General features: G+C 57.1%; 47 protein-coding genes (2 of these 47 only partly in view). 7 read left to right on the top strand and 40 right to left on the bottom strand.

The window, feature by feature from the left end; translation table 11 throughout:
- Positions 1-1,146, bottom strand: partial view of a sensor histidine kinase gene (locus STH12_RS20955; RefSeq protein WP_126169609.1) — the 5' portion only. Its footprint begins 591 nt before the window's first position; only the first 1,146 of its 1,737 coding nucleotides appear in the window; its start codon is at positions 1,144-1,146; the stop codon falls past the left edge of the window.
- A 298-nt stretch (positions 1,147-1,444) separates the two neighbouring features.
- Here STH12_RS20955 and STH12_RS20950 point away from each other — a divergent pair, with 298 nt between their 5' ends.
- Positions 1,445-2,029 carry a response regulator transcription factor gene (locus STH12_RS20950; RefSeq protein ID WP_126169339.1) on the top strand — a complete coding sequence of 195 codons (585 nt, stop codon included), beginning with the start codon at positions 1,445-1,447 and terminating at the stop codon, positions 2,027-2,029.
- Between the two features lie 23 nt (positions 2,030-2,052).
- Here STH12_RS20950 and brnQ read toward each other — a convergent pair whose 3' ends face one another.
- Positions 2,053-3,348, bottom strand: a complete 1,296-nt coding sequence (gene brnQ, locus STH12_RS20945) for a branched-chain amino acid transport system II carrier protein (RefSeq protein ID WP_218567768.1) — start codon at positions 3,346-3,348, stop codon at positions 2,053-2,055.
- A gap of 443 nt (positions 3,349-3,791) precedes the next feature.
- Between brnQ and STH12_RS20940 the strand changes: the two genes are divergently transcribed.
- Positions 3,792-4,298, top strand: a complete 507-nt coding sequence (locus tag STH12_RS20940; protein ID WP_126169338.1) for a cupin domain-containing protein — start codon at positions 3,792-3,794, stop codon at positions 4,296-4,298.
- Positions 4,299-4,455: 157 nt separating this feature from the next.
- On the opposite strand, the gene STH12_RS20935 is transcribed toward STH12_RS20940, so the two are convergent.
- Positions 4,456-5,226 (bottom strand): isocitrate lyase/PEP mutase family protein, encoded by a 771-nt coding sequence (locus STH12_RS20935; protein ID WP_126169337.1) that lies wholly within the window; start codon positions 5,224-5,226, stop codon positions 4,456-4,458.
- A gap of 242 nt (positions 5,227-5,468) precedes the next feature.
- Positions 5,469-6,551 (bottom strand): methyl-accepting chemotaxis protein, encoded by a 1,083-nt coding sequence (locus STH12_RS20930; RefSeq protein WP_126169336.1) that lies wholly within the window; start codon positions 6,549-6,551, stop codon positions 5,469-5,471.
- Between the two features lie 307 nt (positions 6,552-6,858).
- On the opposite strand from STH12_RS20930, the gene STH12_RS20925 reads away from it, so the two are divergent.
- The gene (locus STH12_RS20925) at positions 6,859-8,916 is read left to right on the top strand and encodes a TonB-dependent receptor plug domain-containing protein (RefSeq protein WP_237158684.1); all 2,058 of its coding nucleotides are present in this window, start codon (positions 6,859-6,861) and stop codon (positions 8,914-8,916) included.
- 219 nt (positions 8,917-9,135) lie between these two features.
- Here STH12_RS20925 and STH12_RS20920 read toward each other — a convergent pair whose 3' ends face one another.
- The 5 genes from STH12_RS20920 to STH12_RS20900 form a co-directional block, all read right to left on the bottom strand.
- Complete coding sequence (locus STH12_RS20920) at positions 9,136-9,759, bottom strand: response regulator transcription factor (RefSeq protein ID WP_126169335.1); 624 nt, start codon at positions 9,757-9,759, stop codon at positions 9,136-9,138.
- On the bottom strand, positions 9,756-11,162 hold the full coding sequence (locus STH12_RS20915) for a sensor histidine kinase (protein ID WP_126169334.1): 1,407 nt from the start codon (positions 11,160-11,162) through the stop codon (positions 9,756-9,758). The genes STH12_RS20920 and STH12_RS20915 overlap by 4 nt, the downstream gene beginning before the upstream one ends.
- Before the next feature lie 101 nt (positions 11,163-11,263).
- Positions 11,264-11,974 carry a LytR/AlgR family response regulator transcription factor gene (locus STH12_RS20910; protein WP_237158682.1) on the bottom strand — a complete coding sequence of 237 codons (711 nt, stop codon included), beginning with the start codon at positions 11,972-11,974 and terminating at the stop codon, positions 11,264-11,266.
- Entirely contained in the window at positions 11,967-13,082 is a 1,116-nt protein-coding gene (locus tag STH12_RS21705; RefSeq protein ID WP_126169332.1) for a sensor histidine kinase, read from the bottom strand. Before STH12_RS21705 ends, STH12_RS20910 begins: the two co-directional genes overlap by 8 nt.
- Complete coding sequence (locus tag STH12_RS20900; protein WP_126169331.1) at positions 13,079-14,488, bottom strand: alpha/beta hydrolase family protein; 1,410 nt, start codon at positions 14,486-14,488, stop codon at positions 13,079-13,081. The genes STH12_RS21705 and STH12_RS20900 overlap by 4 nt, the downstream gene beginning before the upstream one ends.
- 203 nt (positions 14,489-14,691) lie before the next feature.
- Between STH12_RS20900 and STH12_RS20895 the strand changes: the two genes are divergently transcribed.
- Together STH12_RS20895 and STH12_RS20890 are read left to right on the top strand one after the other, a co-directional pair.
- Complete coding sequence (locus tag STH12_RS20895) at positions 14,692-15,558, top strand: polysaccharide deacetylase family protein (protein WP_126169330.1); 867 nt, start codon at positions 14,692-14,694, stop codon at positions 15,556-15,558.
- A 43-nt stretch (positions 15,559-15,601) separates the two neighbouring features.
- On the top strand, positions 15,602-16,303 hold the full coding sequence (locus tag STH12_RS20890; RefSeq protein WP_126169329.1) for an aspartate/glutamate racemase family protein: 702 nt from the start codon (positions 15,602-15,604) through the stop codon (positions 16,301-16,303).
- 65 nt (positions 16,304-16,368) lie between these two features.
- Here STH12_RS20890 and tldD read toward each other — a convergent pair whose 3' ends face one another.
- The 29 genes from tldD to STH12_RS20745 form a co-directional block, all read right to left on the bottom strand.
- Positions 16,369-17,817: a metalloprotease TldD gene (gene tldD / locus STH12_RS20885; protein ID WP_126169328.1), complete on the bottom strand. Its 1,449-nt coding sequence runs from the start codon at positions 17,815-17,817 to the stop codon at positions 16,369-16,371.
- Positions 17,818-17,840: 23 nt separating this feature from the next.
- The gene (locus STH12_RS20880; protein WP_126169327.1) at positions 17,841-18,683 is read right to left on the bottom strand and encodes a carbon-nitrogen hydrolase family protein; all 843 of its coding nucleotides are present in this window, start codon (positions 18,681-18,683) and stop codon (positions 17,841-17,843) included.
- Complete coding sequence (locus STH12_RS20875) at positions 18,607-22,800, bottom strand: YhdP family protein (protein ID WP_164551271.1); 4,194 nt, start codon at positions 22,798-22,800, stop codon at positions 18,607-18,609. Before STH12_RS20875 ends, STH12_RS20880 begins: the two co-directional genes overlap by 77 nt.
- Positions 22,801-22,844: 44 nt before the next feature.
- Positions 22,845-24,311 carry a ribonuclease G gene (gene rng, locus STH12_RS20870; RefSeq protein WP_164551321.1) on the bottom strand — a complete coding sequence of 489 codons (1,467 nt, stop codon included), beginning with the start codon at positions 24,309-24,311 and terminating at the stop codon, positions 22,845-22,847.
- 91 nt (positions 24,312-24,402) lie between these two features.
- Entirely contained in the window at positions 24,403-24,987 is a 585-nt protein-coding gene (locus STH12_RS20865) for a Maf family protein (protein ID WP_126169324.1), read from the bottom strand.
- 6 nt (positions 24,988-24,993) lie between these two features.
- Positions 24,994-25,482, bottom strand: coding sequence for a rod shape-determining protein MreD (mreD, locus tag STH12_RS20860; RefSeq protein WP_126169323.1), 489 nt, complete (start codon positions 25,480-25,482; stop codon positions 24,994-24,996).
- Complete coding sequence (gene mreC / locus STH12_RS20855) at positions 25,479-26,387, bottom strand: rod shape-determining protein MreC (RefSeq protein WP_126169322.1); 909 nt, start codon at positions 26,385-26,387, stop codon at positions 25,479-25,481. The genes mreD and mreC overlap by 4 nt, the downstream gene beginning before the upstream one ends.
- A gap of 46 nt (positions 26,388-26,433) precedes the next feature.
- Positions 26,434-27,483, bottom strand: a complete 1,050-nt coding sequence (locus tag STH12_RS20850; protein ID WP_126169321.1) for a rod shape-determining protein — start codon at positions 27,481-27,483, stop codon at positions 26,434-26,436.
- 298 nt (positions 27,484-27,781) lie between these two features.
- Positions 27,782-31,177, bottom strand: coding sequence for a DUF6701 domain-containing protein (locus STH12_RS20845; protein WP_126169320.1), 3,396 nt, complete (start codon positions 31,175-31,177; stop codon positions 27,782-27,784).
- On the bottom strand, positions 31,167-31,598 hold the full coding sequence (locus STH12_RS20840; RefSeq protein ID WP_126169319.1) for an MSHA biogenesis protein MshP: 432 nt from the start codon (positions 31,596-31,598) through the stop codon (positions 31,167-31,169). The genes STH12_RS20845 and STH12_RS20840 overlap by 11 nt, the downstream gene beginning before the upstream one ends.
- On the bottom strand, positions 31,588-32,430 hold the full coding sequence (locus tag STH12_RS20835) for a PilW family protein (RefSeq protein ID WP_126169318.1): 843 nt from the start codon (positions 32,428-32,430) through the stop codon (positions 31,588-31,590). The genes STH12_RS20840 and STH12_RS20835 overlap by 11 nt, the downstream gene beginning before the upstream one ends.
- Positions 32,430-32,972, bottom strand: a complete 543-nt coding sequence (locus tag STH12_RS20830; protein WP_126169317.1) for a type IV pilus modification PilV family protein — start codon at positions 32,970-32,972, stop codon at positions 32,430-32,432. The genes STH12_RS20835 and STH12_RS20830 overlap by 1 nt, the downstream gene beginning before the upstream one ends.
- On the bottom strand, positions 32,962-33,432 hold the full coding sequence (locus tag STH12_RS20825) for a pilus assembly FimT family protein (RefSeq protein ID WP_126169316.1): 471 nt from the start codon (positions 33,430-33,432) through the stop codon (positions 32,962-32,964). Before STH12_RS20825 ends, STH12_RS20830 begins: the two co-directional genes overlap by 11 nt.
- A gap of 160 nt (positions 33,433-33,592) precedes the next feature.
- Positions 33,593-34,108 (bottom strand): type II secretion system protein, encoded by a 516-nt coding sequence (locus STH12_RS20820; RefSeq protein WP_126169315.1) that lies wholly within the window; start codon positions 34,106-34,108, stop codon positions 33,593-33,595.
- A 38-nt stretch (positions 34,109-34,146) separates the two neighbouring features.
- Positions 34,147-34,752: a pilin gene (locus STH12_RS20815; protein WP_126169314.1), complete on the bottom strand. Its 606-nt coding sequence runs from the start codon at positions 34,750-34,752 to the stop codon at positions 34,147-34,149.
- 70 nt (positions 34,753-34,822) lie between these two features.
- Entirely contained in the window at positions 34,823-35,314 is a 492-nt protein-coding gene (locus tag STH12_RS20810) for a hypothetical protein (protein ID WP_126169313.1), read from the bottom strand.
- A complete protein-coding gene (locus STH12_RS20805) occupies positions 35,314-36,534 on the bottom strand; it encodes a type II secretion system F family protein (protein ID WP_126169312.1) in 1,221 nt (406 codons plus the stop codon). Before STH12_RS20805 ends, STH12_RS20810 begins: the two co-directional genes overlap by 1 nt.
- A gap of 2 nt (positions 36,535-36,536) precedes the next feature.
- Positions 36,537-38,300 (bottom strand): GspE/PulE family protein, encoded by a 1,764-nt coding sequence (locus STH12_RS20800; RefSeq protein ID WP_126169311.1) that lies wholly within the window; start codon positions 38,298-38,300, stop codon positions 36,537-36,539.
- A complete protein-coding gene (locus tag STH12_RS20795) occupies positions 38,297-39,547 on the bottom strand; it encodes a tetratricopeptide repeat protein (RefSeq protein WP_126169310.1) in 1,251 nt (416 codons plus the stop codon). The genes STH12_RS20800 and STH12_RS20795 overlap by 4 nt, the downstream gene beginning before the upstream one ends.
- On the bottom strand, positions 39,544-40,449 hold the full coding sequence (locus STH12_RS20790) for an ExeA family protein (protein WP_126169309.1): 906 nt from the start codon (positions 40,447-40,449) through the stop codon (positions 39,544-39,546). The genes STH12_RS20795 and STH12_RS20790 overlap by 4 nt, the downstream gene beginning before the upstream one ends.
- Position 40,450: 1 nt before the next feature.
- A complete protein-coding gene (gene mshL, locus STH12_RS20785; protein ID WP_126169308.1) occupies positions 40,451-42,133 on the bottom strand; it encodes a pilus (MSHA type) biogenesis protein MshL in 1,683 nt (560 codons plus the stop codon).
- A gap of 5 nt (positions 42,134-42,138) precedes the next feature.
- The gene (locus STH12_RS20780; RefSeq protein WP_126169307.1) at positions 42,139-42,438 is read right to left on the bottom strand and encodes an MSHA biogenesis protein MshK; all 300 of its coding nucleotides are present in this window, start codon (positions 42,436-42,438) and stop codon (positions 42,139-42,141) included.
- The gene (locus STH12_RS20775) at positions 42,422-43,072 is read right to left on the bottom strand and encodes an MSHA biogenesis protein MshJ (protein ID WP_126169306.1); all 651 of its coding nucleotides are present in this window, start codon (positions 43,070-43,072) and stop codon (positions 42,422-42,424) included. The genes STH12_RS20780 and STH12_RS20775 overlap by 17 nt, the downstream gene beginning before the upstream one ends.
- Positions 43,069-43,671, bottom strand: coding sequence for a PilN domain-containing protein (locus STH12_RS20770; RefSeq protein WP_126169305.1), 603 nt, complete (start codon positions 43,669-43,671; stop codon positions 43,069-43,071). Before STH12_RS20770 ends, STH12_RS20775 begins: the two co-directional genes overlap by 4 nt.
- Positions 43,668-44,528, bottom strand: a complete 861-nt coding sequence (locus STH12_RS20765) for an MSHA biogenesis protein MshI (protein ID WP_237158680.1) — start codon at positions 44,526-44,528, stop codon at positions 43,668-43,670. Before STH12_RS20765 ends, STH12_RS20770 begins: the two co-directional genes overlap by 4 nt.
- 185 nt (positions 44,529-44,713) lie before the next feature.
- Positions 44,714-46,621: an RNase E specificity factor CsrD gene (gene csrD / locus STH12_RS20760; RefSeq protein ID WP_126169303.1), complete on the bottom strand. Its 1,908-nt coding sequence runs from the start codon at positions 46,619-46,621 to the stop codon at positions 44,714-44,716.
- Between the two features lie 415 nt (positions 46,622-47,036).
- On the bottom strand, positions 47,037-48,284 hold the full coding sequence (locus STH12_RS20755; RefSeq protein WP_126169302.1) for a malic enzyme-like NAD(P)-binding protein: 1,248 nt from the start codon (positions 48,282-48,284) through the stop codon (positions 47,037-47,039).
- A 513-nt stretch (positions 48,285-48,797) separates the two neighbouring features.
- Positions 48,798-49,010 (bottom strand): 50S ribosomal protein L31, encoded by a 213-nt coding sequence (gene rpmE / locus STH12_RS20750; protein WP_011758567.1) that lies wholly within the window; start codon positions 49,008-49,010, stop codon positions 48,798-48,800.
- A 147-nt stretch (positions 49,011-49,157) separates the two neighbouring features.
- Complete coding sequence (locus STH12_RS20745) at positions 49,158-49,895, bottom strand: FimV/HubP family polar landmark protein (protein WP_126169301.1); 738 nt, start codon at positions 49,893-49,895, stop codon at positions 49,158-49,160.
- Between the two features lie 84 nt (positions 49,896-49,979).
- Here STH12_RS20745 and priA point away from each other — a divergent pair, with 84 nt between their 5' ends.
- Positions 49,980-52,172, top strand: a complete 2,193-nt coding sequence (priA, locus tag STH12_RS20740) for a primosomal protein N' (protein ID WP_126169606.1) — start codon at positions 49,980-49,982, stop codon at positions 52,170-52,172.
- A 45-nt stretch (positions 52,173-52,217) separates the two neighbouring features.
- Here priA and STH12_RS20735 read toward each other — a convergent pair whose 3' ends face one another.
- The gene (locus STH12_RS20735; RefSeq protein WP_126169300.1) at positions 52,218-53,558 is read right to left on the bottom strand and encodes a DUF1501 domain-containing protein; all 1,341 of its coding nucleotides are present in this window, start codon (positions 53,556-53,558) and stop codon (positions 52,218-52,220) included.
- Between the two features lie 9 nt (positions 53,559-53,567).
- Positions 53,568-55,469: a DUF1800 domain-containing protein gene (locus tag STH12_RS20730; RefSeq protein ID WP_126169299.1), complete on the bottom strand. Its 1,902-nt coding sequence runs from the start codon at positions 55,467-55,469 to the stop codon at positions 53,568-53,570.
- Between the two features lie 557 nt (positions 55,470-56,026).
- Here STH12_RS20730 and STH12_RS20725 point away from each other — a divergent pair.
- Positions 56,027-57,671, top strand: the 5' portion of a protein-coding gene (locus STH12_RS20725) for a hypothetical protein (protein ID WP_126169298.1). The gene runs 203 nt beyond the window's last position; the window shows 1,645 of its 1,848 coding nt (coding positions 1-1,645); the start codon lies at positions 56,027-56,029; its stop codon lies beyond the right edge, outside the window.

The raw sequence follows: 57,671 nt of genomic DNA, 5'->3' as shown, positions 1-57,671 counted from the left end.
CGCCCGAAACTTCAGCCCCTGCAAACCGCCTTCGCTGTATTGGGTGATGGCCGCAATGGGCTGATTCAGTTCATGGGCCAGACCGGCGCCAATCTCCCCAAGCACGGCGGCGCTTTGCATCCGCTCCAGCATCAGCTCCTTGTCCCGCAGCGAACGCTCGGCGGCCAGCAGGCTGTCACTCTTTTGCCGAAACCGATACTCAAGCCAGAGGTGATACAGCATGCCGCCAAGCAGCAACAGAACGGCACCGATGGCATATTCGCGGTTGGCCTTGAGCCAGCCCAGCGCCAGCTTCAGCGGCTCGGCGCCCGTGCCGTGCAGCTGCAGTTCTTCATAGAGTTTTATCACCGTGAGCTGGCTGATGGGGGCAGTCCAGCCCAGGGTTCTGGCCGAAATCGCCGCCTCCGACCCCGGCGGCAACTCGAACAGCGCCTTGGTCACCGCCTGGGTGATGCGGGCAGGCACCTTGTCTGAGGCGGCAAAAGACCAGTTGGGATAAAGACTGGTGCTGATTTCACAGTCATAGCCCTCCGGGCGTACGGCATTGATGATTCTGAAGTCTTCCCGCCGGATTAGGCCCGAATCGACCATTTCTTCCAGGGTGCAAAAGGGAGTGATGGCGCCATCGACCATGCCATCACGTACCTGATACACCAGCGGCTCCAGCGGAAACCCCAAAAAGCGTACATCGGCGAAGAAATTGGCGGCATCCAGTCCGCGACGGTTCAGCAGCCCGATGGTGGCCTGATAGCCCCCGAGCGCCTGCGGATCCGACGCCACGATGCGTGCCCCCTTAAGCTGCTCAATGTTCTGCACCGGACTGTCGCTTCGCACTATGATGGTAGAGCCAATGGCATAGGTGGCGCCGTTATGCTTACGGCTGCGCATGGTGGCAAGCCAGGACAGCGGCATCTCGTTCGACAGGCTCAGATACTGGCCGGGATTGGTGACAATAAACTGGATCCGTAAATCCAGCAGCGACTCGCGCATATCATCAAAATCCACCGGCACCACTTCGAAGCGATTGCCGGGCACCCTGTCAGACAAATACTGCATCATCCCCTGCCAGCGCTGTTTGGCCTCGGCCACCCCATGATTTGCCAGCACCCCAACCCGAAACACGGCTTCAATGGGCTCATCGCCCATTTCCGCGTCGGTGGCACCAAGCTTGAGCGGCCACAGCAAAAACGCCAGCAGCCACAGCAGCGGCAGATACACAGCCGACCGTGCCCCGACACGTTCAAACCCGCTGACCCAGTACGCCCCCACCCTTGCCTGCCTTCTTCCAAAGCTTTTGGTTATTGTGCCGTGACAGTGCCAACACCAACGTGAAGCCAGACGCAAAATCACCTGTCCGGCAGTGATCCAGCGCCAACTACCGCACATCCGGCTTGCCGGGCGGGCCAGGCTTTTTTAGGCTGGACGAAAAGAGGGGGATGCGACCATGGCGCTCTATCTGGTTGATGATGACGAGGCAATCCGCGATTCACTGAGCTTTATGCTGGGACAGTTCGGCCGCCAGGTGACCAGCTTTGCCAGTGCCGAGGCTTTTTTGGCGGCGGTGGATGTGAGCCAACCCGGCTGCCTTATTCTGGATAGCCGGATGCCGGGGCTGTGCGGCGAAGCGCTGCAGCGGGAACTGAACCGCCAGCAGAGTCCGCTGGGGATCATCTTTTTAACCGGCCACGGCGATCTGCCCATGGCGCTGTGCGCCTTTCGTGAAGGCGCCTGTGACTTCTTCCAAAAACCGGTGCAGGCCGCGCCTTTGTGCGATGCCATCGATAAGGCGACCCTGCAAAGCCAGCATCGCTTCGACACCATGGCACTGAAACAAAAGCTGGCTGCCCTGAGTCAGCGCGAAGCCCAGGTACTGAAACTGCTGACCGACGGGCTGACCAACAAGCAGATTTCCGAGACCCTGTTTTTGGCCGAGCGCACCATTGAAGTGCACCGTGCCAGCTGCATGAAAAAGCTCGGCGTGCATACCCTGGCCGAACTGGGCCGTTTCGCCTGCAGCCAGCCGGGGTAATACTGTCGTTATCAGCGGCCGTATCAGGCAGCAGCGACAGCCTTGGTTTTTTGTCTGTTGGCCCTGAGCCGGGCTATCAGAACTGACAGGCCGAGCATCGCCAGCGTGGGCAACAACCAACTGGCAAAGCTGTCAAACAGCGGCAGATGGGCAAGCAGCTTAAGCGCCTTATCACCAAACAGCCCCAGAATATGGCCCGCATCAATCAAGCCAAAGCCGCTGGCCGTGGCCAGCACCAGCCCCTGAGCCAGCCGACTTAAACGGCGGCGCAGCGGCGCGATAAGCAGCAAGGCAATCGCCAAAGGATGCAGCGCCACCACCACAGGCAGGGTGATGGTGAGCAGGGTATCCAGCCCCAAATTGGCCACCAGCGCCGACACCAGCAGACTCACACCGACCGCCTGACGATAGCGAACCTGACGGAAGCTCTTCTCATAAAACTCACTGCCGGCGCTGGTTACCCCAATCACAGTGGTCAGGCAGGCCAGCAACATCACCAGCGCCAGTATCAGGCTGCCCGCCGTTCCCAGATGCGCCGAGGTAAAGCTGGTGAGAATAGCGCCGCCATTGGCAAACTCCCCCACGGCGCCGCGGCCAAGCCAGGCCAGCGCCAGATATACCAAGGCCATGGCAAAGCCATACATCAGCGCCGCCAGCAGGGTATAACGGCTGGTGAGTTTGGGGCAGTTGACCCCAAATCCACGGATGGCAGCAAAAATCACCCAGCCAAAGCCAATGGAGCCCAAGGCATCCATGGTCATGTAACCCTGGGTCAGGCCTTCAGCAAAGGGGCGGGTGGCATAGGCGCCGGTTGCCACGCCTATCTCAGGGGTTTGCCCCAGAGCCAACGCGGCCAGCACCCCAAGCAGGATAAGCAGCATGGGGGTCAGCAGCTTGCCAACCCTGTCTATCAGCCGTCCAGGGTGGAAACAAAACCAGGCCGACAACAGACAAAAGCCCAGAGTAAAAGGCAGCAGCAAGGCATCATCTCCAGCTGGCGCCAAGGTAAACTCGTAGGCGACGGTAATCGCCCTTGGGATCACAAAGGCCGGTCCTATGACGATAAACAGCAGCACCCAGAAGCTTTTGGCAAACCAGTTGGGCAGATGCGCAGTCAGATTTTCAGAGCCGCGGCACAGCGCCACCATCACCAGCGCAAACGCCGGCAGACCGACACCGGTCAGCAGAAACCCGGCCATGGCTGGCCAAAAGGCATCACCGGCCTGATACCCCAAAAAGGGCGGAAAAATAAGATTGCCTGCGCCCAGATACATGGCAAAGGTTAAGAAGCCAAGGGCGGCGATATCGCGGAATTTCAATGTGATTACCTCAACTCGGGGAACCGGAAGAGGCTGGAAAGAAGAGAAAACACTCGCTGCCAGCCTCAGTGAAGGCTGGCAGAAGTTTCCCGTCAGCCCTGAGTAGAGAACAGGGAGAGCAGGAGCAATAGGCCGGTCACGCGCGCAGCACCGGCCGGAGCGGGTTTGGCTGAGTGATGTTGGGCTTTTTGCTGGGTATGCTTTTGCATGATGCACCTGTGTGGTTTTACGCTATGCCCGGTTGGGCGGTGCAAATTACAGCAGTTTCCTGTGACAAAAACAAGGGATCGGCGCACACTTTGTGCAATATAATCAACATGTTAAACCAAAGATAATCAATTGTATCCATTTTGATCTTTGCTCGTATTTTAATCAGGGTGGAACATTGCCATATTTAGCAGTCGTGTAACAATAAAGCCTGTGTTCACCTCTGCGAGCAGCCCATGAAACCTTTTCTCAATCTGAACGAGCTTTGCCTCCAGCCCGACATGGGCGAGCAAAGTGAACTTGGCCAATATGGCGAAACCAGCTTTGCCGTCAGCAATCTGATAGGTGCGAAACGCCTCGGTTACAGCGTCTCGATAGTGCCGCCCGGCAAGCGGGTATGCCCGTTTCATAACCACAGAGCCAATGAAGAGATGTTTCTTATTCTGGCAGGCTCGGGCACCCTCAGATTTGGTGAGCACAGCTACCCGGTTGGGCCGATGGACATCATCGCCTGCCCGCCCGGCGGCCCGGAGGTCGCCCACCAGCTTATCAACAGCGGTGACATTGACCTTAGGTACCTGTGCCTGTCGACTCAGGATGAGGTGGATGTGTGTGAATACCCGGATTCAAATAAAATTCTCGCCATGGCAGGCCCTCAGGGCACGCGCACCCTGCGCCACATGAGCCGCAAGCAGGATGCGGTGGATTATTGGGAGGGTGAACTTGGCAGCGACGAGCCGTGATGCGCTAGCGCTCACCCGTTGAGCGCTGGAAAGCAAATTAGCTTAGTATCAATACTTTAATGCTGGCAGCACAGAAGATCTGCTCTCAATCAAAAGCGTTCAATATTAGCGCCAGGCAAAAGCACGTAAGCACCTAACCACCTAAGCACGTAAACACCTAACTACGGCGGCTGTACAAGGCAGCGAACGAGTCCTGCGTCTTTACTCCGACCAGTACATCGCCGAGGGCCTGCAGCTGGTATTGATAGGCCGCATTACCCATGCTGATACGCTTTACCCCAAGTTGCGCCAGCCGGGCAAAATCCGGCAGTTCCGGCATACACATCAGATTCAGCGGCAGCGCGGTTCCGGCCACTATTGCCGCAATATCCGCAGGCTCGGTCAGGCAAGGCACGAACAGACCATCCGCTCCGGCTGATTGATACAGCGCCGCCCGGCTCAGAGTGTCGGTTTTGGCATCCGTGCACTGCAGCAGATAAGTGTCGGTGCGCACATTGATAAACAGCGATTTTCTATGGTCACCAAGGGCAACACACAGCGCACTCAGCCCAGCGGCAAACTGCGCCGCGCTCAGCAGTTGCCGCACCCCAGCCATCACCCGACTGTCTTCGATATTGATGCCACTGACACCCAGCTCCAGCAACTGCACAATGTTATTGGCAATCTCTGCCGGACTGTTGCCATAGCCCGCTTCGATGTCCACCGTCAGTGGCAAGCTGCTACTGGCACGGATCCTTTTGACCAAAAACAGCAGTTCATCAAAGCTCATCCCTTCGCCGTCCTCATAGCCAAGGCTTGCCGCCATCGCCGCACTGGAGGTGCCAATGGCGCGATATCCCAGCTTCTGGGCCAGTTGCGCGCTGGCGGCATCCCACACATTACCGAGCAGCAATGGCTGCCTGGCTGCAGATAAGTCGAAAAAGTTCATCGTTGGCTCCTTGATTGCCCCTGTTGAATACAGGCCATCATTCATCAAAGGCCAAGGCCGCACTGGCGGAAAACGGAAGCGAACCGAAAAGAGATGCACACTGAAGAAAGAAAGAGCTGAGCGCGAAAGCTGAAGCCAGGGAGGCTTAAGCCGGGAAAACTGAAACCGGTAAAAATGAAACCAGAGAAGCCAGCGGAAAGGCGCGGGCGAACCCGCCCTTTCCTCAATGTTACGAAACTCGGTTAGCGGCGCTGGCTCATCAGGCGGTCGAGGCAATGCACTACCTGCATGCTGGCACTCTCCATTTCGTCCAGATGCCTCGCCATGGCATTCAGATCGCCCTTCTTGCAGGCATTGAGCGCAGCCTGTCCTTGCTCATGTACCTTGCGATGCGGCGCATCCAGTTCACGATAGCCGCTGTAGCCAGAATAGAGCTCTGCGCCCTGCCCCTGGCTGTACCACTTACCCAGCCGGCACTGGGTATGGTCAGTCACGCTCTGAATGGTGCCGGGTTGCTCCAGCATCCTATACACGCCCGATTTCCACACCGCATGGTCAAGTTTGGTGGTGTTGAGGAAGGCCGTCAGCGCGCCATGCTCAATCACCTGCTGCATCTGCTGGCTCTTACTCAGAACATTGCTCACCACCGACGAGATCTGACCGGAGGAGGTAGCCACATCCACGGCACTGCTCTGGTTGGCGTCGATAATGCCCTTGATATCACCGGCCTGGGCCACGATTTGCCTCACCAGCATCTCAATTTGGTTGCTGGCTGTGTGGGCCTTGCTGGCAAGCTGACGCACTTCATCCGCCACCACGGCAAAACCACGCCCCGCCTCACCGGCGCGGGCAGCTTCAATGGCGGCATTAAGCGCCAGCAGGTTGGTTTGCTCTGAAATGGCCTGAATGGCCGACACAAACTGACTTATGGCCGAGGTGGTGCTGTCGAGCTGCTCGACAGCAGCGCGGCTGCGCCCGGCCTCCTCGTTAATGGCCTCAGCACGGGCGCCCAGGCTTTCCACCGCCTGACGGGTTTGGGTAAAGAGCGCATCCACTTCCACCAGCGCGTCTTTCTCCCTGAGCATCTCTTCGGCGTTGGCGGCCATGGCGTCACGCACCGCATGGAGCATCTCGCCGCCCTGATTCTGACAGGCCATCACCTGTGCAAAACTGTCGAGCTGCTGCACGCAGGCCTCTGCACCGGCTTTTTGTTCGGCCAGCTGTTGCTTAAGCACGGCAATCTCCTGTGCATGCCGCTCTTTTGCCTCAGCCAATTGCTGCTTAAGCGCCGCGTTGTCCTGTTTCAGTTGCTGCCAAAACCACATAGTTTCTCCAAAATGTCGCTGTTGCTCAGCCTATTAGGCACACATTAAGTATTGGAGAACAAGCCCAGCTTTCAAGACGCCATGCCATATATCTTTGGTAGTAGTTCAGCAATTGTGCTCAATATCACCCAAAAGCCCGTCAGTGCCGGGGCTGGCAAGGGATCAGACACAAGAGTTCAGAGGCTGTGGTTTGCACCGGGGTGCGACACAGGGGGTGCGACACAGTGTCGCAGTTTGCCGCTTTGGGTTTGTGCATCCATGCCGGGTTCACAAAAATAGGCCATCTTTTCCAATACACAACAAGAAGATGCAGACCAAACTCTCCCCTGTTTTCCTGGCCCTTATGCCTTTTGTCTCACCGCTGGCGCTGTTTCCTGCACTGCTGACCTCCTCTGCCGCCAGTGCCAATCAGGTGATGGATGAAGTAATTGAAGTGCGCTCACTGCGTGAAACCTCGGTGGTGCAGGCCAGCAGCCACAGCGCTCCCCACGTCGACATCAGCGAAGTGCTGCGAAGCCTGCCCGGCGCTGATATCAACCGCAACGGCCCCCTGACAGGCATAGCCCAATACCGTGGCCTGTATGGCGATCGGGTGCATGTATCCATTGACGGCCAAACTCCGGCAGGAGCGGGCCCCAACGCCATGGACACGCCGCTGTCTTACGCGGGTGGCATCCTTACCCAAAGCCTTGAAGTCGACCGCGGCATCTCGCCTGTAAGCCGGGGCACAGACACCCTGGGCGGTAGCGTGCGCACCAGTGAAAGCCAGGCAATGGCAGGCGAAGTTTCGGGCCGTATCTCGGGCCAATATCAGACAAATGGCGAGCAATATCGCCTCGGCGCCAAAACCAACCTTGGTGGCGATAATCATGCGCTGCTGCTGTACGGCGAAACCCTGCAGGGCGATGATGCCCCCGAAACCGGCGCGGGCCGCGAGATCCTGCCCGGCGTCTACGATAAAACCCTGGCCGGCGCCAAGTACCGTTACTACCGCGGCGACAGCTTTATCGGCCTTGGCGTATCGCATCTGGAAACGCTCAACTCCGCCACCCCGGCACTGCCGATGGACATCGACTATATCCGCACCGACAGATTCAAGCTCGAAGGCCGCTCCATGCTTGCCGCCGACTGGCAGCTGGACTGGGAGCTTGGCTATAACGATGCCCGCCACGGCATGGATAACTACAGCCTGCGGATGAAGATGCCCACGATGGCGCCGCGCTACAATAGCGCCGATGCCCAGAGCTGGCAGGGCAAGTTGACCCTTGGCAGCGGGGATTGGCTGTTTGGTGCCGACTTCAGACAGGCAACCCACGACTCTGTGATCACCGAGCCCGGCAAGCCCATGTTCCGGGTAGACAGTTTTGCCGGGGTTGAGGATGCCAGCTACAGCCTGTTTGCCCAGTGGCAAACCGCCGTTGCCGACTGGCAATGGCAGCTGGGCGCCCGGGTAAAACACTACCGTTTCGATGCCGATGAAGTGAGCCACTCCATGGCCGCCATGAAGCCCGCCATTGCGGAGTTGATGCACCGCTACAACAGCGCCGATCGCAGCCAAAGCGACACAGGGTTTGACTTGGTTGCCAATGGCCGCAAACCCATCAATGACGAACTGAGTCTGATTGTTGGCCTGGCGCACAAGCAGGCCAGCGCCAGTTATCAGCAGCGCTATTTGTGGGTGCCGATGCAGTCCACCGGCGGCCTTGCCGATGGCCGCACCTATGTGGGCGATATGGATTTGGAACTGGAAACCGCCTGGCAGCTGGAACTGGGGCTGGAACTGAACCAGGGCAATCTGGCGCTGAGCCCGAGACTGTTTATCAATCGCATCGATAACTACATTCAGGGTCTGCCAACCGATGATGCCGCCATTATCGCCGCCGGTGATGCCAATACCCTGGTATTCAGTAACACCGACGCCCTGCTGTACGGCATGGACGTGACCGCCGACTGGCAACTCACCGAGGTGCTGAGCCTTGATGTAAACGCCCTTTACGTGCGTGGCGAGCGCCGCGATGTAAAAGACGACCTGTATCGCATTGCGCCGCCTTCAATCGCCATGGGACTTGAGTATCGCCGTGGCGACTGGTTTGCCAGATTGCAGGGCCGCGCGGTTGCCGCCCAGGACAAGGTGTCAGAAGTGCAGCAAGAGCTGAACTCCAGCGGTTATGCCACCGTGGATGTGGCCGCGGGCTGGGAGTCAGGTGCCTTCGCGATCAAGGCCGGGGTCGACAACCTGTTTGATATTGAATATGCCGACCACCTTGCCGGTTACAACCGGGTGGCCGGTGGCGATATCGCCATGGGCGAACGTATGCCCCAACCCGGTTTGAATGCCTGGGTGATGGCGGATTATCGTTTTTAACAGCGGATTTAAATGTCGCGTCCGGGCACGCATAAGCGCTTGCGTCTATGCGCCGCCTGGCATTGGGTTCACATCAGAATGGCAAATGCACGACTGCAACGCTTAAATGACGGCAACGGTGCAAAGACTGCCACTCTGAAAAGACTTCCACTCGCTTGAACCAACCCCCGCCTCTGCGGGGGATTTTTTTATCCAACATTTAGCGGTAGTCAACAGTCGTCAGGGCTTTTTGGCCAATTTGCGCTGCAGGGTACGCCTGTGCATACCGAGCTGGCGCGCCGTGGCCGACACATTGCCCTCGTTGGCGGCGAGCACCTGCTGAATATGTTCCCACTCAAGCCGCCTTGGGCTCATGGGCGCATCGAGGCTCTCATCCACGTCCGCTGTTTGTTCATGCTGGGCTAACGGCGAATTTGCCTCCTCTGCACCGCCGCGGCGTTTCGCCTCCGGCAACAGGGTGGCGAGTAAGGTCTGGCTGTCTACCGGCTTGGCAAGGTAGTTGTCGGCGCCGAGTTTTACCGCCTCCACCGCAGTGGCGATACTGGCAAAGCCGGTCAGCAGCACTATATTGGCAGCGGGCAAACTGGCCCGAAGCGGCGTTATCAGCTTAAGGCCGCTGGTCTGTTCAAGCTTCATATCCAAGAGCACATGGCTTGGCTGCCAGCTGCGGGCGCACAAAAGCGCCTCTGTGGGTTCACTCACGTGGCGGCACTCAAAACCGTGGCGACTTAAGCGCCTGCACAGAGCCGCGCCATAGGCGAGGTCATCCTCCACCACCATGAGTCTGAGTGGGGACTTCAGTTTGGATTGCGTGAATTGGGAAGATTGAGCGCTCTGGCTCATAACCCAGCCTCCTCGGCACAGAGCAGTGGCAGATACACGCTGGCGATACAGCCGCTGGCTGAACCCGTTGCAGCGCCCCTGGAAGAAATACCGCCTGTTGCATCGGGCGACATATTCGAAAGCACAAGCTCGCCGCCGAGGCGCTCGAGGCTTACGTGGGTCAGCATCAGCGCCATGCCAAGCCCCTGCTCGCTCGCCACTGGCCGTGCGCCCAGCGCTTGCAGCTGCGCCGCATCAATGCCCTTGCCTTCATCGCGTATGGTCAGGCGCAAGCGATTGTTGTCCACGGTGGTCGCCGACAGCCACACCCTCGCTTCACCGGTTTGCTGGCGGGAGGCGCGAGCGCCGTTGTCCACCAGCGCCAGCAACGAAGGCAGCAGGCTCATGTCGCTGCAAAGCCGCCGGGCCTGCACTGATTTATCGAGCTCAATCTCTATGCTGACATCGGGCATCAGCAGCAGCACCCTGTCCGCCAGGCTACTACACAGCGCCTCTACCGACACCACCGCCTGATGCCGCTCGCGAATAGCCTCGGTGGCGGCGCGAAGCTCGCTTAAGGTGGACTCACAGCGCCTGAGCGCGAGATCCATCTCGGCAGGCAGCTCAGCTACGCCTACTGCCGCGCCTGCTGCCGCGTTATTTCCAGCGCCATTCCCAATGTCATCGGCAGCCTCCTCCATGGCCTCGTCAACCAGTAGCCGCAAGGTGGCAAGCGGTGTCGCCAGTTGATGACTCATCTGCGCCGACGCTGTGCCCAGTGCCAGCAGCTGCTCCTGACGAAGCTGGGACTCCCGAAGCGCTGCAAGCCTGGCATCGGCTGCCCGCAGGCGCCGTGAAATCAGCGCCACGCTGGTGGTCAGCACCAGGGCGCTCAACACAAAGTTAAGCCACATGCCTATAAAGTGAGAGTTCATGCCGCCGGCATCGGTCATCTCATGTCCCATATGGGCATGGGCACTGTGCATGCTGCCCGCCATGTCGCTGCTGTCCGGCGCGGCAAACAGCATCAGGCTGTAGGCGGCCGTGGTCAGCGCCGCCAATGTCCAGGGCGCCCAGGAAGGCAAGGTGACGGCGGCAATGGCAATCGGCAACAGCAGCAACGAGATAAAGGCGTTGGTGGCGCCGCCGCTGAAATACAGCCAGGAGATCCACAGCAGGGTATCGATAAGCAGGCTGATAAAAAGCCCGCCGCTGTGGCGCACTATGCCGTGCCTGAGCCACAGGGTAACGCCAAGATACGCAAGCTCGATGGCAAACACGTACTGCAGTGGCTCAGTTTTCAGCGACAGCCCAAAGGCATCGGCGCCAAAGAAGGTGAGTACCAATTGCAGCAGCAACCCCAGCGCCCGCAGGGTAATAAGCTGATTGGCCGCCAGTGGCGAATGGGAAAAACTCTGAGGCATAGGAGGCAAAAATGGCCGGGTAGCAATAGGTTGCTGCTATTTTACCCTTATCCCCGGTGCAGAACACTGACCCGGCACAAAAGCAGGTTAAAAAGCCGTGCTTACAGGCTCATCAGATCCCGCAGCAGACTGGTTTGGCGGCGGGAGACTTCAATGCGGGTGCCGCTGGAGAGGGTCAGCTCCAACCCGCCACTGCTGCAGGCTTCGATATGACGGATATGCGCCAGCTGCACTATGTGCTGACGACTGACCCGAAAGAAGTGTTGGCTTGGCAGGCGCGGCTCGATTTTATTCAAGGTGCGATAGATGAGCGGCTTGTTGTCGTCAAAATAGACCTGGGTGTAGTTTCCCTGGGCTTCAAAGCGCTCCACATCACCGAGCCTGACCAGATAACAATTGCGCCCATCTTTAACGAAAAACTGGCTGTCGAGGGTCATTTTTTCACTGCGATTGGCCGATTCTATCGCCAGCATTGCCCGTTCACAGGCCTGCTGCAGCCGCTGACTGTTGATGGGTTTGAGCAGATAATCCAGCGCCTGTTTTTCAAAAGCCTGCAGGGCAAACTCTTCAAAAGCGGTGGTAAAAATCACCCGCGGCGCCTCATCAAGGCTCGCCAGTAGCTCAAAACCGGAGCCATCGGGCAGGTCGATATCCAAAAACAGCAGATCCGGTGCATGTGCTTCACAGGCGCTGATGCCCTCCTGCACCGAGGCGGCTTCGGCCACCACGGTAATACCTTCTATGGCTGCAAGCTGCTGTTTCAGCTCCACTCTTGCCAGCCTTGAGTCCTCGACTATCAGTGCCTTAAGCAATTTCCCTGTCCTTTTTGTCCAGCGGCAAGCGCAAACACGCCACCACGTTTTCTCCGTCGGCCCGAATATCGAAGGCGGCCTTGCCTGCCAACCTGTGGGCCTGTTCGCCACTCTCATGGCCATTCTCGAGGCCATTCTCATAACCATAATGCAGTTGCAACCGCTGGCGAATGTTTTGAATACCTATCCCGGCGCCCCGGGCATCCTCTGGCGCCAAGGTGCCGGGGTTGGTGACTTCCACCAGCAGGCAGCCCGCTTCACAGCGCGCCGAGATATCGATTCTGCCGCCCTGCAGCCGCTTGCCTATGCCGTGTTTAATGGCGTTTTCCACCATCAGCTGCAACATCATCTTGGGGAACAGCACATCCTGACAATCCGGTGCTATGTCCAACTGGTAACTGAGGCGAGACTCGAATTGCAGCTCATTGATACTGAGGTACTGCTTAACTGTGCCGAGTTCCTGCTGAAACGGAATAAGGGCGCCGCTGTCGGCGTACATTACATAGCGCATCACATCCGACAGCTCAGTTAACATTTGCCGCGCCTTGTCTTTATCCTCCAGGATAAGCGCTCTGATGTTATTGATTGCATTAAAAATAAAGTGCGGATTAATTTGGCTTAGCAATAAATCCAGCTGGGCTGCCTGCAGCGACTGCTGCAGGGCTTCCTGTGCCTTTTCACGCTGGCTAAGGAGCCGCTGGCGCTTAATCACCAGATAAAACAGCGACCAGAGCAAAATAATAAACAGGGTATTGGGGATGGACATCAGCAGCTGAGACGGCGCCTCCGGGATAACCTTGCCAAACACCAGCTCCTGATTAGGCAGCAGCACCAGCGCCACTAAGGCGGTGGTTAACAGAGCCGCCAGCAAGGCGCCCAACAGCACATGGGCCACCGCCTTGCCCAGCGACTTATCTTCAATAAAGCGATGAAAATACAGTCGCAGTAATCCTGTGGACACCATCAATGCCGCAAACAGCGACATTGAATTGACCAGCTCCCCCAAACCGAAGTGGCTGAAGTAGCCCCGCACACTCAGGTTGAGCAGGGCAAAGCTTCCCCAGCCAAGCGTCTGGTACAGCCAGAAACGCTTCAGATTGGAGCTCATAGAGCCTTCACCCAGTTGGCGATATCCAGGCTGACAGCGTCACTGAAGCTAATCTCGCTGGTAACATATTCATTGGGCAGCCCAGATTTAGCAGGCTGAAACAGGTGGTTAAGGCCCGGGTAGATACGGGTGGTCAGCAGTTCATGCTTCACGTTGTTTTTAAATCCTTTTATGTTGGGGTCAGCCAGTACCTGCACATCCAGCTCACCATTCAACGCCAGCACCGGCATGGTCAGCTTGGCCAGACTGGGGGCGGGATCGGCGCTGACAAAGTACCTGAACCAGGGGCTGGAAAGCTGCTCTGCCTTGGCTTTGGCACTCTCCTGCTCATCGCCGAGGGATACCATCAGCTTGGTCAGTTCATCAGTCGCCACACCGCGGCGCACCGCGCTGAATATTTGTTTTTGCGCCCTATCATCTTTTTCGAGCGCCGCTTTGTCCATCCCCATCAGCTGAGAAATTCTAAAGGATTGATCAATCAGGATTTGCTCGCCGCTGGTGCCAAGCCCAGCCAGCGATACCAAAAAGTTAACTCTGGGCTCTTTTGCCGCAGCCAGGGTGCCTATCAAACCGCCCTCGCTGTGACCGACAAAGCCTACCGGCAGCTTGTCTGCCCAAGGCTGGCTGCGGATAAACTCAAACGCGGCCAGGGCATCGGTGGCAAAATCCAGACTGGTGGCACTGGCGAAGTCGCCACCGGACTGACCTACGCCCCTGTCGTCGAAACGCAGCACGGCAATGTCTTCCCGGCTCAGTTGATGGGCAAGCACCATAAAGATTTTATGACCAAAGGCTTCGGCATCCCGGGTGCTGGGGCCCGAGCCCGACAGCAAGATAGCGACCGCCTTTGGCGTCTTTGGCAGACTGAGGGTTCCGGCCAGGGTGATACCGGCCTCGCTGGCAAAAGTTACATCCTGCACCTCGTAATCAGCGCTGAACAGCTCCTGTGGCTTGGGCTTACGGCCCGCCAGCGGTTGCTGCTGACGCTCAAAGGTCACAGGGGCACTGAAACCGCCCTGCCGATACTGGCTGTGAATCGCATTCCCCTGCCACTGGCCCTCGATATTGATAGCCGCAGCCGGTAAGCCCAGCTTCAGCGCCTGGCCGGTGAGGCTGGCCTCAGGAAAACAGATATCAAACTGCCCCTGCGCCGGCACATCCATGCACGCCTCAAAGCCTGAATCTGACTGTTTCAGCTTAAGTACCAGCCCAACCGATGTTTTGGCGTTGACCTTAAGCTCGGCGGTCCAGTTGCCGCTTATGGTCTCAGTCGCAGTAGAGTCGGCATACGCCGGGTAGCCAAGACTGACGGCCAGCAGGCTGGCAGCCATCCAATGCAGCTTGCTCCGTACCGGGGTTGAAGGGCGTTGTGTATTGCTGATGCTGTGGCTGGTAAAAGATTTCATGGCTGTGCTCCTGTTATCGTTTTGATGAAGCCATGCTAATGGGACGCCCCCAGCCCATGGGCAAGACTTATGCGAGCGGCAGAAATTCTCTTTAAGCGGCAACTCATCAGCTTTGGCCACATAAAGGCACCGGTTTGCAATCGGCCAGCCAAACTGCAATAGTCCCAAGACCTATCGATGGACAGATATAAAACGGATTTTAAATGAATCGCTTGCCCATAAACCTGACAGCAATAGCCCTGCTGTTTATATCAAGCCTCAGCGCCGCTGAGGCGCCGGACCGCATTGATGCCAAGGCCAGGAGTCTCTACCCCAATCAGGCCCGCAACGCGGTGTCCTTAAGCTTCGATGATGCCAGGGTCAGTCAGGCTGATGTGGGGCTGCCACTGCTGGCGCGCTATCAGGTCAAAGCCACCTTTTATCTGCTGCCGGTATTTGCCAAAGAGCGGCTGCCACAATGGCAAGCGGCACTGAAAAACGGCCATGAGATTGGCAACCACACCCTAAGCCACCTCTGCACTGGTAATTTTCAGTGGCTCAGGGACAAGGATGCCGGGCTGGAGCAGGCAGATTTGGCGTTCATCGCTAACGACTTAGACCAATCTCAGGCATTCTTTGAAAAAGAACTTGGCATAAGGCCAAAACACTTCGCCTACCCCTGCGGCCAGACTTTTGTTGGCCGTGGAAAAGAGGTCAAAAGTTATGTGCCACTGATTGCCGAGCGCTTCAGCACCGGCCGCACCTGGAACGATGAAACCGCCAACCTGCCGGGCTACACCGACTTTGCTCAGCTGCGCACCCTGCCCATAGACAACAAAAGCTTTGCCGAAATCAAGGCCATGCTGGAGGCCCAGCGGGAAAGCAATAAATGGCTGATCCTGGCAGGTCACGACATTGGCAGCGAGGGCACCTTCACCACCCGCACCGAAGCGCTGGAGCAGCTTATTCAATATCTGCAGGACCCAGCCAACGGCTACTGGCTAGCGCCCGTGGGGCAAGTAGCCGCGCATCTGCAAGCAGGCGAACAAGCTGCCACGGCAGAGATCACTACCCAGGACAGTCGCCAATAAGCTGTATTGGCGTGGGCTTAGGAATAAACCCGGGAGAAATCAGATGAAAACCATCGGCATGCTCGGCGGTATGAGCTGGGAATCCACCTTGAGCTATTACAAGGCGATTAATGAAGGAGTAAAGCAGCGGCTCGGCGGCCTGCACTCGGCAAAGATTGCCCTCTATTCGGTGGACTTTGCCGACATAGAGCGACTGCAACATCAGGGCGACTGGGACGCAACAGCCCGCATTCTGACAGACGGCGCTAAAGCTGTGGAGGCCGCCGGCGCCGATTTTCTGCTGATTTGCACCAACACCATGCACAAGGTGGCGCCACAAATTGCCGCCAATATCCAGATCCCCATATTGCACATCGCCGATGCCACTGCTAAGCAATTGAAAGCAGACGGCATCAGCAGAGTCGGTCTGCTTGGCACCCGCTTTACCATGGAGCAGGACTTCTACAAATCGCGTCTGACAGAGCTATTTGGCATAGAGGTACTGGTGCCGGACCTTGCCGGGCGCGAGCTGGTACACAGGGTAATCTACGATGAGCTGTGCCTTGGCAAGATTAACCCAGCGTCCCGCGAGGCCTATCTTGGCATTATGGAATCACTGGTAAGCCAGGGCGCCCAAGCCATCATCCTAGGCTGCACCGAAATCGCTCTTTTGGTGCGTCAGCAAGATACTCAGATCAAGCTTTACGACACCACTCAAATCCACGCCCAAAGCGCGGTGGAGATGGCGCTGCAGACAGCGGGTTAATCGACAACAAAAAAGACGACCCGAGGGTCGTCTTTTATATTTTTTAGAGCCGCTTTAAAGCTTAATTACGCAGTGCCGCCAACGGTTAAACGGTCCAGCCTTAAGGTGGGCTGGCCAACGCCAACCGGCACGCTCTGGCCGTCTTTGCCGCAAACGCCCACACCTTTGTCGAGTTCGAGATCGTTACCCACCATGGAAATTTGGCTCATGGCCTCGGGGCCGTTGCCAATCAGGGTTGCGCCCTTGATGGCCTGGGTGATCTCACCCTTCTCGATAAGGTAGGCTTCGGAAGCGGAGAACACGAACTTGCCTGAGGTGATATCCACCTGACCGCCGCCAAAGTTGGGTGCGTAGATACCCTTTTCCACCGACTTGATGATGTCGGCTGGGTTGTCGTTACCCGCAGTCATGTAGGTATTGGTCATGCGCGGCATCGGCAGGTGGGCATAGGATTCGCGGCGGCCGTTGCCGGTTGGAGCCACACCCATCAGCCGGGCGTTGAGCTTATCCTGCATATAGCCTTTCAAAATGCCGTTTTCAATCAATACGGTTCTGTGGGCCGGTACGCCTTCATCATCGATGGTGAGTGAACCACGGCGGCCCGGCAGGGTGCCGTCGTCCACCACAGTCACCAAGCTTGAGGCCACCTGCTGGCCTACCTTGCCACTGAAGGCGCTGGAGCCTTTGCGGTTAAAGTCACCCTCAAGACCATGACCCACGGCCTCGTGCAGCAGCACCCCTGGCCAACCCGGGCCAAGTACTACAGGCATTTCACCGGCAGGCGCATCCACGGCAGTCAGGTTAACCTGCGCCTGACGCACGGCTTCACGGGCGAAACCAAAGCACATTGGCAAGCCACTGTCGTCATTGGCAAACAGCGGCGCGAAGTCATGGCGACCACCGCCACCGGCACCGCCGCGCTCACGCTTGCCGTTTTCTTCCATGATCACCGAGCAGTTGAAGCGCACCAGCGGACGAATGTCGGCGGCCAGGGTGCCATCGCTGGCGGCCACCAGAATTTCTTCGTGCACGGCAGAGAGGCTCACCACCACCTGGATGATGCGGGGATCCAGGCTGCGGATATAAGCATCGGCCTGACGCAACATGGCGATTTTGGTGGCTTCTTCCATGGCAGCTATGGGGTCGGCGCTGTCGTACAGGGTCTTGGCACCCTGACGTTTCCAGGCTCGCACCTGATAGTCGCTGCCCACCTGAGCAATGCCACGGGCGGCCAGTGAGGCCGCTTCCAGTGCAGCGGGGGTGATTTCATCGGCGTAGGCGAAGCCGGTTTTCTCGCCGCTGATGGCGCGCACACCCACACCACGCTCGATATGGAACGAGCCTTCCTTGATGATGCCATCTTCCAGCACCCAGGTTTCGTGGCGGCTGCCCTGAAAATAGAGATCGGAAAAATCCACCTTGTGGGCGTGGATGAGTTTCAGGTATTCCGCGAGGCTATCCAGGCTCAGTTGGTTGCCGAGCAGGCTGTGTTCCACTTGGGTTAAAAATGGCATCTGGTCTCTCAATAAACTTGTGATTATTCTGATTTTCCGGCGCCCAGCAGCACCGGTTTTGCAAATCGGTTATGGCTTGCCACCGGCATGGCGGCGCGTACTCTGGCAAGTTCGCTCATATCGAGCCTGGCCTGCACCCAGCCGGTGCCCGCAGGCATCTCGGCCAGGGTTTTGCCCCAAGGGTCAATTACCATGCTCTGGCCCCAGGTTTCACGGCTGCCGGTATTGTGGCTGCCCCACTGGGCCGCGCCAAGCACAAAGCACTGAGTCTCGATAGCACGGGCCTTGAGCAAAATTTCCCAATGCGCCTCACCGGTTACCCTGGTAAAAGCGGCAGGCAGGGTAATAATTTCTGCACCTGCCAGTCTAAGCGCCCTGAACAGGTCCGGGAAACGTACATCGTAGCAAATGGCGAGCCCAAGCTTACCAAAGGGGGTGTCCACCACCACCAGCTGTTCACCGGGGCAAAAGGTGTCGCTTTCACGGTAGCGTCTGGTACCGTCGGCCACATCCACATCGAAGAGGTGGATTTTTTCATAATGCCCCAGCACATCGCCTTTATCATCAAATACATAACAGCGACTGTAAACCCGACCATCGCCACTGCGGGCCGGAATGGTGCCTGCCACCATATACACCCGGAAGCGTGCTGCCAGCGCCGACAATGCCTGTTTCAACGGCTCATCTTCTGCGGACCAGGCAAGCTGCTCGCTCTCATGGCCACCGAACAGCAGGCAACATTCGGGCAATACCACCAATTGTGGCTCATCCGCTTGCCTTGGCAAGGCTTCAAGCTGCGATTCGATAAAGGCCAGATTGGCCGCCACATCGCGGCTGCTTTGACATTGCAGCAGACTTATCTGCATGGAACTCTCCGGTGCTTGAGACTTGGCTAAATTGCCTCGTTGCGCTCCATTGTAGCGGTATCGCCTCGGGGAGCAAGTTGGTCAGAGGTGGGGTTTGCAGTTCGCTTTCGGGCTGCACGGGCGACTGTGCCGGCGCAGGTTCCTGCTTCCGTTCTTGCTCAGGCTGGGTGACTGGCGGCTGTTGTCCTTCAAGCGACTCAGACGGTGGCTGCTCTGATGGAGGCTCAGTGCCTGCTGGTACCTCGCCGGGTTTTCTTGGCAGCACAGATTCAGGAATTTCGATTTCCTTACTCTTACGCTCCAGCTCTTCCAGCATGGGGTCGCTCATGGTGCCGGTAAGGCGGAAACGGATTTCTGAAATCACCTCAATCACAGGCTCCAGCACCTTGGTCAGGGCGAAGGCACCAAGGCCCATGGTCCAGGCACTGGTACTCAAAAGCACCACGGTAGGCACGCTGGACGCCAGCTGCGGCACAAAGCGAATATCGTAGTTAAGGCTCTGGGTGGTCAGGTCGGTAAAACCGCGCACCTTCATATTGCCTGCGATGGCATCCATTTCGGTATCCCGGGTTTTCACCACGCCGTTATCCAGCTCCAACGTGCCGGTGAAGCTGTTATAAAACATGCCCTTGCCAAATACGTCGGTAAAATCCAGCGACAGCTTGCGCAGCAGCGAGTCCAGGCTGAACAGAGAGAAAATCCGTGCGCCCTTGTCGCTTATCTCAGTCAGGCTGCCCTTGCCCAGATTGAAGCTCAAGCCACCGCTGAGGTTACCCAGCTCAAACTCGTGGGGACCACCACGCCAGAACAGCTCGGCGCTCACATCCAGCGGCGAATCCTTGATGCCGGGGTTAATGCCCAGCTGCTCGCTGAGGGCATCAAATTGGTTGGCCTTCACCGTGAAGTTCATTCGGGTTTCGTTCAGCTCAGGTGCCGTTTTCCACAAGCCCTGACCACGCAGAGTGGCCGCCGGGGATTCCAGCGACAATGTCTGGAAGCGGTACCCCCCGTCTTCCGGCTGGGCTTGCATCACCAAATGCCCCAATGGCCGCTGATACAACCTGAAATCATCCACATCCACCGCCAGCGGCGGCAGGTTTTTGGCGATATCATCGCTCTTGAAGGCCGCTTCGCCCTCGGCAAATTCCGGCGCCAGATAAAGACGTGATGCCCTGAGTTTAAGGCCGCCACCATGCCAATCGGGGAAGAAATCAATATCACCGACAAACTCGTTGGCTTTGGTGCTCACCCGCCACAAACCATCCACCGGCTGCGCTGTCAGCAGCGTTTGATTCAAATTCTGCCCCAGAATATTCAGGGTGCCGATTTGAGTGTTGATGGCCACCAGCGGCGGGAAAAAGGACGGCCCTTCGGCGGCAGTGTCTTTGTCAACAAACCCCATGATGATTGGCAGCCAATCGGCAAAGGCCGCCTTGGTTAAGCGAACCTCCAGGGTACCGGCGCGCACTGGTTCAGTTAGGGCTGATGTCATATCAGCACTCGCGTCTGGCGCAGCAGTCGTTCCGGAAACGACCGGGGCTGCAACACTGGCTTCTGCTGCGGCTGGCGTTGCCGACAGGCTGTCGCTCAGGGTCAGCAAAAAGCTGTCCATGGCAGCGCTTTGCGGATTGATATCGCCTTCAAAGCGTCCCTTACCATCCAGGGTAAGCGCCAGATTGAGCCCTTTGGCGGAGCCGCCCAGGCTCAGTGACAGGGGCATAGGGGTGCCTGCAGTTTTGGCAAATGGCGGCGGCAACTTAAGCTCGGTGTTTCTCAGGCTGGTTTGGGCGGAGGCATCAAGCAGCCAGTCACCCTCGGCGGGCAGGGTCAAATCCAGCTCGCCCTGCCAGGCCATCTGGCCGCTGTAAAACGGCGACAGTGGATTGTCGAGCGCCTTTGGCAGCGTCGCCAAATCCCAGCCACCTTTAAGCTCAGCCTTTACCCCGTAGCCTTCGTCGCCATGGGCTCCTGCTACCTTAAGTTCCAGCGGCTGGCCGAAGAGTCTCGCGTTCAGGCCGCGGGTGCTGATCTTGTCGTTGGCAAAGCGCAGTTCGCCCTTAAGGCGGGTCAGTTGCACCCCGGGGGTCTTAATAAACACCGGGCTTTCTTCAAACAACACCAATCCCTGAATATCCGGCTCAGCGCCATGGTAGAGGGGAATAGCCAAATCCAGATCGCCACGAACCTTGCCCTGCACCTGCACCACATCCAGGGCCTCGCCCACCGAGTCTTTCAGCGGCGATTGCTGCAATACAGAGGTGGCCGCAGGGCCAGTGGTCGCCAGCGCCGCCTCTACCTTCAACAGGGTTTTAAGGCCCATTTCGGGAATGTACACATGGGCACCGGCGGCATTGACGTCTTCGAGCATGCCCTCATCGACCCAGAGATCCATGCGCAGGTTTTCAAACAGGGCACGCAGGCGAATATCGGTTACCGCCGGCCAGTCGGGTTGGAAGGCGTAATGACCTTCATCGAAAATAAATCCGGCCTGAAAAATGCCTGAATTGTCACGATAGGGGAAGTCTTGCAGTGCGCCATGCCAGACCACGGCTGCATCGCGGGTGCGCCCTGCCAGAATCGCGCCCTCGAGGTAGTCGGCAAGGGGCTCACCCATGGCGCCGCGGGGCAGATAATATCCAGCGCGGGCACCGTTTTTCATTTCCACACCTGCGGCCAGCGCCAGATGCGCGGGCGCAGTAAAGCTGAGGCGCATGGCGGCATCCAGCGCCAGGTCGGCGTTATCGAGCCGCACCGATGGCGCCAGCAAGGTTTGGGCGGCAATATCATACCCAAGCTCCATGCCCGGCGTGGTAAACGCAAGCGGCGCTTTAAAGCCTTTACCAAAGTCGGCGCCCAGGGTTTGGGCCGGAACAGAGGCACGCAGCAAATTACCATCAAAATAGAGCCTGGCATCCAGAGCACTGACCCCGGGCACGGCGCCGGAGCGCTGCCATTGAATGGCACTGAGATTGGCACTGGCGGCCAACTTGCCGGGCTGCCAGCTGATATTCAGTGCATCCAGATTGCCCTGGGGCGCCATTTCCAGCGCAGTGCGCAGCCCTTGCTTGCTGATACCGGGGATAAGCGGCGTTAACGGCGCCAGGGACGCCAGCGCGATTTGATCTATGCCGCCGGTCAGGCGCTGACCATCGTAACCAAAACGAAAGTCGCTGGACGCCCAGGGAGTATCGTTGCTGGCCAATTCGAGTTGATCACTGCCGAGGATCCAGCCGCGACCATGACGCTGCCACAGGATCCGGCCGCCATTCACCGCCAGGCGCTGGTGACCTTCAATCGCGGGCCATTCAAGGTAACTCGGGGCAAACTCCACCATGGCCGACACCAGGCTGCGATTAGCCACTTCGGCCCAGGCCTGCAGGTTGGCAACGCCCTTGAGCGGCAAAGGTTTGCTTTCATCAAACGGATTGGGACGACGGGCGGCCCACTCGCCCAGATCCAGCTCGCGGGCGGCAAGGTACGCCTGACCACGAATGCTGTCAGGCTCATTGCCATCGCCTTTCAAATCGATTTGCAGCGACAGCCGCTCGGATTCGTTGGCGTCGGCATCCAGATAGACATAGCCTTCGGCACGGTGACGACCCTGGCCGTTGTGCCAGCGCAAATCACCAAGGTAGATGGGGCGAAAATCATGGTGGCGACTCTTAAGCTGCACCATGGCTTCGCGCATGGCAAAACTTTGCAGCTGCTCAAGCAGCAAACGATAAAGCCAATCTGTGCCGGTTGAAGCGGTTTGCTTATCTTCGCCACCGCCCATGGCATCGAGATCCAGTGCTACCTGCACACCATCAAACACCACGTTTTCAATGAATGCCTCGCGGCTTAGCAGGCTCTGCCAGAAGTCGAGTTTCACCTCGGTGCGCTTGATAATCAGGGTCAGCGGCAAACCATCCTGGGGCGGCAGCACCAGGTTTTCCACCGTCAGCGCCGGCCCAAAGGCCTGCCACTCGGCGGCAAGGCGGGTCACCTGCACCTTGAGACCATAGTTGTCCCACAGGTAAGCGGTCACTTTGTCTCTGGCTTGGTCCAGCTGAGGCAACAGGCTGCGGATAAGGCTTACCCCCAGTGCAAACAGCACCAGCAGGGTCGCCAGAGTCAATCCACAAACCCGGCCTACGTTCGCCGGACGCCAGAATCCCGCCACTAGACCATTACCACATCAAACTTGTTCTGGGCGTACAGGGGCTCCATTTGTACCCGAATGCGCTTGCCGATGTAGACTTCCAGCTCGGCCACGTGGTGACTGTCGTCGCCACTCAAGCTGGCATGCACCGCCGGGGCGCAGTACACCAGAAACTCGTCGGCCTTGTAGGCCTTGTTGAGGCGGATGATCTCGCGGAAGATTTCGTAGGACACGGTTTCCACCGTCTTCATGTAGCCGCTGCCCTTACAGGCCGGGCACTCGCCGCACAGCACATGTTCCAGACTCTCGCGGGTGCGCTTGCGGGTCATTTCCACCAGTCCCAAGCCTGAAAAGCCGCTGATATTGGTTTTAACCCTGTCGTTGGCCAGCGCCGCCGTCAGACTGGTCAGCACCCGCGCCCTATGGTCCTCACTGAGCATATCGATAAAGTCGATGATGATGATGCCGCCAAGGTTTCTAAGCCGCAGCTGGCGGGCAATCGCCTGGGTGGCTTCTAGGTTGGTGTTGAAGATGGTTTCTTCCAGATTGCGGTGGCCAACAAAGGCGCCGGTGTTAATATCCACCGTGGTCATCGCCTCGGTCTGGTCGATAATGAGATAACCGCCGGATTTAAGCTCCACCTTGCGACCCAGCGCCCGCTGGATTTCGTTTTCCACATCGTAGAGGTCGAAGATGGGCACAGTGCCGCTGTACAGCTCAATCTTTTCTTCGAACTCAGGCATAAACTCCTGAGCAAAGTGTTTGAGCTCTTCAAAGGTGCTGCGGGAATCCACCTGGATACGGTCAAGTTCAGTGCCGACAAAGTCGCGCACAATCCGCACCGGCAATGCCAAATCCTGATACAAAAGCGTGCTGCCCTTGCGCTTGCGCCGCTCGGTGACCTTGGCCCACACCCGGCGCAAAAACGACGCATCCTGACGCAGCTCATCTTCGCCCGCACCTTCGGCGGCGGTGCGGATAATAAAGCCGCCGTCTTCATCCACGAAGGGCTGGGTCACCTCTTTAAGGCGGGTGCGCTCTTCTTCGGATTCAATCCGCTGCGACACACCCACATGGCTGGAGCCCGGCATAAATACCAGATAGCGCGAGGGTAAGGTGATGTCGGTAGTCAGGCGCGCGCCCTTGGTGCCGAGGGGGTCTTTAACCACCTGCACCATAATGTCCTGGCCCTGACGCACCAGCTCAGCGATGTCGCGCACCACGAAGTTGCCCTTCTCCACATCGGCCACACACTCGGTGTGCGGCATGATGTCGGAGGCGTGCAAAAAGGCCGCCTTATCGAGACCTATGTCCACGAAGGCGGCCTGCATACCCGGCAGTACCCGGCTGATCCGGCCCTTGTAAATATTGCCGACCAAACCGCGTTTCATGCGCCGCTCTATGTGCACTTCCTGCAATACCCCGTGTTCAACCAGCGCCACCCGGGCCTCGTTGGGGGTCACGTTGATCAGCAATTCTGAGCCGATTTTGCGTGGATTTTTCTGACTGGAATAACTTGGGCTGTTCACGGTTTCCCCCTCAGGGAAAGTCAGTTAAACGAATGTCGACGGCGCCGCCTTAAATCAGGGAGAACGCGGCCAGCAGCCGACGGGTCTCAACCAGGGGAAGTCCCACCACGGCGCTGTAGCTGCCGTTGATGGCTTCAACGAAAATGCCGCCAAGCCCCTGAATACCATAGGCTCCGGCCTTATCCATCGGCTCGCCGCTGGCCACATAGGCCATGATATCGGCTTCGCTAAGACAAGCGAATTCCACCTTGGTGGTGACAGTGTCGCACAGGGTACGCTGCCCGTCTGTGAGGGCAACGGCGGTCATGACTTCATGACTGCGTCCGGATAAGGACGCCAGCATGGCACGGGCATCGGCTTCATCCAGAGGTTTGCCCAGCAGCTCGCCATCCAGTACCACTATGGTGTCTGAACCCAGCACCACGGGGGTATCGATTTGGCCGCACATCGCCAAACCGGCCTTTGCTTTTTCGACCGCAAGCCGGGCGACATAGTTCGCAGGCAGTTCACCTGCCAGTGGCGTTTCATCGATATCCGGGTTGACCCGCTCAAACGAAAAGCCGGAAACACCCAGACCAGCCTGAGCGAGCAGCTCCCGGCGACGAGGGGATTGGGAAGCCAAAACCAGTGTCATTGCGCGTTATCTCACTTTGTAGTGGCGGCGCAGGCGGCGCAGGAACCAGAACACCCAGGGCCAGATAATCAGGCTGGAGAGCATTGGCCAGAAGATGGCGTGGCTGTAGCTGGCCTTGGTGAGCACATACTGCAACCAGAACACCACCAGATGGAACACACCAACCAAGGCTGCCACCAGCAAGGATTGCTGCCAGATGGTGAAGTTGCGCATCCGCTGGAAGTGCATCGCGACTACATAAATTACCAAAGAAAATGCCAGCGCCCTGACCCCTAAGGTCGCGCCAAGCATGATGTCGAGTACCACCCCGAGGATCCAGGCGGTCAAAATGTTGTATCTGTGTGGCAGCGCCATGGTCCAGTAAATCAGCACCAACAGCAGCCAGTCAGGGCGCCAGGCCTCTACCAAATCCGGCAGCGGCATAATCTGAAACAAGACGCCGACAAATAGCGTCAGCCACACAACGATTCGGCCATTGGGCGCTTGCAAACTCATTGGGCGCTCTCCTCAGCCACAGCGGCATCCTTGGGCTCTGTCGCTTCAACCGCGGGCGCTTCACTGGCCTCAGTATCGCCGACCGGGTTACGGTCCATATCGGGCCAAATCAGCAGCAGGTAACGAATTCTATCCAGTGCAGCCAGCGGCTGGGCGGTTACCCTGGCGTAAGCCTGGGCATCATCGCGGGACACCTCGGTGACCCGTGCCACCGGATAGCCTTCCGGGAAGCGGCGACCCAGGCCGGATGTCACCAGCAAGTCACCCACCTTCACATCGGTGCTTTTCGCCACGTGGCGCAGCTCCATCTCATCGAGCTCACCGGTGCCATTGACTATCATGCGCACATCGTTGCGGGTAATACGCACCGGAATGGCGTGGCTGGAATCTGACATCAGCAGCACCCGTGCAGTAATGGCACTGACTTCCACCACCTGACCGACAATACCCTGAGCATCCAGCACCGGCTGGCCGACATAGACGCCATTTTGAGTACCGCGATTGATGACGATTTGTTGATGGAAGGGGTCGCTGGCCACCTCCATCACTTCGGCCACCATTTTGCGGGCATCCATGTGCAGCGGCGAGCCAAGCAAGGCCCGCAGACGCTCGTTTTCCTGACGCAGGTGTTCAAAGCGTTGCAAACGCTCGCTCATCAGCAGTTGCTGACGCAGCATTTCGGCGTTTTGGCGCTGGAGCATGTTACGGGTAGCCAGCATCTCGGCCACGTTGTCCAGCATGTCGCCGGGCACGTTAGCCAGATACTGTAACGGACTCAGCAGGGTAGCCACCGACTGGCGCACCGGCGTGAGGCGATCGTTGGCCACGATGAGGATCACCGACAATGCAATTGCCAGTGTCAATCGGAATTGGTTGGAGACGCCACGAACAAAAATAGGCTTCATAAAATAAAGGAGGCGGTTGCCTCACCGCCTCTTTCGTCCCCGAAAATCAGTTTTCGTCGGAGAAGAGATCGCCACCGTGCATGTCGATCATCTCCAGCGCTTTACCACCACCGCGGGCAACGCAGGTCAGCGGATCTTCTGCAACCATCACTGGAATGCCGGTTTCCTGCATCAGCAGACGGTCGAGATCACGCAAGAGCGCACCACCACCGGTCAGCACCATGCCACGCTCGGAGATATCAGACGCCAACTCCGGCGGCGACTGCTCCAGTGCCACCATAACGGCACTGACGATACCCGACAGCGGCTCTTGCAGGGCTTCGAGAATTTCGTTGCTGTTGAGGGTGAAGCTTCTTGGCACACCTTCGGCGAGGTTACGGCCGCGCACTTCAATTTCCAGCACTTCATCGCCGGGATAGGCAGTACCTATGGTGTGTTTGATGCGCTCGGCAGTGGCTTCACCAATCAGGCTGCCGTAATTACGGCGCACATAATTGATGATGGCATCGTCAAACTTGTCGCCACCGATACGCACAGAAGAGGAATACACCACGCCATTCAAAGAGATAATGGCTACTTCAGTGGTACCACCACCGATATCCACTACCATGGAACCTGTGGCCTCAGATACCGGCAGACCGGCACCAATGGCCGCCGCCATTGGCTCTTCAATCAGATACACTTCGCGGGCACCGGCGCCCATGGCTGATTCACGGATGGCTCGACGCTCAACCTGTGTGGCTCCCACAGGCACACACACCAGCACGCGTGGGCTGGGGCGGAAGAAACTGTTGTTGTGAACCTGCTTAATGAAGTGCTGCAGCATCTTCTCGGTCACATAGAAATCGGCAATAACGCCGTCTTTCATGGGGCGGATTGCCTGAATATTACCAGGGGTACGTCCGAGCATCAGCTTGGCTTCGGTACCCACAGCAGCCACGGACTTTTGCCCTGAGCTATTGCGTTCGTTACGAATTGCCACCACCGAAGGTTCATTCAGAACAATACCTTCTTCGCGAACATAAATGAGGGTGTTGGCGGTACCCAGGTCGATCGAGAGATCATTGGAAAAAATGCCACGCAGCTTCTTGAACATGTAACCAGCCTGTTTTTCTGAGGAGCCAGGGAAAAGAAAAATCAGCTAACTTTATCAATGCCACCCTGATTCCACAAGACCGCTGAGGTTAACAAACGCTAATGAAGTGATTTTTTTTGAACCGAAAGTAAGGTGATGAAAAATGCGGCAGTTTTTGATGCAATTTGACGCACTTTTGCATCCTGAATGTGAAAATTGCACCCGCCACCCGGCCAGGCAGCGTCCCAGGCAAAAAGCCTCCGTGCATGCTCAGCACTTGCCCTGGGGTGGCCGATAACAGGCGCGGTTGCGCCTGTTCTTAGTTCACCTCTCGCCAGAAAATAATCCGGTCGTCGCCCCGAAAACGACCAAAATAGGCGCTGGCTCTGGGGTCAAACAAGCTATTGGGCGAACTGTTGTCCCAGTTCCAATACCATTTCAGCCACTGCGGCGCATCAAGAGGTGCTGTAACCTGGCCACGGTACAAAGGGCTGCCCTGCGCCTGCCAGTACAAATCCAGCATACCGGCACTGAACTGGGCTGGCGTAGCGCTGCGCACTATGCTTTGCCCTGCACTCAGATCCGGCTCAAACACATAACCCCGGGCGGGATCGTCCACCTGAGGTGTTGGCAAGGCAGGATTCACTGAGGTGCAACTGTCATCGACCGACAAGCCCCAGCCGCTGCCCTGCCAAACCTGGGTTCTGGCTGGCATCCGCAGGATTTCATTTTCGGGGCCATAGGTATTTTCCAGCACCAGCCGGCCATGACGCATCTTGATGTTGCCGAGCCGCTGGGCCGTGCAATTATTGCTGGGCAGGGTGCAATCGCCGGCGCTGTCCGGTTTCATGTCCAGGGGAGAAAGCTTCGAATACTCGCCGTCGTTGTCATCAACTCCAAGGCCAATATCCAACAGTTCAAAGGGGCCATCAGCACCCGGCGCCGTGGTGCGGGCAAACAGGAAACTGTTGCTGGCACCAAAAGTCATGGAACCCTGATTCCAACTGCCGCCAAGGCTACTTAAACGTGCCGACAGGTTAATGCCATCATCGGCATTTTCCGCTTGCAGCTGTGCTACGCCTTTGGCAAACACGCCCTGATAATTCTGAGTCACCACTGAGCCAAGGTTTTGCGCCTCTATCGTCATGGTCAGGGGGGTGGGTTGATCCATATAGCTGAAACCGCTGCAGCCGGGAATAAGCGATACCTCTTTCACTATGTATTTTGCCGGCACGAAGCGCCCCAATGGTTGGGAATTACTGGCCTGAATGGTCTTACTGCTCCCCAGATAACCGCTGAATGCAGCCGTACCAAAGCGAAATACCCCAACTTCGCTGACGCTTTGCGCCACTGTATTGGGGGTAGTCCCGGCCACATGCCCATACTCCTGCACGCTTGCCTGACCAAGCACACCGCCGGAGGGGGCCACCAACTCATGGGCTAACGCCACCTTGGGCCAGGCAAAATTTGGCGTGGTGTTATTGCTGCAAAAATCGCTGCTGGCTGCCTTCCACGCTACCGGAGAAATCAGCAAATTGAAGGGCTCCCCGGCGCGCTTGAATACATTGCAGCCTTCATAGGGTGAGTTGCACTGGCCCTCATTGGCCTGCGTCGCCACACAAAAACCATAGGGACTGCTGACAAAAATGTCTGAGCCTGTCATCAGCAAGCCCGGATCGCCAGTGACATCAGAGCCTATGTATTTTGCTGACAGCGACAACTGCCCCGCATCGGGGTAATCCACACTGATTTGCGCCTCACCGGCGGCATCGAAGTTCAGTACCAGATGCTCTGCGCTGGTTTCCGACGTGCCCACAGCCGTGCCATTTACCGTTACTTGGGGTGCGCCTATGATTTGTGCCGCCGTCGGCGTTTGATAACCACTCCAGAACGAAAGATCGCGGGCGACGTTGGCAAACGAAGGCACGCACTGCTTGGTCGCATCATCCTTTTTCACCGCCTTAAGCTTGACCGTTTCGGTTTGCCCCGCGTATTTATCAGGAATATCAAACACAAAGCCACTATCGGCAAAGTTGATGGTGCAGGCGGCGATACTCTTGGGCCCTGAGCCCTGCCGACACAGGGTGTCGCTGCCCGCCAGGGTGCCGGGCACAGAGCCACTGACGCCTATGGTTACAGGCACAGTGGCACTGGTGTGGGACAAATACACCTTGCCGGTGCCACCGCTGAAGCTCACCTGAGCACCGCCAAGCCAGCCGCCATTACTGGAGCTTGCAGGCAACAGATTGGCGGTCACGGGATCGGTAAACAGCTCGCTGCAGTCAGGATTTTTACAGGCACGAATAGTCATCTCTTCCACATCACAAGTCAGTGGCGAGTCGGAATAGTCAAATTCAAAGTGGTTAATCAAGGGGCCAACCGGCCGCGAGTCGAGGGCGCACACCTCGAAGTTATCGATTTCGTGGTTATTGTTGGAGCCACCGGTCGAACCGGTCAGCGACAGATAGAAATCGGCCGGCACAGTGCTCTGCCCCGGAAAACTGCGGGCGTTAAAGGGCGCCACCAGGTCAACAAAGCCACTGCCGGTGTTGCGGGCGAGCGACACCATGCTGACGCTGGGGCTTCTGGAATCCACGGTCAGTCGATACCTGTGCCCTGGCGCAGGCACACTGGTTCGACGCACATCGATCCGCGGACTGAGATTGGCCTGAGTACCCGCCAAATAGGCATAGTTGCCGGAAGCTGCCCCGCGGATGGCCACCGCCTGCGCCCGGAAGCCTGGCCCTCCCTGACGCCCCTCAGATGGATTGGAGAAGTTACCGTATTCATCGAGGCCTACACCAATCCAGCCCCCGGCAAAACCGGCAACGCCGGAGCGCTGGGCATAACCAAGAGAACCGCCATAACCGCCGGGTTGTGGGGTAATGGTGGCGTCCGACAAAATCACCGCCAGTCCATCGGCGCCCGTGCCTGACTGGGGTGACCAGGCGTAGTAATCAAATTCCACCGTCACCAGGTTGTTTTCAGCCGGGAACAGTCGCTGGTAGGTGACCGCCGTGGCCTGATCGCCAATAGCCTGGGTGATATTGAGTCTGCCGCCGGTCAATGATGGCGGGCGGGAGTTACCCAGCACCTTGGATGCCCAATCATCCCCCAAACTGGTGCGGGCAAAATTGTCTGAAAAACAGCTCAACTGGGTGGTATTACACATGCCGCCAAAGTCGGCGTTGTCGATGGCGTCCTGATCCACATCGACCGAACCATTCCCCGAAATATTCAGGCTGCCACCCGCCGCTAGCGCGCCATCGATGCTGGCCTGGCCGGCCAGAGACACATTTCCCGCCACATAGACGATGGCATTTACATAGTTCTGCCCCGAAATGGACAGGTTGTTCCGCACATAAATTATCAGGTTTTCAGCACTGCCAAACCGGTTCAGGCTGGCCTGGGTTAGATTCAGGTTATTGAAATACAAGCGGGTAGTCGCGCCGTTGGTGCGAATAAAGCTGCCCTGCTTAAACTCGCCGTAGGAGTAGTTGTAGTCGCCCGGGGTAAACATATCCGAGGTACCACCACAGCCCCTTCGACCACAGATAAAGTTGCCGCGGCTCGGCTCAAGCCCCGGAGGAGGCACAAGCCCCGGATTGTGGTTGCCAGATGGTGGGTCGGTAAAAATGTCGCTGCACAGGGGCACAGCAGTTGCGAGTGGCAACCACAGCAGTAACCCAAACAGCAGCGCGATTCTATTCCACATCACGGGCGGTGACCTCCACGGTTCGGCTGACACGTAAATCGGCGCTTTGACACACTGCCGTACTGACTACCCGGTACTGGGTAACCCCATCGACCACAAAGGCGTTGCAGCTTAAACTCACGGCGCAGCCATGAAAGCCAACCACGTTCGGCACACTCCAGGCTGCCGGTACATTGGCACAGCTCGCTGCGCCGCCATCGAGTGGAAAAAGCTTACTCATGGCAACATCGGCGCCGCTGTTGGCTGCCGCCAGCGCCCGGATACCCCACACTTCCAGCGTCAACGCCTCATCACCGTCACTGCTAATACGGATAAGCGCCGCCGCTAACAGAAACATCACTGTGATGACGAAAATGCCAACGATGAGTGCGCTGCCCCTTTGTCGGCGATGGGCAGCCAAGCCTGCGCGATTAGGGAACATTGATCATCTGCACCTGATGTTGATATTCGAACGTTTGGCCATTCACGGCAAAACCAATGGCCATTTGCACTACGGCATTGTTTATCAGGGTGGAACCCTGCAATGACAAGGGCTGCGGCGATGTCAGATTCTGTGCCATCAAGGCTGCGCTGCCGTTGGCCCTGAGTGTCAGCAGATCTGGCTGCGCTGCGCTGAAACCATAATTGCCATAACGCCACAGATTGATGCCGCCACCGCCAAGCGATTGCACGAAACAATAACTCACCGGCTGATTTGAAAAGTACATCCGTTGCCTGGGTGATGCCTCAGCAAAGCGCACGGCATTTGGAAATTCAAGCTCGATACTGCTGGCTGAGGCAGTGACCTTCTCCAGCACGAAGCGTTTGCCCAGATTCCCGGGGACGCTGCCATACACATCATCTGAGGTCAGCGGATAAACAAAAGCCCGCTGCCCCGCGGCTACCGCGCTGACGGGCGCATCCCGAAACACGGTGGCCGTTTTGGCGGCGGGTCCAGGGGCCAGGCCCAGCGCCACATAACTGCTGCTGGCGGCAATAGGCACCAACTCGAGACATTGCCAGCTTTCACTGCCTGCGCTGCCGCTGGCTAAGCGCGGACTGCCGGGCAAGGCGCTGCGGATATCGCGGGTCATCCGCTCGATGGCATAGCGGCTCTCGCCGGTCACCTGTTCTACCGCCGATGACTCGATAAAAATCCGGGTGCCGAAAATGATAAAGCTGCTGACGCCCACCGCCAGCACCCCAAGCACCAGAATCACGGTAACCATTTCCACCAGGGTAAAGCCCCGGCTGCGGTGGCTTAACATGCGCATCAGTAGTTACTCCTCTGAGCATGGTAAGTGATAACTTCGCCGGCAGGTGTCGTCACATGCACGGCAATCAACTTGCTGACCGCGCTGTCATTTGGGGCTGTGCTGGTTTGGCTGCTTACTTCTACAAGCAGGCGATAGTTGGGATAACGGTCGCGGTAACGCTCGCTTGAATTGAGCATAAAGTCGTCTTGATTCAGGCCGTTGTAATCATCAACATCGTCAAAATCGTTACGTTGCTCACCAGATTCCGGCCCCATCACACTACTGCAGGCAGGGGTGCCGGTGCTGCCACAGGCAGGCACTCCGCCGTTGATATTGCTGTTGTCGTCATAGCGCTTGCCCCAAATTTCATTCAGGACTGAATGGGCCAACTCGGCGCTGCGCACCCGCTGCAGCGTCATCGCGGCTCTGTCGGCCTGGGGAAACAACATGGTGGCTAACATCACCAGGGCAATGGACAGCACCACCATACCCACCACCAGCTCAATAAGGGTAAAGCCTTTGGCTTGCTTGAAGTGTTTAAAGGAGGCGTTAAAGGGCATGGATAAAGCCCTCAGATTCCACCGCCAGGATGAGAGTTTCATCGGCGATGACCTCGATACAGGCTCCCTGACAGCCGGTGCCGGGAAGACGGCCGAGGGCATCAAAATCCAGCGCAAAGCTGCTCGCGCCCGCCAGGCGCAAGCGACTTCCGCCTTGAAACGCCTGCCAACCCAAATTTAATGAGGCTGTGCCGCTGCACTGATTGCCAACTCTCGCAGGAAAGCGCAGTTGGCGGTAGCCATTGGCGGCATCCACTTCGATGCGGATACAGATATCGGTGTTATTCATTGCCAGCAGCTGAGCCTTACGCAGCTCAGCCGTAAATTCGTTTCTAAGACTGTAAGCACTGTAGGAAGAAGAGGACATCAGCCGCGGAATCGCCACCACAGAAAGCACCCCAATCAGGATGATGGTGGTCACCAGCTCAACCAGGGTGAATCCCCCAGTGCGGCTGTGCATTGAATGAAACTTGAATCGCTGGCTGTGCATCCCGTGTCCACCGGCCTGGTGTCAGTCCTTCAAGTTTCCAACAACTTGGGCCACAAGGCAAATACACAGCGCCCAAGTATTTGCCGTTAAAGTAAAAAGGCCCGCTTAGCGGGCCTTTTTATGTACTGAATCAACAATCGTCGGCGAGTACTGTTAAAACAGGAACAGCTGAGGCACTCGCTTTTGGAGTGTACTCCAGATAGCACTCCTTGGTGTTGTCTGTTGCATAGGGGGAGCCTGCTTGATAAAGAACAGCCTTGGAAGCGCCATTACTCCCTTTGACCAAAAACCAGTCTGTTGAAGCAGTGGTGGTTTCCGAAATACTCAACTCAACGGCGTTGGCAAGCTCAGCAGCCGTTGATTGGATACTGCCGTAGTTAAGGTTGGCATTGGTTCCAGTGCCTATATCCACTGCAGCCGTAGTTCCAGCATCAGCAGAACCCACTCCCTCCTTGCCAGCCAACGCCGCCTTAGAGAACACCAGGGCATTCGCCCCCTGAATCGCACCCTTTAGTCCCTGCAACGCAGAAGCCCTGGCATCCGACTGCAGGTTGATAAACTTAGGTGCTGCCGTCACGGCCAGAATACCGAGGATGATGATTACCACCACCAACTCAATCAGGGTAAAACCTTGTTGTTTTTTCATGACAATTTACCTTTTAGTGGAACTGAAGATCCTGATGATCAGGGGTTGGTAAAACTGAGAACCTTGCCGGTACCCGGGTTATAAGTGATGCCGGAGGCACCCGGGGTGGTCAGGTCCGGAGCCGGATTGGCAATCCCGGTATTGGGATCCAGCGTCAAAGAAGACACCTGATGGTAGACGCACAGATCCAAACCATTCACGGTTTGTCCGTTTAAATCATTGGTACTGCCACCGGCGCCGCCGATTGCCCGTACCGTGTATCTTTGCTTGCGGGCATCCTGAGTGTAGAGCACGTTACGTGGCGTGCTTTGCAGGATCAGGTTAAATACCTGCTGGCAGGTAGTATCGGTCATTTCGGTGGCAGAAAAATTACTGTCGCCGGTGGGATAACCAAAACGCTTATCCAGACCAATCTGGGTACCATCGAGCAGTACGTAGCTGTTGTTACGGCCATCGATTTCCCATTGGGCACGCACAAAACTGACCGCCGTCACCAGGCCGCCACTCACGGCATCCACGCTGGCCGCTTCGGCTTCGTCGGTGATATTTAAAAATCTCGGAATGGCGGTGGCCGCCAGGAGTCCGAGGATAACAATCACTATCACCAGCTCAATCAGTGAAAATCCCTGCTGTTTAGCCTTCATAGGTGCCCCCAATAGTCCATTTTCCCATTGTAGCAGCTAAAATCATCTTGAAAAGTCCCATATATAACAGCTAATTAGTCTGAGTGACCAAGGTCACTTTTCCTGTGTCCAAGGTGTAGGTTAATTGACTGCCTGCCTCACCAAAATAGTCACAGGCGCGGGCCTGATAATCGAAGCCTACATCCACCAGCTGTTTGCCATCATTCCCAAGCAACTGTTGCCACAACTGCAAACAGCCCTCGGCGGTTTCGGTTTGCGGCTGCGGCCAGCCGTTAGTGCTCATGGCGACCAACACAGGATCTGCCGGCTTCTCACGGCCGAGCATTTCCCACTCGAGCTTTAGCGTATCGCCGCGCCCCTGCCCCAACCATTTAGAGCGTGCCATCGACACTATGTTCAACCAACGGCTTTGCTCCAGCGTCATGCCATGGGATGCCATGGAATCGAGGCTGCCAAAGTAGCGCAGGCCCACGATGGCGAGCAGCAGCATCAGCACTATCACCGCTAACAGTTGGCGGTAAGTACCGATTAACTCACCTTCGACCTCGCGCTGCGGCTGCATCAGCCCCCCTTGACCACATTGAGCATGTCCCACATTGGCAGGTAGATACCCAGCGCCAGCACCAATACTATGCCCGCCACTATGCCAATCAGGATAGGTTCAAGCTTGGCAGTGAGGTTTTTAAGGTCATAGTCCACCTCACCTTCGTAAAAGTCAGCGGCATCGTTAAGCAGTTGCTCCAGCTGGCCAGTCTCTTCACCCACCGCCACCATTTGCAGCACCAGTGGGGTAAACAGCTGACTGTGATTGGACACCCTGAGCATGGACTCACCCGATTCAATACCGCGACGCATGGCAACAATTTTGTCGTGCATAAAGGCATTGTCGACCGCATCTGCCACCAGACTCAGCGCCTGGGTCATGGGCACACCTGCGCCCATCATCATCGCGAAACTGCGGCAATAGCGTGACAGGGTTGAGCGTTCGATGATGGAGCCCACGGCTGGCAGGTGCAGCTTCCATTTATCCCATTTCTTCTCGCCCTGCGGGGTTCGGTGCCAGTAACTGACGCCGCCTATGGTCCCCACCACAATCAGCGCCAGTAGCCACCAGTAGTTGACGAAAAAGTTGGAGGTGGCAATCAGCAGCTTGGTCGCCCAGGGCAGCTCTGCGCCAAAGCGCGAGAACATGTCGGCGAACTTGGGGATGACCATGATGTTCAGGATCACCATGGCAATGGCGATGGCTATCAACACGAAAATGGGATAACGCATGGCAGACTTGATACGGCGACGGGTTTCCTGCTCCCGCTCCAGATAGCCCGACAGCTGCAGGAACACATCTTCCAGCTTACCTGTGTTTTCCCCCACGTGAACCATGGACACAAACAGGGCATCGAACACCTCTGGGTGATGATTCATCGCCGATGACAGTGGCCGACCGGCGGTGAGCTGCACCGAGATATCGTCCAGCGCCTCTTTCATTTGTTGGGAATGGGTGGTTTCGCTTAGGCCGGCAATGGCCCGCAGAATGGGAATGCCAGAGCGGGTCAGCGAGTACATCTGGCGCGTGAAAATCTGCAGTTCGTCCAGACTCACCTTGCGACGAAACAGCGAGGCAATATCAATTCCGGCCGAGGCGGCTGCGGTTTCTTTCAGCTCCAGTGGGATCACGGCGCGCTGCATCAATTGATCGGCGGCAGCATTTTCTGAAGCCGCATCCAACTGCCCCGTCACTTGCTGCCCCTGGGCATTACGCCCCCGATACTGATACACAGGCATGGTCAGACTCCCGCGCCGTCAAATTGCGCCAGCTCTTCCGAGAGCGGCAACGGCGAATCGCTCATGTCTTCCACCAGCTTGGCCACCTCTTCAATGGTGGTCATGCCCTGCTGAAGATAGCTGAGCGCCGACACCGTCAGGGGGGTGAAGTTGGGGCTGGCGTGGGCTGCACGGGCGAAGTCCTGCGGATTGCCGGTGCGCATGGCATCGACCATGGCTTCATCCAGCTCCAGCAGCTCAAAAATACCGATTCGGCCACGGTAACCCGTGCCGTTACAGCTCTGGCAACCTGTACCAATCCGAAAACGTGCCGAGGCAAAATCCACGTCCTTGCCCACAGTGGAAAGCCAGGCTTTATCCTGAGGGGTCAGCTGATAATCCACCGCGCAGTTCTGGCATACCCGGCGCACCAGGCGCTGGGCAATAATCACCCGCAGAGCACTGGCCACCAGATAGCTGGCCGCCCCCATATCCAGCAAACGCAGCGCCGAGGTTACCGCATCGTTGGTGTGCAGAGTTGACAGCACAAAGTGACCGGTCAGCGCCCCTCGAAGGCCAATTTCCACCGTCTCATGGTCACGCATCTCGCCCACCATGATGATGTCGGGGTCCTGACGCAATGTGGTGCGCAGCACGTTGGAAAAGTCGAGGCCAATCTTATGGTTAACCTGCACCTGGTTAATCCGCGGCAGCTGATATTCCACCGGGTCTTCCACCGTGATGATTTTTCTGTCGGCGGTGTTGAGCTCACTCAAAATGCCATACAGGGTGGTGGTTTTACCGCTACCGGTCGGCCCGGTCACCAGCAGCATGCCGTGGGGGCGTTTGATTTGTTTGCGAACCCGCTCGAGGATGTTTTGCGGCATCCCGGTCTCGTTAAGGGTCAGCAGGCCCGCCGATTGATCCAACAGACGCATTACCACAGATTCGCCGTGATAAATCGGCATGGTGGAGATACGCACATCGATTTTATGGCCCTTGATTTCCATGTGAAAACGGCCATCCTGGGGCAGACGTTTTTCTGAAATATCAAGCCCAGCCATCAGCTTAAGGCGCAGCACCAGCGCCGCAGCAATAGTCACTTCGTTAAGGATAGTTTCCTGCAAATGACCGTCGACCCGCTGCCGGATGCGCAGCGACTTATCACCTGGCTCAATGTGAATATCCGAGGCGCGCATCTGAACCGCGTCTTCAAAAATGGACTGCAGCAGCTTTACCACAGTGGTTTCGCTGTCGCTGTCACCGGCGGTCAGCGCTGCCAAATCAAAGGCTTCGTCGGCGGCGTATTCTTCTTCGAGCTGCCCGGCCATCTGAGCGATTTGCTCGGTGCGACGATACAGGTTATCGAAGGCCTGCATCAGCTGAGCTTCCGGCGCCACCGCCAGCTCCAGACGCTTGGGCGCCAGCATCACTTCCAGGTTGTCCAGCGCCTGCAAATCGGCCGGATCGCTCATGGCGACCACCACAGCATCGCCCTTATCTTCAATCACCAACGCACGGTAACGGCGTGCCTGCACTTCTGGCAGCAGGTTAACCACCGGCGGCGGCACCGGACGGCGACTGATATCGATAAAGGGAATATTCAGCTGTTGAGACAAGAACTTAAGCAGTTGGTCTTCGGTAATGTAGCCCAGGTCAATCAGAGTATGGCCCAGCTTGCGGCCGGTCTTCTTTTGCTCGCCCAGGGCGGCCATCAACTGATCTTCACCAATGATCTGCTCGGATACCAAGAGGTCGCCCAGACGCATCTTGAGTTTAGGTTTCATTGGCGCTCTCCCAACTGCATTAATCTGTTTTGAACGAAGCTGCGGGCGTCGGCTGACAGCTCCCGCCCCCTGAGTGCCCGGCGGTAATTGTCACCGGCCTCAGCAAAATTTCCCTGCGCATCCTGGGCATAGGCAAGCCCCAACCACCAGGTCGCAGGCCCGCTGCCAGCGGTCAGTAACTGCCGGTACGCCTGCTCGGCAAGCGGATAGTTTTCCTGCTCCCTGGCAATATCGGCCGTCAACTGCCATTTGTCGCTGGCGAGGGGCGAACTGTCGGCAATGGCCGCAAGCGCGGTCAGCGCCTGTTGAAAGTCGCTCTGTTCGCGCCACAGCCTGGCAAGCAAAAGCGCGAACGAATATTCATCGGGGAAACGGCTGCGCCCCGCCTCAAGCACCTGAATGGCTTCAGCCACCCGCCCCTGACCATAACGCAGCGCAGCCAACTGCCTGCGGGCCTGATGGCGGGCAGGCTCCAGCGCCAGAGCTTCACCATACAAAGCCGCAGCCTCATTAAGCTTGCCAGCGTTCTGGGCTGCGCGCGCCTTTTGCATGGCCCTGTCAGCCTGCTCGGCGGCGGATAAGCGCACTTCGGTGACTTCCATGGTTCCCGCATGCATGTTGCCCGTCTGCTGCGCTGGTTTCTGAGCAGTGGAAGCCGCGTCGATTGGCGCTGGACTGACAGCACCTGAAGATGAGCCATCCGCTGGCAGAGGCTCGCTTGATGAAGCTGCTGGCAGCTTTGCTGATTGGTCTGCGGGCGCCACCAACAAGTGGGAAGGCGAGCTGGTTTGCAACGACGGCTGCGCAGCTTCAGGCTCAGACTGCTGAGCTACCTTTGCTTGTTGCTGCGCTTGTGGCATCAGAGTGTCGCCGTTAGCGTTATCGGTATTTGCGGCCACTGGCGATTCGAGCGCGGCGGTTTGGCGTTGCGCCGCCTGAGCGGGAGTTTCAGATCCTCTGGCCACCTCAGATGCAGTGGCCGCTTCAGACGCAGTAGCAACCACAGCCTCCGCAGGCGCCTGATTACTGACCAGCTGCGGCATTTGCGTTGCAGAACTTGTCTGTTGCCACGCCATAACTGCGTAGACAGCGAGCAGAATCAGCACCAGCAGCGCCACGCCCAACCAAATTACTGAGCCTGAGGTCTTGTTGGCAGGCATCACCGCCACGGCATTGGGCAGTTGCTGCACGCCATGGCCCTGCTGACGCTTATCCAGGTCCTTGAGCATTTGATTGATAACGCTCACAGCCCACCTCCGCGCCACCAAACACCCAACGCCGCCACACAGGCAACGCTGGCCAGGGTGACAAACGGCAGCCAATGGGGCAGCGCTGTGCGACTGGCATCGTCGGTGTCGGCAATGGCGACCTTAAGCTGACGCCGCCCTATATGAAGCACTCCTTCACCATAGCCCAGCATCAGTGCTTTATGGGCCAAAATATTGATAAGTCTTGGGATCCCTCGGGAAGCGCGGGCAAGTGCCGCCACTGCGGCGCGGTCGAACAGAGACTCACCGCTGTAACCGGCCACCCGCAGTCGATGCGCCAGATAGGCCTGGGTTTCCTGTTTATCGAGCGGCCGCAGCCGATAACTGAAGGTGATACGCTGACGCAGCTGCCGTAAATGGGGCTCGGCCAAACGTTCATCCAGCTCGGGCTGCCCAAACAGCACCACCTGCAGCAATTTGCGGCTTTCGGTTTCGAGATTGGTGAAGAGTCGTAAGGTCTCCAGGCTGGCATCCGGCAGCGCCTGGGCCTCGTCCAACACCAACACCACACTGTGACCATGGGCTGACAGCGCCAGCAACTGCTGCTGAATAAGGCAGGTCAGCTGCTGCTGGTCGATATTGGCGGAGTACTTAAGCCCCAACTCCAGCGCCAAAGCCCAGCGCAGTTCGTCCGGGGACAGACAGGGATTTGGCAGGTAGGCACAGCGCAGTGGTGCCGGTAATTCGTTGATGAGTTTACGTAAAATCAGCGTTTTGCCGGTGCCCACTTCGCCGGTAACCTTGATAAAACCTTCACCGGTTTGCAATGCTGTTTGCAGCACTTGCAGCGCCTCCACATGGGGCGCCAATGCAAAAAAGAAGCCGGTATTGGGTGTCAGCGCAAAAGGCGCCTCCCGCAAGCCGAAGTGCTGCAAATACACCTTAGTTTTCCTCTGGATACCAGCGGTCCAGCAACTGCTTGGAGCGCTGCAGTTCCTTCTGCCAGGTGCCACTGACCACCACTGTGGGCTTGAGCAGGATCACCAGTTCTGTCTTGCGGGTCGACTTGCTGCGGTTGGTAAAGGCTTCGCCCAGCAGCGGAATGTCACCCAGCAGCGGCACCTTGGAGACCAGCTCCAGGTTCTCACTCTTCATCAGGCCGCCAATCACCACAACATCGCCGGAAGTGGCTTTAATCACGGTATCTGACTCGCGGATTTCACTCTGAGCCAACGGCAACTCGAGGCTACTGTCGCTGATTTTGATTTGCTTGGTCTGCTCTTTGACTTCAATCACCGACGGATGCACGTGCAGCAGCACATTGCCTTCACCGTCGATTTGTGGGGTCACATCCAGCGCAATGCCCGAGAAGAAGGGCGTCAGCTCCACTTCGGGGTTGGTTACCGGCGTCGTGCCAGCCACAGTGGTGGACGACACTTCAGTGACGAAGTATTCGTCTTTACCCACTTTAATCACCGCCTTTTGGTTGTTGGAAGCAGTAACGCGCGGGCTCGACAGCACATCCACATCGCCCTGGGTATCGAGCAGGGTGATCATGGCGCCAAAGTCAGCACCTGTAACTGACAGCGAGGTGACGCCACCCAGCACACCTGTGATTTGATCGGTGAAGGTACCGCCGCTGGTGCCAAATTTAATCTTGGTATTGCCATCGGCAAAGGCGCTGCCAGCGATTTCAGTCCACTGGATCCCCTGCTGATAACCGTCAGAGAGGGTCACTTCCAGCACCTTGGCTTCCAAAATCACCTGACGTTGCAAATGGGTTTCGGCGGTCGCAATAAACTCCCGCACCTGACGCAATTCGTTGGGCAGCGCACGGACGGTGACCAATCCGGCCTGGGGCGTCACCACCACATGGCGGCCATTGCCTGTGCCGCCAATCAGGGACTCCAGGGTTTCTTTCAATTCGCCCCAGAAATCGGTCTTGGTGCGCGACTGGATAAAGGTGCCGTTGGTGTTGTTGCCATTACTGCCGTTGCTCACGCCACCATTGTTGTTGCCGTTATTGCCGAAGCCGCTGTTGTTACCGTTATTGTTGTTATTGCTGTTGTTGTTGCCATTGTTGGTGTTGTTGTCGGAAATACGGCCCGAGGTCACTGAGGTCAGAGAGATCCCCTGACGCTCCATGTAGAGGTAGTTGAGCGGGAAGGTTTCGGTGCGCATACCTGAGGGGAATACCCTGAGCACCTTGCCTTCGTGACTGACTTCATAGCCGTAGAGATCTTCCACCACCTGCAGGGCTTCACTCAGGGTCACGCCCTTGAGTGACAACGAGATAGACCCCTGCACATCGGGGTGCACCGCCATGCTGAACGGGGTGCCCTTCACCAGACTCGGGAAAAATACCCGCGCATCGACGTTATTGGCAGCCACATCAAAGCGGCGCTCAGGTGGCAAGGCCGGGGCGAACACCTGCGACTGACCACTCAGTTCACGGGAAACCGAATCAGGCATCTTGGCCGGTGGCATGGCAGGTTCGGGTTTGGCAGCCACCACTTCATTCAGCGCCGCCTTGGATTCCACCGGCACAGGTCTGTCGGTGGTCTGGCAGGCCATCAGGCACAGTGTCAGCACGGGAGTAAGGTATTTGATACCAAGGTTAGCCATGTCGATTATCTCTCTGTAATTGCCTGAAACAGCTTGAGTGTTTTGCCATCCGACAGTTTGATGGAATCACTGCCGATAGCCACAATGCGCGCACTGCCAATGCTGTCTCCAACGGAAAGCACCCGGTCACCCACCACGGCGTAGTTGCCGCTGGCGGAGGTGATAATGCTTTTCAGCTGACTGCCACCGGAGGCGGCGGCCGTCGATTGCCCACGGAAATTCCCAGGCATGGTGGGATCTTTAAGCCCTTCGGCGCCCAGCGCAAGGCCTGGCAACAGGCACAGCAAACTAATGATTCGCCACACGGATAAAGTCCTCGTTAATGCTTAAGGTATGCAGCACCAGCTGCACTTCGGCCTTGGGATAAGCCCCCACCCGATAATCAAGCCGCTTCCAATAAAGCTTGTGCTCCATGTTCTCCACCGCCTGCACAAACTTAAGCACCGCAAAAAAATCCCCTTCGAGGGTCAGCGCAATGCCGTGGGAGAAAAGATTCAGCTTTTTGGTTTCGCCCACTTCCAGCAAAGGCACAGGGGCAATGGATTCAAAGGCGGTGAGCTTAAGGCCGCTGGCGCCATTGAGCATTTTCGACAGCACCTCTGGCATACGGCGGGCAGGCACCATGTCGACCATTTCATCATCCAGCGCTTTATCCAGCTTGGCGTGTTCGGTCAGCAGCAGGGTTTTGCGCTGCAGATGATCCCGGTTCGGATCCTGTGCCAGCCGCTCCTGATACAGACTGATTTGCTGCCCGGCCAGCCGGTTATTGCGGTTTACGTCGTCCAGCCGCTGGCGGGTTTGTTGATGCTCCTTCCACAGGCTTTCAATCGGCATCGACAGCAGCAACAACAGCCCAAGCAGGCTGGACCAGAAGATAATGCCGCGCTCGCGGGAGGTGAGCGCCTGATAGCGCTCGCCAAGGGCGTCCAATCGGCTCATGGCTTCACCTCCTTGAGCGCACCGCTGGTGAGCACAAAGCCAAGGGGCTCGTCCGGCTCACGCGCCATAGTCATGGTGGCAAACTGCTTGCCCTGCAAGGTGCTGGTTTCTTTCAAACGTTCAACCCACAGGGGGACACTTTTGGGGTCTTTGGCAAAGCCTTCAAACCTGAGGTCGCCCTGATCCACCACAATCCGTCCCAGCCAAACACTGCCATCGGCGCTGCGGGCCAGATCCGTTAGCAGGGCCGCATAACCCTCGCTGGTAAAGCGCTGCTGTTTGCCAATTTCGCCCAGCAACAAACGCTTAAGCTCGAGCGCATCCTGCAACTCAGTCACTTCAGCCACCAGGGCATCGTCGGGCTTGTGATTGGCAATTCGCTGCTCAAGCTGCTGTTTTTCAGAATTAAGTTGCTGCTCAGTCTGCCGCGCCTGTGCCAAGTGGCTGCGCTCGGATTGCAGTTGCCAATACAGGGCGCCAAAGGCCACGACCATCACAGCCAGCAGCAGCGACACCGCCAATTTCAGCCGCTCAAAACTGAGCCGCTGCCTGGGTGGCAGCAGAGTTTCGTCGTAGAGGTTAATATGGGTTTTGCTCATGAGCGCGCCCCCAGAAATTCATCACAGGCGAGCCGGGCGAAGGTGTGGCCCACGGGCAGCGTTGAAATGGCCGACACCGGCTGATTGAAGTTACCTCCAACCAAGCGAGCAAGGGCCGCACAGGCGCCTTCGGTCAGCATCTCGATACTGGCCACCGGCGGCTGACGCAGCTGGCTTTCGAAGTAATCCATGGAACGTTGCAGCTCAAGGCTGAGATTGTCGGCAGCGCCAAAGGCAAGATCCTGCTCGGCAATCTGATTGAGTTCACTGAAGCCCCGCACCCGCCGCTGCATCCAGAGCTCGCCGCCCTTGATGACAGTGAGCAGCAGCTCGTTACCGGGCACGTGGCTGACCACCATCCGCGCCTGGGTTTCGGCGGTAAACAGCCGTGCTGTGACCAGCTCTTCGATACCAATACCTGCCACTTCGCACTTGGCCTCATCCACAGCACGAACGAAATTCACCAGCGCACCTCTGGTCACACTGACGACGGTAATTTTGTTGCTGCCGGATTGGGGCGGTTCGAAGTAATCGACCTGCAAAGACGTCACTGGCTCGGAAACCATGTCCTTGATGGACCATTTGATGGCGTCGGCCATATCGGATTCGGGCACATTGGGCTTGTCGGTAAGCAGCAGTTGGTAACGACCCGCGCCCAGTATAACCGCCAGCCGGACAGGACCGAAATGGCTGACAATGGCGGCCAATAAACCTTGCCAGTTGTCGCCATCGAGCGGGATCTCCAGCGCCGGGGCATCGGGATCGTCGGCGGCAATCACCCAACATTGGTTGGCTGCAAGATATAGCCCCACGTCTCGCAGCGCAGATTGTTTTTTGAAAAAAGAGAATCGGCCCATTGCACTCATGTCCAGTTGATTATGCGGGTTGCCGTGTGCCGCCACCGGTGAAAAAAGCCAATCAGGAAAAGGGCGCGGCGTTATTAAACTAATTATTTATTTTTAATAGTTATTATGCAGTGAATACACAGCATAAGATAGGCCGCAAGTCAGTGTTTCACAAGGTCTTTGGTAACTTTTGCGGCTCAAGTCTGCTGTGGATCGCCAAAATAACTGCCTTGACCAGCACTTACACCCAAAATTTGCAGGGTTTGCCACTCTTCGAACGACCCAACCCCTTCGGCAAATACCCGTACCTCGGTGCGGTAGAGACTGCCTATCAAGCTGCGGACAAACAGCTGATTTTCTGGCCTTAAATCGATTTGACGCACCACAGAGCGATGCAGTTTGATGAAATTGAACCCCAGTTCCTTGATGTACTGGGTGCTCACTACCTGCTGACCCACATGATCAACACAGATCCTGGCGCCCATTTTGCGCAGCATATTGAGCCGCGGCTCGAGCTTTTCCCTATGCTTAATCACCACATCTTCGGTCACTTCAAACACCAACCGTGAAGCCAGATGGCGATATTCCAGCAGGGTGGTTTGCAGCCAGCGCACAAACGCACGACTGGTGAGGGAGTCCAGACTCAGGTTAATGCTGAAGTGGCGGTTTTGCGCGGCGGGGTCGGCCATCAGTTCAAACAGGGTGCGCTCGACCACCTGACGCTCGATTTGCGGCATCAAACCGCATTTCACCGCCATGGGAATAAACAGGGTCGCTCTCACCAGACTGCCCATGGGATCTTTTACCCTGGTAAAGATTTCATAATGATGACGGGTGCCATCACCTTCGGAAACCGGCTGGGCAAAGGCCACAAACTGGCGATGCACAAGCGCGTTTTCCAGAAACGCGCGCCAGCGCACCGAGCCCTTGGCAAACTCCTGATCTACAGCGCCTTTGTCGTACATAAACCAGCCACTGGTACCCTGTAGCTGCGCCGCTCTGAGCGCCATATCGGCCTCATCCAGCAACTGCTCCGGCGCGTCGCCTTCTTTAAAATAAGCGCCGCCAAGATGGAAAAAGTTATCGGCCTCATCCACCTTGGGCAGCGGCTGCGCCAGACAGATTTTCAGCAGTTTGTCGGCCAGCGCATCGGCTTCGGCGAGGGAAATTTGCGGCACCACTATCGCCAGCTGATTATGGGAGCGACGGGCAAAGATACTGTTGGCCTGGGTTTGCAGCACCAGATTGATGGCATTGATAGTGCCGTGCAGCAGTTCATGCACCGGCTCATCGCCAAGCTCTTGCTGCAGAATGTCCAGATCTTCCATTTCCAGCAGATACAAGACCCCGGGGGCCATCATGCCGTGATCCCCCGAGAGCGCATTGAGCCTGTTTTGCAAAAACAGCCGGTTCCCTATGCGGGTTTGGGGGTCGAGGAAGGTATTGGAGCGAATGAATTTGTCGAATCTGGCGCGCTCCTTGTGGGCGTCCGCCAGTTCGGCCAGCAGCCGCGTCAGGGCGCGGTTAATCAGTCTGGGCTTGCCGTTGCCCGGAGTCTTGGCCGCCTGTTCCAGCTTGCCATCGAGAATGAGCTTACTGCGCTGCGCCAGTGCTTCTATGCCTTCAAGCTCGGCCGAAAACCATAAATAGCCAAAGCGGACAAAGCCACCAACGGCGGCAATGCCCACCAGCAGGATCATGATTTCGCGCCAGCCAAGCTCGTGGCTGGAGAAGGGCCTGGGCAATTCGAGACGCATCTTCAGCGCCTCGTTGTCTTTCAGCACCCGCTCGTAGAGTACCTTTTGCTCAAAGCCGATATTACCTTGATATTCAAAGACCAACTCATCGTTTTCTGTCAGGCGAAAACTGATGGCGTTGTAGGCGAGCAGCATAGGAGGCAGCCAGGAGTCCAGCTCCCAGGTGCTTTCATTTTGGTAGTGATTGATGAGCATGGTTTCCAGCTCACCCACTTTTTGCTGCTGAAAACGGTAGGTAAGCTGCACGAAGCTCATCAGGGCGCTGAGCAAAAAGACAAAGGCAACTGCCGCCAGCGACATCATCCAGAAGCTGATGAGTTTTTTGGTCAGCATGCGCGTGAGTTGCATGGAGAAAGGCCGTCCTGGTTGTCGTTATTATTTTCCGGCAGGATCACTGAGGACCCTTGGGAAGCTGCAAATAAGTCCCGTGCTTGCTCTGCGTGAGCTTACAGTGGATAGATGCAAGGCACAGTTCGCAGCGAATGGCCCTAGTCCTTCGCAAGAACTGTAACGCAGCAGATACCACTGTAAGCCACGCCCTGCGGGGCTTTGATAGCAACACCATTTCGGCGTTATTTAACTTTAGCAGGCCTCGGCATGCCTTCAGTTAAATGCCTTGAACTGTTGTCGCTATCATAGCCAGAGCTGTGCGAGGACTTGTTCGCAACTTCCCTTGGCAAATTGTTAAAAATTATCAGGTACTGAATAACAAAAGGCAACCACAAGGGTTGCCTTTTATCGTCATGCCATCGATGTAAATGTATCAGGCAAGATAGTTCTCTGGCAGTGACTCCACTGCGGCCACACCTGAATCGATAGCGGCCTGGGCCACGGCACGGGCAACCCGTGGCAGCAAACGTGGATCCATTGGCTTGGGCAGCACGTATTCGGCGCCAAAGCTCAGGCTGGTCACGTTGGGATACGCTGCCACCACGGCCTCAGGCACAGGCTCTTTCGCCAGCTCGGCGATAGCGTGAACGGCCGCAATTTTCATCTCATCGTTGATGCGCGAAGCGCGAACGTCCAGAGCGCCACGGAAGATGAACGGGAAGCACAGCACATTGTTTACCTGGTTGGGGTAATCGCTGCGACCGGTGCCCATGATGATGTCTTTACGGATTTCGTGGGCCAGTTCCGGCTTGATTTCAGGATCCGGGTTGGAGCAGGCAAAGATCACCGGATTGTCGGCCATCAGCAGCACGTCATCAGCGCTCAGTACGTCAGGACCAGACAGACCCAGGAACACGTCGGCGCCCCTGATCACATCCTGCAGGGTACGCTTGTCGGTGTTGTTGGCGAACAAGGCTTTGTATTCGTTAAGATCTTCACGACGGGTATGGATAACGCCCTTGCGATCCAGCATGTATACATTTTCACGCTGAGCACCACACTTCACCAGCATGGTCATACAGGCAATAGCGGCAGCGCCGGCGCCCATACACACAAATACGGCCTTCTCGATGGACTTGCCCTGAATTTCCAGCGCGTTGATCATGCCGGCTGCGGTCACGATGGCGGTGCCGTGCTGATCGTCGTGGAACACGGGAATGGCGCAGCGCTCAATCAGCTCACGCTCGATTTCGAAACACTCTGGCGCCTTGATGTCTTCAAGGTTAATACCGCCAAAGGTATCGGCAATGGCTTCAACCGTGTTGATAAACTCTTCGGTGGTGCGGTGTTTTACCTGGATGTCGGTGGCATCGATATTGGCGAAGTGCTTGAACAGCAGCGCCTTACCTTCCATCACCGGCTTGGAGGCCAAAGGCCCCAGGTTGCCCAGACCCAGAATCGCAGTACCGTTGGAAATAACCGCAACCGTGTTGCCCTTGGCAGTAAAACGATAGGCATCGGCAGGATTGGAAGCAATTTCACGCACAGGCTCAGCCACACCCGGGCTGTACGCCAGCGCCAGGTCCATACTGGTCTGGGCCGGTTTGGTGAGACACACGGCCATTTTTCCAGGTACAGGAAATTCGTGATAATCGAGTGCTTGTTGACGAAGGTCTGCCATTTTCTAATCCTGAACGACGTTTTGTAGTTTGAAGTTTCTGTGCGAGAGCCTGAGGTGTATTCGGGCCAACAGCCCCTCGCTGAAGTCGTTAAGATTACGCGAATTACCTGACCTTTGAAACCGAACTTCAACAAATTTCACCGCCTTGCCAACGCCAGCGATGCCAAAGGGTCATTTTTGCAAGTTAACTCAATAAAACATTCCCAAAACCTGTAGTTAACTTTGTTGTTTTAATACCTAATTAACTCAATAAAACGGCACCGCAGTTCGGTTTTAGCGCAGCCGTTGTAGCAAAATTACCAAATTTAATTCCAATTGCGGCAAATATTGCCGGGACGCCTGCAAAAGAAGCCAAAACAGGCCTTAGACCTGCAACTGCTCTGACCTCATGAAAAAAGATACATTTGCCTGAACCGGCGGCCATGGCTGAAGGCAGTTGAGACTGGAAAATCCCCAAAAGCAAAGAGGGCACCCCGCAGGGTGCCCTCTTTTAGGAATTCATTGCTGTTGCAATTACTTCTTGCCAAGCATACCGAAACGCTTGTTGAACTTGTCGATACGACCGCCGGTATCAACTACTTTCTGGGTGCCGGTGTAGAATGGGTGACAAGCACCACACACGTCCAGGTGCAGGTCTTTACCTACAGTAGAGTTGATTTTGATAACGTTACCACAAGTACAGGTGGCAGTGATCTGGGCGTATTCAGGATGGATACCTGGTTTCATCGGGGATTACCTCAAAGTAAAGGCCATGTCGCTCTTCCAACCCGAAGTCGGACACCACATGCAGTTAATAACAAGTATGTTAGGGCGCAGAATGGTACAGGATATCGCCAACTCTGACAAGCAGATTATAGGCGCCTGCGGCGGGGCTTACTCCTGTTCCCGCGCCTCAAATGCCTGCTTGGCCTCTTTGGTATCCGGATAGCGTGAAAGCAGCGCCGGAGAAGGACATTCGAGCTTGGCGCCCTGCTTCAAACCACTGATTTTTCCACGATGAAATGCTTTGGGATTGGCATCAAACAGCGCCAGCATGGTGCCGTACACATTGGTGTTCCATCGAGGCGCATAACGGCTGGCAATGCGCCACAGAGTCTCACCGCTTTGGTAGTCCACCAGACAGCTGCCATCGCCACTGGCAACCTGTAGCACCGGGGCGGTCACTTCCTCTGCCGGCGCGGCAAATTTGGCCGCAGGTACGGCACTGCTGCCAAGCACAGCCGAGGCCTTAACCGGCGCTTTCGGGGTACTCTTTGCCAGCCGCGGCGCGCCACCAAACAGCGGGATCACCTTGTATTCACGCCATTGATTGACCACATATTCACGCACCACCAGCTCGGCGCCAGGGTCGGTTACATTGTCGACGCCGGTCAGCAGCAACATAAAGTTGTTCAGCGGCTCAACCATAAGCTTCTCTTCGCCATTGCCCTGACGCACCACAAACTCCAGCCTAGAGATGTCACTGCGCTCAGAGACGATGTTCACTCTCAAACGGGGATATTCGCCCAGGGTAAACTGGCTTTTATTAATGCTGACATGGGATAAGCGCGCCTCGGCCGACGGCGACAGACCGCCAAGCAGCAGCAAGGCAAGGATAAGGGTTCTTGTCATTATTATTCCTGCTCTGTATTACGGCTGGCTGAGTCTCGACGCTGCCGTTACACTAGGGACAACTCAAGCCAGATGTACCTGATTATGCCACAGTTTGTTGAAGTTGCCCTGCCCGTTCCCATGCGCAGGAGCTACAGCTACCGGCTTTTGCCGGACCTGCCACCACCTCGCCCCGGTGTACGGGTACGGGTGCCCTTTGGCAGGCAACAACTGATAGGGCTGGTGACCGCGGTAACCGACAGCTGCACCCTGGCCGAGAACCAACTCAAAGATATTATTGAGCTTATTGATACCGAGCCCGCCCTTCCCGAACCACTCTATAAACTGACGCTGTGGGCCGCAAGGTATTATTTCTGTAGCCAGGGCCAAATGTTGACCCAGGCTCTGCCGGTTGCCCTGAGAAAAGGTGCCGACGCCTCCCCCAAAAGCCGGATCATGTTAAGTCTCACCGACAAGGCTCAGGAAGCCGGGTTAACGGCGCTGAAAAGGGCGCCCGCTCAGCAGAAACTGGCCGAGATGCTGCTTGCCGCCCCCATGAGCATGGATGAATTCAATGCCCAGGAACTCAGCAAAGCCGCCCTCAAAGGCTTGGACGACAAGGGCTGGCTGAAGCGCGACGAGGTGACAGTTGAGGTAAACCTTGGCTGGCGCGAGCAACTCGAACTTGGTGAGGCACCGCACAAACTCAATAAAGAACAAGCCGTTGCGGTAGCAGCTATTAACGGCAGCAGCAGCTACAGCACTACCTTGCTGGAAGGGATAACCGGCTCAGGCAAGACAGAGGTATATCTTGCCGTGCTTGAAAAGGTGCTGGGCGAAGGCAAACAGGCGCTGATCCTGGTACCCGAAATTGGCCTCACCCCACAAACCATCGACCGCTTCCGGCGCCGCTTCAAGGTCGAAGTGGCCGTTATCCACTCCAACCTCACCGACAATCAGCGGCTCGATGCCTGGCGCGCCGGACGCAGCGGTGAAGCGGCCATCATCATAGGTACCCGCTCGGCACTCTTCACCCCCATGGCCTTCCCCGGGGTGATAATTCTCGACGAAGAGCACGACAGTTCCTTTAAACAGCAGGAAGGCGTTGGCTACCATGCCCGGGATCTGGCGGTGATGCGCGGCCATCTGGAGAACATTCCGGTACTGCTTGGCTCGGCCACTCCATCGCTGGAGTCACTGCAAAATGCCCTGTCTGGCCGCTATCGCCATTTGCATCTGGGCGAGCGTGCCGGCAACGCCAAGAAGGTACGGCAAGGCATTATCGATATCCGCAACCAACCGCTGAAGGCTGGCATGTCGGCGGCGCTGCTCAATGAAATGCGGCTGCATCTGGATGCGGGCAATCAGGTACTGCTGTTTTTGAATCGCCGCGGCTTTGCCCCGGCTCTGCTATGCCACGAATGTGGCCATCTGCATGAGTGCGATCGCTGCGACGCCTTTTTTACCGTGCATCAAAAGCTTGGCGAAATTCGCTGCCACCACTGCGGCAACCAATATGCCATTCCGCGACAGTGCCACAACTGCGGCTCCACCATGCTGATGGGCCAGGGCATAGGTACAGAGCAGCTCGAGCAAGTATTAAAAGAAGAGTTTCCCAAATACCCGGTAGTGCGCATCGACCGCGACACCACCCGCCTCAAGGGCTCGCTGGAGAATCACTTAAAGGCCATTCACCGCGGCGATTATAAGATTCTGGTAGGCACCCAGATGCTGGCCAAGGGCCATCACTTCCCGGATGTCACCCTGGTGGGGCTGCTGGATGTGGACGGTGCGCTTTTCAGCGCTGATTTCAGGGCGCCCGAGCGATTTGGGCAGCTGTATACCCAGGTGGCAGGCCGCGCCGGCCGCGCCGCCAAACCCGGCACTGTATTGCTGCAAACCCATCAGAGCGACAACCTCATTCTCAGAGAGCTGATGCACAAGGGCTACGGTGAATTTGCCCGCAATCAGCTGAGTGAACGCAAACAGGCGGCACTGCCACCCGCCTGGCATATGGTGCTGGCCCGCGCCGAAGCCCACAGAGCCGAAGATGCCGAGGCCTTTTTGGCCGCTATTGCCGCCATGTTGCCAAGGGACAAAGGCTTTGAGGTCATAGGTCCCCTGCCCGCGCCCATGGACAGAAAAGCCGGAAAGCACAGACGCCAGCTGATGTTTCAGGCCGAGCAGCGCCAGGGCTTGCAACAGGCGCTGGAAGCCATTTTGCCCGCTATCGACCTGCTGCCCGAAGCCAAGCGCTGCCGCTGGAGCCTCGACCGCGACCCCCAGGACTTACTGTAAAAAAAACGCGGCCAAGGCCGCGTTTTTTATCCGCTCTTTTTCTTATCAGCGAAACAGCACCAGCTGACCTGCATCGAAGTTGGCCAGGCTTGGGAACAGCTCCTGCTGCTGCGATGCCGACAAACCAAACCAGCCTGCCAGCTCGGCAAAATACTGCTCGTTGGCAAAGGCCGGAATAAGCCTGCCGCCACCCACGTCATTGGCAACACCACGGGATTGCAGCTCCACCTTGCCATGAATATCGCCGCCATTGACCGCGCCGCCCATCAGCATTTGTACCCCGGCCCAGCCGTGGTCAGTGCCATCGCCATTGGAAGTCAGGGTGCGGCCGAAGTCCGACATGGTAAAGCTGGTCACTGAATCGCGAAGCCCGACCTGGCCCAGAGCCGTGTCGAACTCCGCCATGGCGGTGGCCAGCGTCTGCAATAGCGCCGGATGCGTCACGGCCTGATCGTCATGGGTATCAAAACCACCCATGGAGACAAAATACACCTGCCGTCCCAGGGAGAAACCCGGTGCCATCGCCAGCGACTGCGCCACTGCCTTGAGCTGCGCCGACAGGCTGTTGTCGCTGAACACCCCGTCAAAGGCAGGCGCCTGTGACATGGCTGCGTTCATGGCCTCGGTATTGCTGATGGCACTGCCAAGGCCCTGACTGTAAGCACCGCCGAAGCTGCCACTGCCACTCTGGGCCAGCTCGTTGATAAGCGTCCTGAAGCTTGGCGTACGGTTGCCGCCGCTTTGGAAGGCGCGAATGTTGGTCACGCCGGATTTGGACAGGCTGAACGGGCTGGATGCCTGACCACGCTGCCACTGATTCACCCCGTCGAGGGACACATTGGCGGCAAAGTGATTGTTGGCGCTTAGCAGCTCCAGCATGCGTCCGCCCCAGCCGTGGCTGAGACTGTCGTGCTCGCGACCGCGCATCCAGGTGGCCTGCTGATCGTTGTGGGAAAAGAGGTGTGCCGGAATGGCCGCCGACTTTTGCTTGTATTCGGTCAGGCTTAAAGGCGCAACCAGGCTGCCAAGGGAAGACACAAACGCCAGTCTTCCCTCATCAAACAATGGCTTACAGTTTGCCATTGCCGGGTTAAGCCCAATGCCATCGGCAACCGGTGACAAGGGGCTTAAAGGCAAGGCCCCGGTCACCGCCAGCGTCTGACGGGTGGCCTGATAGGCGCTTAAGGACTCGCCTTCCAGCGGCACCAGCATGTTAAAAGAATCGTTGCCGCCATAGAGGAAGATACACACCAGCGCCTTGAAGTCACTGGCGCCTTCGGCGGCAAAGGCACTCATGGCGCCCAGTTGCAGCTGCGACAAGGCAGCCAGACTGACTCCGCCCTTGAGGCAGAGCGACAGAAATTCGCGTCGATTAAACTGACTCATGGAAACTCCTCAGGGCGCAGTGGCAAAAGAGGGAGCCTGACTCAGGGCAAACAGCATTTGCCCCATGGTGGTCAGCGCCCCGGTGGGCAGATACAGGTTGTACACATCGGTCAGGATGCGCCGCTCTGTGTCTGTCATGGTGCCCGCGCAAAACAGCAGGTTCCAACGGTCAAGCAAAGCATCAATGCCCTGATTATTCAGCAAATCCACATGCTCACTCAGATGAATGAGGATCCAGTGCTCACCCGGCGAACTGATTTTCTCGGCAATCCGTGAATAGGTGGCCAAATGGCTGAAATTCATGTGTCCAATCAGGGAGGCATCGTTGGCAATCTGCAGCTCGGGGGCCACCAGGCCATCGGCCTGCAACGCCGCCGGGGCAAAATCGGGACGGAAGAAGTTAAATACCGACGGCGAGCCCAGTGGCGCCTGACCGTGGGATTCTTCCATATCCAGCGTCAACATCCGGCCGGAAACACTGCCTGCCTTGAATTCGCGCCACAGCTGCATGGTGCGAAGCACAGGCTCCCTGACTTTTCCTGCGCGGCTATCGTCCGGACTGACGATGCGGGCTTCGTCGTCGAGCAAAATGGCCGTGACCACAGCACCCAAATCGCCGCGCACACCGGCGCCATTATCATCAAAAATCGCACTCACCCGCGCCACATAAGCCGGTGACGGATTGGAGCGCACCAATCGCTGAATCAGCTGCTTGCCGATAAAGGGCCCGACGTTGGGATGATTAAACAGGTTATCGAGCGCATCACTCAGATCCTGCTCGGCAGTTTGGCCTGCGGGCAGCACAGTGCCGCCCAGCAGCACTTTTTGCTCGGGCGAATGATAGTCGGCCCAGGCCGTCATCGGACTTAAGTAGTTTTTCTGCGGATTCACCCAGCGGCTGGTACCGGCATAATTCCAACCGGTAAAGACCCGGGCAAAGCCCTCGATTTCATCCTGACCGTAGGTGGGAATGGCGCGGCCATCGCTGCCCTGGATGGGCGTGCCATCGGGGCTCAGCATTTCAAGCCCCACGGTGAAGAGCTGCATCACCTCGCGGGCGTAGTTTTCATCGGGGCGGATATTGCGCGCCTCATCGGCCTTCTCGTTACCGAGGTGGCTCAAATACACCCCCATCACCGGCGAGAGGGTCACATCCTCCAGTAGCTCACGGAAGTTGCCAAAGGCGTGGCTTGCGAGCATATCGTAGTAGTTGGCCATGCCCCTTGGCTCACGGGTCAGCCCCGCGCCCTTGGTTGACACCACAAAGATTTCACTGAGGGCAAAAGCCATGCGCTGACGCAGCTGGTCTTCGGCCTCCATGGAGGTGCGCCACCAGGTATCCACCCAATGATTGGTGTTGTAGTTCAGCTCGGTTTCGTTGCCATAAAGGCGGATATTGGCCAGCAGCGAGCTTTGCGGCAGCGTCATTTGCTGCGCTATCCACTCGGCTTCACCGATACCAACAGCGGCCTTTAGCTCAGCATAGGTGGGCCCCATGGTGGCCTGATGCAACAGTCGACTGGCCTCTACCTCCGTCATTGCCCGCAGGGCGTCGACGCTATATTCGGCCTGGGCACTGGCCCCTTTGTCATCGGTGACAGTTACCTTGAACCGGTACTGCTGATGCTGCTGGTGACCGCCGGGCAGTTGCAGCACCACAGAGGCGCCGCTGCCAAGTGATACTGCGGGGCCGTCCAGTTGTTGCCATTGGTAGCTGGCGATACTGCCATCGGGGTCGCTGGCACTGGCAGTCAGGGTCAGACTTTGCCCCTGACGCACAGTATCGACACCGACAATATTGACGCTGGGTGGCTGATTGCCAGAGGCCGGGGGCGCTGCCCCTTCGCCTTCGGCGCCGCCACCGCAGCCTGCAAGCATCAGGGTAAGGATGCTCAGACTGATAGTTCTCATTTTGTTACTCCGTTTTTTGCTTTTGTATTTTTTATGCAACACGGAGTTTAACTTATCAAACAAGCCGATGACAGGTATAACTCCATGTCTTACCAAGAAAAAGCCTAGCAGAGCCTGGGAGAAACAGGAGTGAAAACAGCGCAAAATTCCGCTGTATTTATCATCTTTAATGCCAGATATTCATCGCTCGCCCTTTGGCAGGACAAATACAAAATATCCTGCTGGTAGGCCAGTGACTGCTGAAACCGATTTTTAGCCCAGATGACGAGATCAGCCGTTGACGATTAGCAAGCCAACTGTCGGTATTGGCGACCGGTATTTGTACACATGATGACAAAAGCGTTTTGAACACCATCAGAAAAACCACGAAAAACGGTCAAATCTGCCACCGAGACAGACCCTTTTAGCTTGTCATAAACATTTGTTTTAAAAGCATTCAAAACTTTTCAAAAAGAATCACATCCAACTTTTGTTGGTCCTTCTTATGCTTTTGGTTGGGTGCAATACCCAGTCCCCTGCCGGGACAACACGGAAGCTCATACATTAAGGACTCAATCATGGAAAACTCCCTCTTTAGTTACCGCGGACTCTTGTTGCCACTGGCACTGTGTCTGACTGCCTGCGGTGGCAGCAGCGATGAAGACACCACCCCGGAACCCACAACCCCGGCCCAATTAGCCATCGGCGGCAGCATCAGTGGCCTTGGCAGCACTATAGGCCTGACCCTGACTGCAGGCTCCACCCAAACCCAAAACTTTACCGGGAGCAGTTTTCAATTTTCCACCAGCGTGACCGAGGGCAGCAGTTTCAGCATCAGCATCAGCAGCCAGCCCGATGGCCAGGTGTGCACTATCACAGGCGCCAGCGGCACCCTGAGCAGCAGCAATGCCAACGCGGCCCAGATCAGCTGCGCCAGCGTGCAGGCGGGACTCTTTCTCGACAGCCCCGTGGCCGGCATTGGCTACCGCACCGAAACCCAAAGCGGCGTCACCGATGCCATGGGTCATTACAAGTATTTGCCGGGCGAAACCGTGGTGTTCTTTATTGGCGATCTGACCTTTCCTTCGGTTACCGCCACCGGGCTGCTTACCCCCAACGACTTTGCCGAAGGTGACGCCACCACAGTGTCGAACATAGCCCGCATCCTGCAAACACTGGATGAGGACAATGACCCCAGCAACGGCATTACCCTGACCCAGGCCAGCACCGATGCCTTTACCGGCACGGCGCTCGATATCGGCAGCACAGGCTTTGCCGATGCCGTTGCCCCGGTGCTCACCACTCTGGATAACCGCACCCTGGTGAGCGATGCCGACGCCAAGGCCCACGTTGAAACCTCGCTGCGGCAACAACTGCTTGGCAGCTGGCTGTATAAGGAAGGCGAAGGCAAGCGCAACATACTTACCTTTATCGATGACAGCCATTACCTGATCCTGCACGAGCACACTGACGATGGCGATCAGCAGGCAGGCAGCGCCGAGCTTGGCAGTTACGAGTGGAACCCTGAAACCGGGGACATCAGCCTGACCCTGATTGACGAGTCAGACAACAGCGGCGGCTTTTTCGATGGCGGCAGCCACGAAATCCAATCCATGACCCTCGGCGAAACCCTGACCCTCAGCTTCAGCGAAGGCGAAGTTGCCTTTAGCCGTATCGATGACGGCAGCAGCCCGATTTCAGGCTCCTGGAAAGTATGGGAAGAAGCGGATGAAAACCTCACTGTGGTGGTGTTTTTGTCAGCCACAGACTACGCGCTGGTGCACACCAACAACCTGGAGAGCTACGGCGAATCCACGCCTCAGGCGCTGTCCGGTGAGTTTGGCAAATACCAGTGGACTGACGCGGGTTTCAGTGTCACCAGCGTGACCGTGGACTCGGACGGTCCTGGAGGTCTTTTTGATGCCGACAGCAGCACCGGCGGCGACAGCCTTACCCTGAAACCCTTTGGCGAGATCTGGTTTACTGACGCCGAAGATGGCCGCTTCAGCCTGCCAAAACTCGAGCGTTTCAGCGCCATGTTGCAGGACTACGGCAGCGACAAGCCACTCGGGCAGGTCAGCCTGGTTCGCAGTAGCGAAGGCTTTAGTGATGCCGATGTATTGCAGCAGCAATTCAGTATGGATTTCAAACTGTTCGAAGGGGAAACTGGCACCTTCCACCTGTACTTCGGTGCCGATGGCGTGGGCACAGTCTGGGAAGGTG

Origin of the sequence: Shewanella khirikhana (genome assembly GCF_003957745.1) — a bacterium.
GTDB classification, from domain to species: domain Bacteria; phylum Pseudomonadota; class Gammaproteobacteria; order Enterobacterales; family Shewanellaceae; genus Shewanella; species Shewanella khirikhana.
The sequence above is the reverse complement of the archived record's forward strand: the minus strand, read 5'-3'. Positions and strand labels throughout refer to the sequence as shown.

Coding starts and splice junctions, on each gene's coding strand:
- STH12_RS20950 (WP_126169339.1), top strand. CDS start 1,445: ATGGCGCTCTATCTGGTTGATGATGACGAGGCAATCCGCGATTCACTG.
- STH12_RS20940 (WP_126169338.1), top strand. CDS start 3,792: ATGAAACCTTTTCTCAATCTGAACGAGCTTTGCCTCCAGCCCGACATG.
- STH12_RS20935 (WP_126169337.1), bottom strand. CDS start 5,226: ATGAACTTTTTCGACTTATCTGCAGCCAGGCAGCCATTGCTGCTCGGT.
- STH12_RS20930 (WP_126169336.1), bottom strand. CDS start 6,551: ATGTGGTTTTGGCAGCAACTGAAACAGGACAACGCGGCGCTTAAGCAG.
- STH12_RS20925 (WP_237158684.1), top strand. CDS start 6,859: ATGCAGACCAAACTCTCCCCTGTTTTCCTGGCCCTTATGCCTTTTGTC.
- STH12_RS20920 (WP_126169335.1), bottom strand. CDS start 9,759: ATGAGCCAGAGCGCTCAATCTTCCCAATTCACGCAATCCAAACTGAAG.
- STH12_RS20915 (WP_126169334.1), bottom strand. CDS start 11,162: ATGCCTCAGAGTTTTTCCCATTCGCCACTGGCGGCCAATCAGCTTATT.
- STH12_RS21705 (WP_126169332.1), bottom strand. CDS start 13,082: ATGAGCTCCAATCTGAAGCGTTTCTGGCTGTACCAGACGCTTGGCTGG.
- STH12_RS20900 (WP_126169331.1), bottom strand. CDS start 14,488: ATGAAATCTTTTACCAGCCACAGCATCAGCAATACACAACGCCCTTCA.
- STH12_RS20895 (WP_126169330.1), top strand. CDS start 14,692: ATGAATCGCTTGCCCATAAACCTGACAGCAATAGCCCTGCTGTTTATA.
- STH12_RS20890 (WP_126169329.1), top strand. CDS start 15,602: ATGAAAACCATCGGCATGCTCGGCGGTATGAGCTGGGAATCCACCTTG.
- tldD (WP_126169328.1), bottom strand. CDS start 17,817: ATGCCATTTTTAACCCAAGTGGAACACAGCCTGCTCGGCAACCAACTG.
- STH12_RS20880 (WP_126169327.1), bottom strand. CDS start 18,683: ATGCAGATAAGTCTGCTGCAATGTCAAAGCAGCCGCGATGTGGCGGCC.
- STH12_RS20865 (WP_126169324.1), bottom strand. CDS start 24,987: ATGACACTGGTTTTGGCTTCCCAATCCCCTCGTCGCCGGGAGCTGCTC.
- mreD (WP_126169323.1), bottom strand. CDS start 25,482: ATGAGTTTGCAAGCGCCCAATGGCCGAATCGTTGTGTGGCTGACGCTA.
- mreC (WP_126169322.1), bottom strand. CDS start 26,387: ATGAAGCCTATTTTTGTTCGTGGCGTCTCCAACCAATTCCGATTGACA.
- STH12_RS20850 (WP_126169321.1), bottom strand. CDS start 27,483: ATGTTCAAGAAGCTGCGTGGCATTTTTTCCAATGATCTCTCGATCGAC.
- STH12_RS20845 (WP_126169320.1), bottom strand. CDS start 31,177: ATGTGGAATAGAATCGCGCTGCTGTTTGGGTTACTGCTGTGGTTGCCA.
- STH12_RS20840 (WP_126169319.1), bottom strand. CDS start 31,598: ATGTTCCCTAATCGCGCAGGCTTGGCTGCCCATCGCCGACAAAGGGGC.
- STH12_RS20835 (WP_126169318.1), bottom strand. CDS start 32,430: ATGCGCATGTTAAGCCACCGCAGCCGGGGCTTTACCCTGGTGGAAATG.
- STH12_RS20830 (WP_126169317.1), bottom strand. CDS start 32,972: ATGCCCTTTAACGCCTCCTTTAAACACTTCAAGCAAGCCAAAGGCTTT.
- STH12_RS20825 (WP_126169316.1), bottom strand. CDS start 33,432: ATGCACAGCCGCACTGGGGGATTCACCCTGGTTGAGCTGGTGACCACC.
- STH12_RS20820 (WP_126169315.1), bottom strand. CDS start 34,108: ATGAAAAAACAACAAGGTTTTACCCTGATTGAGTTGGTGGTGGTAATC.
- STH12_RS20815 (WP_126169314.1), bottom strand. CDS start 34,752: ATGAAGGCTAAACAGCAGGGATTTTCACTGATTGAGCTGGTGATAGTG.
- STH12_RS20810 (WP_126169313.1), bottom strand. CDS start 35,314: ATGCAGCCGCAGCGCGAGGTCGAAGGTGAGTTAATCGGTACTTACCGC.
- STH12_RS20805 (WP_126169312.1), bottom strand. CDS start 36,534: ATGCCTGTGTATCAGTATCGGGGGCGTAATGCCCAGGGGCAGCAAGTG.
- STH12_RS20800 (WP_126169311.1), bottom strand. CDS start 38,300: ATGAAACCTAAACTCAAGATGCGTCTGGGCGACCTCTTGGTATCCGAG.
- mshL (WP_126169308.1), bottom strand. CDS start 42,133: ATGGCTAACCTTGGTATCAAATACCTTACTCCCGTGCTGACACTGTGC.
- STH12_RS20775 (WP_126169306.1), bottom strand. CDS start 43,072: ATGAGCCGATTGGACGCCCTTGGCGAGCGCTATCAGGCGCTCACCTCC.
- STH12_RS20770 (WP_126169305.1), bottom strand. CDS start 43,671: ATGAGCAAAACCCATATTAACCTCTACGACGAAACTCTGCTGCCACCC.
- STH12_RS20765 (WP_237158680.1), bottom strand. CDS start 44,528: ATGGGCCGATTCTCTTTTTTCAAAAAACAATCTGCGCTGCGAGACGTG.
- csrD (WP_126169303.1), bottom strand. CDS start 46,621: ATGCAACTCACGCGCATGCTGACCAAAAAACTCATCAGCTTCTGGATG.
- STH12_RS20755 (WP_126169302.1), bottom strand. CDS start 48,284: ATGGCAGACCTTCGTCAACAAGCACTCGATTATCACGAATTTCCTGTA.
- rpmE (WP_011758567.1), bottom strand. CDS start 49,010: ATGAAACCAGGTATCCATCCTGAATACGCCCAGATCACTGCCACCTGT.
- STH12_RS20745 (WP_126169301.1), bottom strand. CDS start 49,895: ATGACAAGAACCCTTATCCTTGCCTTGCTGCTGCTTGGCGGTCTGTCG.
- priA (WP_126169606.1), top strand. CDS start 49,980: ATGCCACAGTTTGTTGAAGTTGCCCTGCCCGTTCCCATGCGCAGGAGC.
- STH12_RS20735 (WP_126169300.1), bottom strand. CDS start 53,558: ATGAGTCAGTTTAATCGACGCGAATTTCTGTCGCTCTGCCTCAAGGGC.
- STH12_RS20730 (WP_126169299.1), bottom strand. CDS start 55,469: ATGAGAACTATCAGTCTGAGCATCCTTACCCTGATGCTTGCAGGCTGC.